The organism is Neolewinella persica DSM 23188 (assembly GCF_000373105.1).
GTDB lineage: Bacteria > Bacteroidota > Bacteroidia > Chitinophagales > Saprospiraceae > Neolewinella > Neolewinella persica.
Map to the genome: position 1 here is coordinate 28,339 of NZ_KB890417.1, position 57,671 is coordinate 86,009.

Genomic DNA, 57,671 nt, shown 5'->3' on the forward strand with positions numbered 1-57,671 from the left:
CTCGGAGTGCGCGAGAGGATGGGTAGGACAGCACCTTGGGGTGCGCTCGGGGACCTAGCACTTATCCCCGGGTTTGCCCGCTGCTTCGCAGCTTGCCACACCCGGGATTAAAGCGGTTTGATCCCTCCGGGATCACCCACTAAACGTTTGTATACGTTTATAAACGTAAGTATACGTATAAAAAACGACTCTTAGGAATAGCGGGTTGCTCTTTTGCCACTGGCGATACTGCCAGATGATGATCGTAAGAGATCGCAAAGTTCTTTCCTAATGAGTAGTACCTACATTCGTACCGTTTACCAGATAGTTTTTTCCACTAAGCATCGAGAGCCCGTTATGATCGGGGTCGGGCATCGAGAAAAACTCTTCAGTTACATGGGTGGCATCATAAAGAACCAACGCTGTATTATGTATCAGGGAGGAGGCGTGGAAGACCACCTTCACTTGATCATCGGTCTACATCCTTCTGTAGCGTTATCTTCCCTGGTTAAAGACCTCAAGCTGGCAAGTGCTCAATTCATTCGAAGTACTAAACTGTTTCCAGACTTTAAGCACTGGCAGGTAGGTTACGGTGCTTTCACCTACACGCCGGACGCCCTCCCTAACCTCATCCCCTACGTACAAAATCAGGTAAAGCACCATGACAAAGAAAAATCCGCCACTGAGCTCCGTCGTCTCCTCCAAGAAAACGGCATCGACTTCGATGAACGCTATTTCGAATAATCCCGATCCCGGAGGGATCAAATCGTTTTAACCCCGGATGGAGCCATCGACGTAGTCGTTGGCGGAATCCGGGGAGCGCGCTCCCCACCAGTAGCAACGAGCAGTATCCGGAAGACACAGACCACCCCAGTCACGAGTCCCCCCCCGAGGCATCCGCAGCCCACAGCGACGAGCGGTATCCGGAAGATACAGACCACCCCAGTCACGAGTCCCCCCCGAGGCATCCGCAGCCCACAGCAACGAGCAGTATCCGGAAGACACAGACCACCCCAGTCACAAGTCCTCCCCGAGGCATCCGCAGCCCACAGCGACGAATACTATCCGGGATGATGCAGCGAGGAGCAATATCCAGCGCGCCCTACATCAATCCACCCGAACTACCAACCCCTTCAAATACTCCCCCTCCTGGTGGTAAAGGTTCACTGGGTGATCCGCCCCCTGGCTGAGGTGGTGCAGTACGCGGCAATCACGGCCGGCTTCCAGGCCGGCAGCGACGATGGTATCGTAGAACAGCTGCCGTTCCACTACCCGGCTACAGCTGAAGGTAAAGAGGAGGCCACCGGGCTTAATGGCTTTCATCGCCCGGGCGTTGAGGCGCTTATAGGCCTGAACCGCCTTGTGCCGCTTATGCTTATTCTTGGCAAAGGCTGGCGGATCAACCACGATGATGTCGTACGGATCATCCGCAGAATGTTCTTTTAACCATTCCATGACATCGGCGGTGTGTGCCTCATGGCGGTCTTCGAAATCACCGTTACGGGCAACGTTGTCGTCGGTCAGTTCGATCGCGCTGCCGCTCAGGTCCACACTTTGCACCTGCGCGCCGTCGCCCAAAAGCGCATATACCGAAAAGCCACCCGTGTAGCAAAAAGTATTCAGTACCCGCTTGCCTTTAGCGTAGCTACCGAGCAACCAGCGGTTGTCACGCTGATCGAGGAAAAAGCCGGTTTTCTGCCCTCCTGCCACGTCTACCCGAAAGCGACGACCATTTTCCAGTACCACCACCTCAGTAACCTCATCACCGAGCAGTACGCCGTCTTCAGCCGGGTACCGATCTGGCAAAGTCTTCCCACTTTTATCGTAGATGGTCGACACGCCGTCCCCCAATAATTCCTTCAGCAGTCTAGCGATCAACTTCCGCTCGCGGAACATACCGATGCCGTGGCACTGGATCACTACCACACTTGCATACCGGTCCACGATCAGGCCGGGTAGCCCGTCCCCAGCCGCGTGAACAAGTCGGTAGGCATTCGTCAGCGGGTCGTCTACTAATCCGAGTTGTTTGCGCAAATCAAGCGCGGCACTCAATTTCGCTCGTAACAAATCTTCTATTGGCAATTGTTCCTCCCCGAAGTGTAGCAACCGCACGCGGATGCCACCAGACTGGTAATGGCCAAAACCCAATCGATCACCGTTAATGGCGTCCACCGCCACCAGGTCACCATCCTCGATGCCGTCTTCTTCAGACTTAATGGCACCGGAGAACACCCAGGGGTTACGGCGACGGATGGCACCGTCTTTTGCTTTGAGGAGGGTTAATTTTTTCATAGATCGCGAAGGTAGTAAAGGCGGAAGGGAGAAAGGGGAAAAGGGCCGAAGAAGTCCTTCCTGAATTACCTTTACCCTTGCTTCCTTGATTCCTTTCCCCTTTCCCCCTTTATTCTCTTATCCCTTTACCTCCCTCCTCCTTGAACTTCCTCATCATCGGCCAGGGCCTTGCCGGCACCCTAACGGGCTACCGCCTGGAACAGTCCGGCCATACCGTCCACTACGTCGACGCACCCAGACAAACCGCTTCCAGCGAAGTCGCTGCAGGCATCGTCAACCCCATTACCGGCCGTCGCTTCGTGAAGAGTTGGCGGATGGATGAGCTGTTGCCCGTTGCCAGATCGCTGTACCACGCACTGGAAGAAGAATTGGGGATAAAGCTCTGGTATGAGCAACCCCTCATCCGTAGCCTCCACCACCGGGGGGACCTCAACGACTGGCAGGCCCGCTCTGCCGACCCCGGCTACCCGGAATACATGGACGATGCTCCTGACGTAGGCCGCATCCCCGAACTGACGACATCGGTATTCGCCTACGCGGGCGTACGCCAGGCGGCACGGGTAGACGTGCCGGCACTTGTTAGCGCTTTCCGAAAAAAACTGGCGATGGAGGGGAGGTTTTTTGCTGAAGTGGTGGATTATGAGGAGATTATGGGGCTTTTGAAGGTGGCTGGGCGGACGCTCAAAGGTCCCTACGATCACCTCATTTTTTGTGAAGGCTGGCGGGCGCGCTTCAATCCCTGGTTCGGAGACCTGCCGCACGGCGGCAACAAAGGAGAGATACTAATCGTCAAAACGCAGGCCCCCATACTCGAACAAATGTTCAAGCACCGGGTATTCCTGGTCCCGCTGGCCGACGATACTTACTGGATTGGGGCGACCAGTGAAAACCAATTTACCGACGACTCCCCCACCCCGGCTAACCGAAACTTTCTGGCAGACCGCCTGGCGGAGGTGCTCACGGGTACACCCTACGAGATCGTCGGGCACCGAGCGGCCATCCGACCGACTGTCCGCGATCGGCGGATGTTCATCGGCACCCATCCGGACATCCCTCAACTCGCTATCCTGAACGGACTGGGAACTAAGGGTGCCTCACTGGCTCCGCTGGGCAGTCTTTGGCTGACGGAGCATTTGCTGGAGGGGAAGCCGATTCCGGAGGAGGTGGATATTCGGAGGTTTAACCGCTAAGGGCAAGTAATGGAAGGCGTGAATGGGAGAAGGTAAGAATGGGCTGCCGCTACTACTATTCGCGGCGGTGCACTTCGTGGATGCCTTCGGCGGTCACTTGCTCACCTTGAGGCTGGACGAAAGGCGTCTCGGCGGACAAGCGATTCCTTTTGCACACCTCAATTTAAAATTCTATTCATTGTAGACCGGATACTACGGGAAAGAGGCCGTAGCATTCTCTCATTCTCTCCTTTAAAACGGATAGCCAAACGCCACCACCAACCGAATATTATCCTGAGGCACATCACGGGCATTGGCAAAAGGCGGCACGAGTAAGGCTGCGTTTTCTGCATAAGGGGTTACCAAAGGTTTCGCCAAATCGATCCGCAGGACCAGGAACTGAAGGTCGAAGCGTACGCCTACCCCAGCGTCTACGGCAATATCACCGGAAAAAGCATCAGTTTTAAAGTCCGTTTCCAGTTCCTCCAGCTCGGTCTTGTACGTCCAAATATTCCCAAAGTCGGTGAAAGCCGCGAGCTCAATCAGCGGGTCAACGCGATAGCGTAACTCCACGCTGCCCTCTAACAGCAGGTTACCGTAACCACCAAAGGTCAACAGGTTATTGGCAAAGGGAACGGTACGGCCGGGGCCGACCTGGCGGGGCGCAAAGCCCCGCAAGCTGTTTGGCCCGCCGATGGAAAACAGGTCAAAGTATGGCACAATTGCCTTTTCACTGAATATTGGGAACGCAATTCCCCCATGAAATCGGGTAGCGATCTGCAGCTGCTTGCTCAGGGTCAGGTAGTACCTGGCATCCGTTTCCAGCAGCGGATAGAAACTCGTTTCCCGGTCCCGGAACTCGGACCCCGTCCCCACCGGAAAAACATTGTTCATATTCATGGACACGAACTGACGCAGAAAGAAAGAGTGTGTCGACAGTCCCTTCAACCGGGTATCAAGGTTATAGGTATAGTTGGGCGAAAAGACGAGCATTCGGTCGAAGCGGTTGGTTTGCGCGCCAGCGGCGCCCGGGGCCAGATTCACCTCCCGCGCCAGGTCCAACACTTGTTCGGTAGCAACAGAGGGGTTCTGTAACCGGATACTGAAAGGATTCAGGGAGTGGTTCTTCGTTACCCGACGGCGCCAGGTGTACCCGAATTGAAAACGTAACTGAGTGAGGCTAATCCTTTCCGTTGCGCTGGGATCTGCTTCAACCAGGTTCGCCAGCTCGGTCAGGTTGTTTTCGATAATTTCATTGTTGAACTGGATCAGGTTCATCTGCAGGTTCTCAATCTTACCTCCTATTTCTATTACTGTCCCGGAGGTAAAAACACGTGGAATGAGTTTCCTGCGGCTGGGCATCCAGAGTCGGGGTACCTGAAGCTGGGCGGTAAACCCGTACGTGCCGGCGCTGGGCACCCGTGCCGCCCCCTGATCTCCGAGGAATTGCGCTAAGCTGAATTCTCCTTCCAGGCGCAGCAATTCCGCACCACGTAATAGGTTCCGGTTCACGTAGGCGATCTTAGCACTCGGGCCAAAGTAATCGGCACTATTGTAAGAGATACCCAGTTCCCCTTCGAACCGGCGGCGGAGGCGCGGTTGCAAGTAGGCGTTGAGCACCAACAAACTGTCTGCACCCGGCACGGGGTCATAACTCATGGCAATGTACCGGAAGGTGTTGTAATCAGCCAGTCGCTGCAGGGTCTTTTTATGTTGCAACGGACTGTAAAGGTCTCCGGCACTCATGGCAAAGGCCTCATCCACAATTGAGGGGCGGAGAGGGCAGTCACGACAAATAACGTTGATGCCGTTGACCCGCGCAGTATCCAGTCTGCCATAATTACCCAAACTGTCCTCAGGTTCTGCATTGGAGTAGACGTTCACGTCTACTATGCGTTGCGGGTACAGATGGTTAAGGGGAACCCCTTCTTTTAGTTTAGCGAGTAAGTCCACCTGGTGATCCCCGGCAACCGTATCCGCCAGGAAGAAGAAGTCATCTCCTCTGGCATAATAATAACCAGCATTGCGTAAGGCTTCCTGCCAACGTTGGCGCTCTGCTTTGATCAGGTCCAGTTCGTACCGTTTTCCTGTCTTCAAAGCGGCGGTTTTCCGCATCGGGTTGATGATCCGGGCGATGGCACTGTCTCGCCAGTAATACCGTACCGAATCGATCAGGTAGGGACGGCCAACCTTGAGGTCAAAGTCGACGGAGATCGTACGGGCAGCAGCACTAGTATCCAGCTTCCAGGTAGCCCTGTTGTTGAAATACCCCTCGTTGCTTGCCCGGTTTTCAATCAGGCCATTGATCGTCTCCACCACCGTTTCATCGTAAAAGATCGGTTCTTCACCCCAGGGTGTTTTATCCTCGAATTTATCGGGCTTTTCGGCCAGCTTCTCCTGAAATTTATAGTACCGGTATATCGGGTAATACCCCAGTACCGGCACCTTCTTGTTCGTGTTATTATCCAGCACTGACTGAACTTCACCATTAAGTTCAGTAACATTTACCTGCGTTGGTGAGGTGATTTCAGCCGAGGAGCCATCGTAGAGGTACTTCCCATCGGGGAGGTATTTGGTGATGCTGCAGGAGGTAAGTAAAGGGAGCAGGAAAAAAAGAAGAAAGGGGGCGGGGCCGCAGGTGCGGAAAATGGTTTTGAAAAGCAGGGGCAGGCTGCGGGCCTCAAAGCGTCCCGCAAGGGACCCTTGAACGTCCATAGCCGGTCCTTGCCCCATTTCCATATTTTGAACACTATTACTCATTTTTTCTTTGGTTCTCCTTTAATAAGTCGTGTGAAGCATGTTGCTTACTCCTTTTCATCTTTCCCCCTAAACCACCGGATGCGGTCAAAGTCTTTCCCAAACGTCAGCCGGCCGCCAAAGCGAATTACATTACCCCCCACCAACGTATTCCGGTCTCGGTCGTTGAAGAATTTCAGCCGGAAAGATCCGTCTTCGTTGATCAGGTATTCAGCGGTGATGTTGTCCAGGTAGGTTTGCTGCGTCCCGGCCAGTTCGTCTTCGGCGGTGCCTGCTACGCCATCAATGCTGATCACGACCCGGTCGTCAAACAATGCTTTTCGCAGGCTGATGCGGAGGTTGGTCTGGGTTTTACCCCCTTCGTCCGCATAGCTGTCCAGACCAAAGTCAAGATCAACAAAGCCGACCAGTTGGTCCGCAAAGGTGTTGAGGTAATTACTCATCAGGTTGTTGAGGGTGGTAGACGCCAGGTTCGGCCCGCCGCCACCGGCATCCAGCAGTGGGATGTTGAAACTACCGAAGGCCAGCAGCTGGAACGCAGTGGTCGTCATCCGGCTCTGGTCCTGACGCAGGGTGGCCAGGGATTCCTCAACGCTGCTAAGGCCGAGGTTACCATAAGCATCTTCCGGATACACCACATTGGTGGTGATGTTACTGGCCTGCAGGTCACCCTTCAGCGTGATGTCGACATAAAAAGTTTGCTTCCGGCGCAGCCCGGACACGTCAACACCTTCTCCCTGAACTCCTTGTACCAGCGACAGCGGCGAGGTTTGTGCCAAGTGCCGGATGCGCAGATCCAGGCTGGGGTTCAGCAGGTCACCGTTGAAAGTTACGTTACTTCCGGCCAGTACCTCGAATTCTTTGTTGATGATGTTCTGGTAGATGAAATCGTACTTCCCGGTTACCAGCTCTACGCGGCCGGCCGCCTCCTGGCGGCCATCGGGGTAAATCCGCATCGTCAGGTCACCGTCGGCTTTGCCGGTGAAGGTTTGCCCCGTAACCGGATCTACGACTACGGTTACCTCCAGGTTAGGTTTTACCTCCAGGTCGAGGGTAAGGTCCATGCCAGCATTAAAGGTACCGGTGCCGGTATCCGCAGCCACCGTATCCCGGCGCAGCAGGTCGTTCCAGCGGTATTTTTCGGTAAAATCCATGATGCCTTCCGTTTCCACAAGCCCCTGCTGGAGGATCCGGTAGATATAGGTCACTTCTGATTCCCGACTGGTCGTTGCCGTCACGTCCACTATTGGCCGGATGGCGGTTCCGCTAATGTTGACATCGGCATCGACGTACATTTTTCCAAACCAGTCCTTATTGTCTTCGATGGTGGAGTTGATCGCCAGGAAGTCGTTGGCCCGCACCCGTAGGTCCAGAACGATGTCTTCCAAACTTTGCAGTTCAACTTTCCCCTGCACCCGCGCGCCGCCGCCCCGCGAATCATAAATGTTCCAATCGTTCCCGAAAGTAATCGTCGAATTATTGAATTTAATCGGCTGCTCGTCCAGGCGATATCGCTCCCCCAACAGACTGATGATGAGGCTGGCGTCATTGAATTTCAAGCTGCCATCCAGATCCGGCGCATCGATGGTTCCGCCAATATCGACCCGGCCGGTCACGTACCCCTCGCTCTTATTCAGGTAGCCCAGACTGAACGGCTCGGCGGCCGCCAGCTGCAATTTCGTAACGTCCAGCACCAGGTTCAGCGGACCGTCCAGCTCCACCGTGCCCTTCAATGTAGCGTTGTTCCCCGCTTCGTCAATACTGACGTCCACATTGTACGTCTGCTCGTTAGAACTTTTCACCTCCGCAACAACATCGCCTAGCAAGGTTCCGGCGTACTTCAACTGGTTGACCGATAGGTTGGATTGAATGCCCAGGTTCGTCAGCGCATTATCCAGCCCCACCGTTCCGTTCACGATACCCGCCGCCGTTTCCTCTTCGGAAAACAACAAACGGCTGGGCGTTCGTAAGTTGAAGTCTCCGAAGGTAATCACTACATCCCCCGGTTCCGTGGTGGTGGCCGAGAGGGACTGCCCATCATTGCGAAGCGCGAAATTTCGGATAATCAGCGACGGACCAGCAAGGGTAATCAGGTTATCCGAAGGCACCGTCCAGGTCTCAAAATTCAGGATCTGCTCCTCCTCCAACCGAATGGTAATCGTGTCAGATTCCGGATCGGTCACAAAGCCGAGGTAGTGCCGCAAGCTGTCTTCTTCGGTGTATAATTTGAGCTCCACCAGCATTTCGTCGTTCATGGTTTCACCGCTCAGGGACGTCCGGCCGAGTTCGACCTGGTCGCCATATTTGATATTGGCCCAGTCTGCTTCCCACACCAGGTCAACCGTATCACCAATGGCCCGGAAGGTAAGGTTACGCGCGTTGAGGCCGGCGTAGCTGATCTCCGGCAAATCCAGATTAACCAGTAAATCCGGGGTCCCGTCCCGGTATAAAAGAGAGGCGTTGAAGGGTGAGAGCTCCGTCAGGCCCGTGATCAACCCACCGGTCAGCGGCTGCGGCCGCTTGAGCTGCAGGGCAAAGTCCAGCATGTCCCCATTTTCGACCGGGTTGGGTTGCCGCAGGCTTTCGTCCCAGTAAGCCATAATGAATTGAATCATTTTCTCCGGCGTTTTCAGTGGGTCAAACACCCCCAAAAGCTCGGCATCAAGAACGTCAGATTTTACAAAAATTTCATTTTTCAGGTCATGAAGGCTAGCCGTTACTACGAAACTATCAACGTAACTTGATCCTTCATTGCCGCGTAATTTCACGGTGTCCAGCCGAACGTACCCTTCCATATTATAAGGATCGAGGCCAACCGACTTGGCGGTTAGCCGGCCTTCCAGTGTCAGCGGCACCTCGGTGATTTCCCACCGCTGCAGGTCAACCCGGTTTAGGTCGACTACGGCATTTATGGACGCTACGCTGTCGGGCCCGATGGTGTAGCGCCCTCTTCCTTTCGCCAAAAAGTCTGGATGCGTCAGGTTAAAATCCGCCTCGTAGTTCCCGTCTTGTACCAAGGCATTGAAGTCGGCCAGTTGCCCCCTTTTGTCTTCGCCAATGGTGGCATCGACAATGAGGTTCATGCTTGGCTCAAGCTGACCTTTCAATTTGGCCGTGATGTTGAGGGCGCCCAGTTCGAGCTTTGCCAGGCTGTCGCTCAACGAACCGGTAAACAAATCAGCCACCCGGACGTCCTGCACGGCAATACTCAGGTCGAGGTCTTCCGGGTTATAGCGGCCATCCAGCTGCCAGACCCCGTTGTCGGTTTCCAGCGGCACATCAAAGTTCAGGTTGGTTAAGGAGCCGGATATCCGAGCATTTCGAATGCGAAGGTCGGGCAGGTTCAGGTTTTCCGGCAACGTACTGTCGGGTAAAATCGACTTAATATCGGCGATGTTGACGGCCAGGTCGGAGATGGCCAGGTCCAGGTTCAGGTTGTCTGGCTCCAGGGCGTTTTTAATATTACCGTTGAGGCTGGCGAAGGTTCTTTCGCCGGGTAGGTTCAGCCGTAGATTGACGTCCAGGTCGTCCATCGGCCCGCTTACGGTTCCGCTGCCCCGGACGAAGTCCGGAATTTTATAGTCTTCCGGTAAGCTGCCCGGAGGTACGTAGGCAAGGATGGTAGCCCTGGTGGCCAGCAAAGTATCCAGCGCTACGTTCAGACTTGTTTGCGGAAAAGTTGTTACGCCGTTGATCACGCCACTAGTCTTGACCCGACTCATCAGGCCGTTGCCAAACTGGCGGTTTTCGATGGCGTAGAAATTCATTTCCAGGCGATCATTCCGGTAGTCGGCAGTGCCTTCGGCCACCACTTTCTTAGGCCAGTCGATATTGGGTGGTAGCATACCTTTGGGTACCAGCGGCAGTAAGGGGCCAGGCGTAATGCTGAACTCTGACAGATTAAGTCGGCCGGCAAGCCGTTCCGGATCAAGTGCATTTTCGACCCGGCCAGTGGCCCGCACCTTTATCCCGGGGCCGTTTAATTGTATCCGGCTAAGCTCCATTTCCGCCATGGTGCCGTTGGCCCGGACCGAAAATTTCAGCTGTTGCCCCAGGTTAGTCCCGATGACCGGTATGTCCGTCATATCGGGTGCTACCAGGGCGATGTCTTTGAGGCCCAGATAGCCGTCCAGCTGGAGGCGGGCAATCATATCGTTGAAGTCTCCGCCTGCGAATTCGTAATTAATGGCGGTATTATCGCTTTTCAACTCGGAATTTGAAGTGCGCAGCCAAAAGTTCTGAAGGCCTAGGAAACTGGGGTTGTAGACCACTGTCCCTTCGGTACGTTCCAGCGTCAGCCCACTCTTTTCTTTACCTGATAGTTGGCGCGCACGCAGGTGCAGAGAATCGACAATGTAGGCAATGTCCGTTAGCTCCGCCTCAACATTTGTTACGTCGAGATGTCCGTAGTCGATCCCCGGGCCCTGCAGGGGAGCTGTCGGCGTATCCATCCGAAAAGCAAGTTTACGGGTCTGAAACAGTTCTCCGGTAAAGGCCAGCGTATCTCCCAGCTTCAGGTCAGCACCTTCCAGATTAACGTAGGGCAAGCCGGTGGTGATGTCCAGCCCCTCCATTTTGAGGGCAAAATCAGTTTCTTTGATGGTAATACGGCCAGCCTTCAGTTGCATGGATGCCGCAGCGGTAGAGGTAGTGTCTATTGGTGTTTTACCAGCGCTTATTCCGATCAGGGCATCGGTACCATCCAGTTCCAGGTAGTTAATGTCGAAGATCTGCCGGTCAAGCTGGATACCGTTGATCTTTCCTGCCAGGCGCCGGCCTTCCACGTCGGCCAAAATTCCGGCGGGGTCATCCTGATAGTAAATGTTCAGGCGTTCCAGCAACAGTTCTGCGTCCGACGCATCGATCACCCATGGTGCAGCGGCGGAAGTAGTATCCGCAAGCACCAGCACGGAAGTAGTATCGGCTCCGGTGACCATATTACCGTCAACAGCGGTAGAATCCGTTGCGCCCATGTCCAGTAGGAACTGGATATTAGAAGTGGAATCCGTCGTGCGTATGTTGGCGAAAACATCTCGCAGGACCAGGTCGGTCACCTCTACCCGCGACTTTAGCAGCCCCCACATATTTATCCCTACTCCAAGGTGGCCGATGCGGGCAATGCTGTCTCCCGCAGGGTTATTTATGTAAAGATCTTCCAGTTCAATACGACTGGGAAAATCCAGGTCAAGCGTACCTATCCCCACATCCGTGCCCAGACTGGTTCGGGCAATTTTCTCCACTTCGCGCGCTACGCGCTGTTGCACGGCGGGGACTTGCAGGAGTACAAATACGGTGACCAGCAGAGCGATGACAATGCCAAAAAACCAAAGCACTGTTTTCAGCAATCGGCGAAGAAATATTTTCAAGGGGTTGTTTGGTTGATGTGGAGGTCTGCGGGTTTAACGCAATGAAGGAAGGCTGTGTTTGATTTGTTATCCTTACAATCATAAATCGGTCAATCTTTTCCTAAGACGTTCGGGGAAGGCAAAATCCTGCGCTCGTGGTTCTACCTTTGCCGCATGGACTTTATCCTCATTGCCAAAGCCCTCCACGTAGTCGGCTTCGTTTCCTGGTTTGCCGGCTTGTTTTATCTGGGTCGGGTACTCGTCAACCATGCCGATACGGAGAACATTGCTCCGCTGGCGGGGGATGATCCCGTTGCGGTTCGTAATCGATTTAAGCAAGACATCCTGCATGAGGAGTACAGTGCTACCGCAGCCCGGGTCTACAAAATAATCGTTAACCCGGCCATGATGATTACCTGGGTGGCCGGCCTGGTGATGATCGGCCTGAACCCGGGCTACCTCCAGTCGGGGACCGGCGGGTGGCTGCACGTGAAAATTCTGTTGGTCGTGCTGATGGTGGTCTACCAACTCTACACCAAACGCAAGATCATGCTACCGATGGCCGCCGGGCAGCGGCCCTGGACCGATTGGCAGCTCCGCCTCTGGAACGAGGTGCCTACCTTCTTCCTGGTGAGTGTCCCCTTCATTGCTGTATTTGGCAAAGTGGGGCAGCTTAATTACCTGTACCTGGCCATAGGCGTAGGAATCTTTTGCCTGCTGGTTTACCGGGGGGCGGTGGGGTATCGGAAAAGTCGTAGCAAAGAAATTCAATAGAAAATTTTCTATGTCGCAGGTGTAACACTCTCACGGACAGGAGCATACAGGGTAAACAAAACCCAATTCCTATGCCTGCTATTACTACAATAGTAACCGACTACAAAATCCGGGCACAAGCCAACGGTAGCATTTATTCCGTTATCGTAGACTGCTACCGCCACGGACAACAGGTTGGCTTCGTCTTTTTCGAACAAAACCGCACCGTTTCCGAGGCTTCCGTCACTGGAGGTACTCCCCGAATTGTCCTACGCTATCCAGTCGACCTGTTCGGCCCGATCGTAGATATGCTCCGCTACGAAAAGCCGATTATTATGAGCATTAATGGCAGCCACAACAGCGGATCCATCGGGACTCAGGGAGAACCCGTTGGAGATAATGAGCCAAGCTAGTTTTTCTCTCCCCGATGCAGGAGCAATGTGAAGCGCCGTTGTCCGATGGCTTTCTCATTGCTCCTCTTCCAGATAAACACCTACCTCAAACCACTACGACCGATTAAGCGCATACCAATCAATGTTCCGGGTCAGCCACATGATGGCACCCAAAATGAGCAGTAAGCCAAGGGAGCCGACAAGCAAGGCATAATCCTGTAGTTGCAGCAAGCTGTAGAAGAAGACATAAAGGATAAACAGGATCACCGCCACCATCAGGGTCAGTTTCAGGTTCCGGAGAATGAACCAACTGTACATCGTGATCAGACTGACGATGGCCACACAACTAATCCAGTACGCAGCATCGAAAAGCAGGTGTTCACTAATGGAAAGCAACAACACGTAGAACAAGATGATTGCCGCACCGATCAGTAGGTACTGGATCGGGTGCACCCGCCGCTTGTTCAGCACTTCAATGAAGAAGAAGGTCAGGAAGGTGATGAAGATAAAAAGGATGGCGAAGTTGGTGCTTCGGTAGGTCTTCTTGTATTCGTCGACCGGGAGGAGGAGGCGGAGACCGAACAGGTCGCCGCTTGTAATGTAACCATCAGACGGGTCGACGTAGTTATAGCTATTTATTAGCCCAAGTACCCCACTATTGCTGTACCCTGTGCTGGAACTGGGCACAAAACTCCCCGTCCCTTGCTGCGGATAATTACGGTTCAGTTGCAGTATTTCCCAGTTGGCGGTAAAGCCATTGGCGGTGATCTCCCTGCTTTGCGGTAAGAACCCGCCATCGAAACTTGGGTTCGCCCACCCCCCGGTCATAGTCACCGTAGTGCGTTTGCCAAACGGGCGAAAATAAAGAGCTGAGCTACCATTGAGATCCAGGGCAAAGCTGAAGTCAATTTCCTGTTCCTGGCCGGTAATCGCCACCGGGACACTGGCGCCACTTTGAAATATTTCGTTGGTGACCGTTCCCGGGCCAAGGCTGAGGGGGACATCCCCAAAACGGAGGTCAATCGCTGACTGAACACCGGTCATATCCGAGATTCCGATGGAAAACAACGCATTCTCCCATTGCAGGGAATTTTCCGGGAGGTTCAGCGCCGCCGCGTTGAAGCCATCGAAGTTCCCCCTGATCTGCAATTTGGTATTGTAGAGCACGACGACAAAAATGCCCCGATAACGTTCCTCGGGGTTAAGCTGACCTTGCACATCAATCACATTAGGCAGAAAGTGCGCGTAGCCGCTATTTGACGTACTGGTTTTACCATCGGCACTTAGCTTATCGTAGCTGTATGGCACAGAAATCACTGGCCCGCCAACCATTTGCTCCATCCCCCATTTCGAAGCGACCTCTTCTTGCGCAGCATCCCGTAATCGCTGCCGGTCAGAGATCAGCCCGTCCAGCATCAGTGCCGGAATCATGAGGAACAGGATCATCAATCCAATGATGATCAGTTTCAGGGTGATGGAACGACGGGCCCAGGAATTTAGGCGATCGAAGAAGGAAGGCGAAGTGGACATGGGCGCGCGGTTGAAAGTCCGTCTAAGGTAATACCTTAAGTACGAATAGGAAGTAGGGCGAGGCCGCAGGTGCAAGGAAAAGGCTCAAGGAGCAAGGTCCTGACTGACACTCAAAAACCTGGCGGACGCTCGAGAACCCGACGGACGCTCAAAGGTCCCTGCGGGACGCTTCGAGGTCCGCCGTCAACCCCACATTGCACCTGCGGCCGCGCCACAAAAAAGACATTATGTCATGCTATTTATTCGAAACATGACATTGTGTCGCTAAATATTTGAAGGTTTGCCCCTGGCCCGCCCTTTGCCTAAGTATCCACGTCTGGCAATAATGTCGACGCATCAACCTAACAAAACCGAATCACCATGAATCTCATCAATCACAACCGCCCACTTCCTGCCAACTTCTTCCGCTTTTTCGATGACCACGCGACTAAGGCTGCTGACAGCTACCGCCCCGCCGTCAACATCAGCGAAACGGACGACGCCTTCAACCTCGAACTACTGGCTCCCGGCCGGGCAAAGGAGAATTTCAACATCGCCTTTAACGAAGGCACGTTGGAAATTACTTACACTACGCCCACAGTAGCTGACAATGACGCAACACCCGTTGCGCCCACCTACCGTCGGCGCGAGTTCAAACTGGCCGATTTCACCCGTCGTTTCCAACTGGACGACAAGGTCATCGACACGGAAAGCATTGACGCGACCTACGTTGACGGGGTACTCCGCCTGGCACTGCCTAAGCGTGAAGAAGCCCTGCCTAAAGCTCCCCGCCAAATTGCGGTAGCCTAAGGCCGTAGCAATACGGATCGAAGCAGAAAGTTTTAGACTATTGATAGTTGCCGGTCCGGGGGGAGCCCCGGGCCGGTTTTTTAATTGGTAACAAACGCTTCCTGCAGCGCCTGCCCAATCGCCCTGCTTAAAGCGTCGCGGTTGGTCGCATCGTCATAGGCCTTCACCCAAACGTGCGCACCATCACTGGCCCGGATCACCTCCACCAGGAGTATCTCGGCCCCATCCCTTTCCAGGAATTTGCCGTTCACCAACCCGTCAATCCGGTACTGTTCGATCAGCTGCCGGAAGTTGCCGGAGATAAAATCTGTAGTGGTGGTAGGGCCGATCAATTCATACTGCGCGTCTACTGACTCGTTCAGGTATTCGAGCAGATCAAAGGCGATGCTGTTCCCTACGAAAGGGCTGGCAGCATCCTTTGGCAGGAATGGCATGATGGCGATTCTTGGTTTTGAGGTTATTACGGAGTCAGCCACAGGCCCCATGGCACTAAAATAGAGCAAGGCCAGGAGCACCGCGGTACCTGCTAGGGCCAAAAGTCTCCTACGATTGTTCCGAGTCCTGGGGCTGTCGGATGTTGCGTGGCGAAAGTCGGCAGTTTTTCCAGATGATGATGTTTTCTCAGCCGAGACATCACTTGCCGGTTCATCGTTTAATGGCGCCACCCAACGATACCCCCTTCTTGGGATGGTTTCCACGAAACAGGGGGCTGCGGCACTGTCTTGAAGGGCTGCACGGATTTGCCGGATGCAGAAATGAATACTTCCGTCATAATCGACGTGAACGTCGGGCCAAATAGCAGACCTGATCTGCTCATGGCTCACGATCTCCGGGTAATTATCAAGCAACAGCACCAGCAACTTCGTGGGTTGAGGCGCCAGCCTGCTGCGCCGTTCTTGCTCACTACCCCGGGCGTAGACCAATTCTCCAGCATCTTCGTCAAAGGTGAAACCTCCAAATTTTACCAGGTTATTCATTTGCTAAAGGTACCGGAGTCGGAGAAAAAAAGAACGGAAAACGGTTATAGCTGCTACAAGGCCTGCCACACCACCATTCAATACCCCTCCCTTTTATCCTTTGCGCCGACCGCTGCTTTAGCCCCCTTGCTGCGGAGGAAAGCCGCCACCTTTTCGTCCTTCGTATTTTGCAAGGGCGTCTGGCCCTGACTGGAGAACTTCCGGCCGACCCGGTTCACATCGGCACCATTTTCTACCAGCAATTCCGCCACTTCAAGTTGCCCTCGCATGCAAGCCCAGTGTAAAGCCGTCGTTCCTAAAAAATGTTGCGCTTCCACTTTTGCCCCACGCTCCAACAGCAGGTTCATCATGTCCGCTCCACATTTCCCGATAATTGGGTAAACAAGCAGTGGAAAATCATGGGCTCCACGTTCATGGACTCGGTTAGGGTCCTCGTCGAGCAGCCTTGTGACGGTCGTAACATCATTTTGCATTACGGCAGTTGGCAGGGAGTAGGCCGCCCCGTTTTCCAGCAAGAAACCCACGATTCCTTTATTCCCCATGTGTGCGCCGGCCTCTACTCCGGACTCACTTGTCAGCGTAACACTGTGCGCCAGCCGGGGATCAGCCTTTACCGTTTGCTGTACTGCCTCCAGGTTTCCATGGGACTTTCCCACCAGACTACCCAGCAAATGATACGGCAGGCTACCCAGGTCCGGAGCTAAATAGGGCTTGCCATCTTTATCAAAAGCCGTGCGGGAAGTTGTACAAATCCGGGCAATCTTTTGCTCGTTCCGCAACAGGTCCCAAACATCCTTTTTACCGAAATACTCGGCTACCTGGGCTGCTGTTTTTCCTTTTCGGTTCTTTCGGGTCACATCGGAACCCAACCGAACCAACATTTCCACCAATTCCCAACTCCCCCGTTCGGCGGCGATGTGTAAAGGGGATGCTTCGGCACTGGCGGAAAGATTCGGGTCGGCGTTATTTGACAGCATCGAAGCTGCCGTCAATTCTGCCACGGCCAGGTCCGGATAACGCAAGGCTTTTTCCAGTGGGGAGGAGGTGGCGTCGACAGGAATGGGGGCATTGGGGTCTCCGCCTTTGGCGTATACGCGCCAGATGTCGCTGCCTGCTCCGCCTGCGGCGGCGGCCCACATGGGTGTTCCTCCCATGGCGTGTCCATTGTTCATGCGCCGCTCCGTTGCGGCGGATGGCTCACCGAGCAGCGTCGTGTATTGCTCCCAGTCTCTGGCCAACAGGGCTTCATGCAGATCCGGCTCATATCCAGCTTCCCGTAAAAAAACACCCAAATCACTATGGCCGGCCAGTAAGGCCAGTGTAAATCCGGTTCTGCCCGTTTTATCCTTGGCAGTAAGTAGTCCGGCATCTGTGGCCAACAAATTCCGGACCTGCTCCAGGTTGCCTTGGTGGCAAGCCTTCAGGAACTGCTTAACGCCTGAACTAGTGTTTACGGCGAACGGATCTGCACCGATAAGGGTGGAAGAATAAGCCAATGCTGCACTTACAACAGCATATTTGATAAAATTTCGCCGGGTATCCCGGTTAAGTCTGTTGTCGTTTTTCATAGCCTCAAGATAAGGGGAGGCCTACCCAAACCCTGTGCTAAGCGGCCTGAGAAAAGGCTTAGAAAAGGCTTTGGTCCCTTGATAACCGGACAACTAGACAACCGGACAACCCGATAACTAGACACCCCACCTACATCCCCTCCACCACCAGCACCAGGGAATCGGGCTTAATAAGGATCTCCAGCATTTTCCGTATTTCCTCCCGTTCTTCACGCGTTTTTGTGGTTGTTAGCCGGGGTCCTTGCCGACTGCGCTGTACGGCGACCAGGGTGTACCCTCCCGTTGAGTCCGCCGCAGGCACATTGGCGAAGTAGACCTCTTCTATATCAGAAAATTGCTCAATCAAGGTCTGACGCGAAAGGTCGAATCTTACGGAATCACTGAATGATTCCACAATTTTGCGGTTGATTTGCTGCTGGCTAGATTCAATTTTAAGAAGCCTTGTTTCAAGCCTGTCAATATTATCCGTCAGTCCTCCCATTTTATCCAATCTCCCCTGAATACCTGCAAGGGTAGAGACGGTAATGCCGTCAGTGTTGGTACGAATGTCATAAATATTGAGCTTGAAGGAGTCCCGGAGGATGTTGGTGTAGTATTTGACGGTATCACGGTTCAAAAATATATTTTTTCCGGGATAAACCAGGATCAGACTATCCTTGTGTTCGTCGATGTAACTATAATCGAACTTACTTTCTTCGAAATATTTTTCTGTAAATGCTTTGGCCGCGTTCTTGTTCCTGACTTTGGAATAAACGTCCACGGTCACATAAATGCCGGGCAAAAGCATCAGGACACTTACCAGGCCGATGATAAGCTGGCTGCGCCGTTTCTCTTTGGCGTTGACGTAAGTCCGGTAAGGGAAACGCAATAATCGAATGATGATATAAGCCGTGATGGCAATGAAAAAAGAGTTGAGAAAAAAGAGGTAACCTGCCCGCCAAAAGATGGAGAGCCCTTTACCGGCATCCCCCGTGAAATACTCCACAATACCATAACCGGCAACGCAAAGTGGCGGCATCAGGGCGGTGGCAATGGCCACCCCCGGAATTGCGTTGGTCTTGTCTAAACGAGTAATGGAGATAATGCCCGCCAGGCCGCCAAAGACGGCCACCATTCCGTCCAGAATGGTAGGGGCAGTACGGGCCTGAATTTCGGGAGTGAATTCGCTGATGGGCGTAATCGCAAAATAAACTATACTTGTGATCAGTGCGATGACGATGGCGATACCAAAGTTCTTCAGGGCTTGCCACAGCATATCCCGGTCATTGGTCCCAATACCCAGCCCAACTCCAAGAATCGGGTTCATCAGCGGGGAGATCAACATGGCCCCGATGATGACGGCACCGGAGTTGAGGTTCAGCCCCAGACTGGCGATCATTATTGAGCAGACCAACATCCAGGCGTTGGACCCCCGCATTAATTTGCCGCTAACGATTGACTGGACCGCACCGGCCCGGTCACTCCCTTCCCGCAGGTCGAAAAAATCATTAAACCATTCGCGGATGGAATGGCCGGGGGTTGCTTCTCCGGAGATCGGTTTATTTGTTTCTTCTATACTCATTGTGGGCGTCACTCTGGGTTTGGGGAAAGATACGTAGCGAATGGGAGAAGAGAGGAAATGGGGGAAGGGAGGAAGGGGTGAATGGTAGAAGGAGCTGCCGCTGACACCATTCGCTGCGCTTCGCTTGCTCACCTTAGCGTGAGGGGATAATAAGCGTGTGCCAAAAAACCGCCTTCATACGAGCGATAGCGAGCAGATATGTGCGGCAGCTATTCTCTCATTCAATTATTCTCCCATTCGATTATTCCCTTGGGCGCGGCCGCAGGTACAAGGAAAGGTACTTGAGCAAGAGGCAACACCGTTGTAACCCACCATTAATGAAAAATGCCTTAGTCGATGTACATCAACTAAGGCAAAAGTGAGCCCGGCAGGTTTCGAACCTGCGACCGCCAGATTAGAAATCAGGTGCTCTATCCCCTGAGCTACGGGCCCTTAAGAACCGCGAAGGTAAGTCGCGGCGCGAAAGGTTGAGGCATGAGAACGCAAAATTGAGGTGGAAAAGTTTCGTACGGGGTTAGAGGCTAACGTAAACCACTAGTTTCCGGGGATTTAACGGCTAGTGCCAGGTACTGGTGCCATATTTTTGAACACCTCCAGTCGGTCCGTCCCTACCGCTTTTTTTTCGACCAGGGTTGCATCGGCGGGAAGGTGGGGGGCAATCACGCCGCTCCCAAAACGGGCTGTGCCCGTAAAAACACGGGCCTCGTCCCACAAGCCAGTGGTGATAAAGGCATTCAGTAGTGCCGCACCGCCTTCTACGGTAACTTCCCCTACACGTTGCGCCATCAACTTGCCCAGCACCTGCGTCAGCGCCTCCTGATTAAGGTCTTTATCCAAAACCACCACCTCCGCAGCCAACTCAGGTCGCGCGCGGGAAGTAAACACCAATGGTTGCTGACCCGAGCCAGCAAACAGCTTTTCTTTTCCCGTGCATCGGTTCCGCAAATCAACAATTACCGGCTGGGGGGTCGGGCCGGAAAACAGTCGGGTGTTTAGGGAAGGATTATCCTCCACCACCGTACGTCCGCCCACCAGAATGGCCGAAGTATTGGCCCGCCAACGATGGACCAATCGCCGGCTCAGCGGATGAGTGATCCAGTATGCCGCCTTGCGGTCAGCTGGACGAATGAACCCATCCGACGAGCTAGCGAACTTAAGCACAACGTAAGGTCGCTGCAACGTAACCAAAGTATGCCGATGCGCATTCGGAAGTTTCGTGTCTGCGAAATCCGGGTATTCACGCACCGTGATATCGGCTCGCTGCAGAATTCGAACGCTTTCGCCAGCGACCCCGGGAGTAGGGTCACGCTGCGCGAACACCACGGTTTTAATTCCTTCGCGGCGTATTTTATCCGTACACGCTCCGGATCGGCCGGTGATACAACATGGTTCCAGACTGATGTAGAGGGTACTTTCCGGAATCAACAGCCGATCCTCCGGTCGCACACTCGCCAGGCAATTTACTTCTGCATGCCCCTGGCCAGCAATCCGGTGATACCCCTCACCGATGATCCTGTCCTGATGTACCAATACCGATCCTACCCGGGGATTATCCCTTACGCGACCGTCACCCAGCATAGCCAGTTGAGCACAGCGCCTGAGGTATTTTATGTCCTTCTCCAAGTTCGCGGATTTAATAGTGGGTAGTAAAACAACGCAATTTCAACACGCAAAGGTTCATTGCCTGAACTCCTGACGACTATGGACTACCGACGATAAACTACTGACTAAACAACCCTCCCCCGGGTCATCTCACGTTTCCCGGGCGGACCAGGCAGGGCTTCGACCTTGAAGCCGGCATCCCGAAGATCCCGCTTGAACTGGCCTTTGGCGCAGTAAGTCACGAAAACGCCTCCGGGTTGGAGTGCTGCCAGGCAAATTCTCATGGCCTCCTGGGTCCAAAACTCGGGTTGGCTGCGGGGAGCAAAGGCGTCGTAGAAAATCACGTCAAAGGAATGTAAAGGATAAGGCCGGGGCATCACCTTCAGGAAATCCTGGCGAATTTTACGTAAAGAGAAATTTGAGGTTATCGCTACCGAAACCTCCCATTCTGCCGCATGAAGCTCCGTCAGCCAATCCAGGGGAACGCCCATTAGCTCAGGATAATTGATTCCGGCAATATCTTCTTCAGTGACGGGAAACAACTCGAAAGTGGTAAAATTGAACTGTACACCGGGCCAGTTTTCGGCCAGCTGGCGAACGGTAAGTGCGTTGAGACCAGTCCCAAAGCCCATTTCCAAAATCTCGATAACGGTCTGTCCGCTTTCCAGCAACGGCATCAGCCCGTGTTTAAGGAAAACGTGTCGGCTTTCCTGAATGGCCCCATGGGCACTGTGGTAATCCACCCCGAACTGTTGACTTAACAGGGTGTGGCTTCCATCGGCGGTAAGGGAGAGACGACTCATGGTTAGGAACTAGGGAGCTAGGAGCTAGAAACTAAGAGCCAGGAGCTAGTCTTGCTAGCTCCTGGCTCCTAGTTTCTATTCTAAGCTGGGTATAAATCTGCCACTCGAATTTTCAAATGGCTGGCATTATGGGTACACTTACCATCCTCGATCAACAGCGCCTGGGGTGATTGGTGCTGCACGTCAAATTCATCCGCGATGTAATTACTTACTTCACGATAGCGGATCAGGTCAAGGTAATAAGCTTCAACCTGGGTATCATCGAGGTCCCAACTCATTTCCAGCCGGCTTTTGGCCATCGAGCTGATAGAACAGCGGGTGCTGTGCTTAAGGATCAGACAAGGTACTACGCGACTGCGATCAATGATGACATCTATATCATTGATCGATTGAATTTCGTGCCACTTCATATTGCTAATTGTTATTTCGTTGCTTAAATGAGATTTATAGCAACTGAAACACAATCTTGCAGGAATTCGTTGAGTGAGAAATTAGTGGGACAACCTACTCCTCGATTACATGAGCTAAGTGTCGTCATAGCGATAGCGACAAAACCGATAAAGAGGCGAGAATTGGGGACAATACGTTTCATGGAATAATGTATAACTGGGATAATCTAAATCATATTCGGAACCCTTAACGGTTCCGCGTGTTAAGACGATGAACGTGCCAAAAGGTTATTCTGGTGTGTCTTAGCGCCAGTAGTTTCCTAAAGTGTCGGTCTTAGGTTACTTTTGCGGCCGCAAAGGTATAATACTCCCGGGCACTAAACGTGACCGGGAGCGGTTGAAAAAGAAAATAGTTTGTTATTGGGTGTCTTACTGCAGTGAGATCATTTTCTACAAATTTCACCTTCGTTCAATCCAACGCCTTCAGTTCCAGGGCGAGCAGTTTCGACACTGCGGCCCAACAATTTTAACAAGCGGTGGCTTAGGCCACCACAGCATATTTGAACCTTAAAAACAGTTTGCCCCGATGGCTAGAAAACTTGCCCTGCGCGACGCCTTACGCGAAGCGATGATCGAAGAAATGCGCCGAGACGAAGACGTCTTCCTGATGGGAGAAGAAGTAGCGCAATACAATGGTGCCTATAAGGTCAGTAAAGGAATGCTCGATGAATTCGGCCCTCGCCGGGTGATCGACACGCCAATTGCTGAGCTCGGTTTTGCCGGCATCGGGGTAGGAGCTGCGATGAACGGCCTGCGGCCGATCGTGGAATTCATGACCTGGAACTTTGCCATTCTGGCCTTCGACCAGATCGTAAATAACGCCGCCAAGACCCTCAGCCAGAGTGCGGGACAGTTCAACTGTCCGATCGTATTCCGGGGGCCTTCGGGCTCCGCCGGCCAGTTGGCACAGCAGCACAGCCAGATGTTTGAAAGCTGGATGGCGAATACGCCTGGCCTGAAGGTCATCTCCTGTATCCACCCTGCCGATGCGAAAGGACTGCTGAAAAGCGCCATCCGCGACAACGACCCCGTCTGTGTAATGGAGTCTGAGATGCTGTATGGCTACGAAGACGAAGTGCCAGAGGGTGAGTTCCTGGTACCGATTGGCAAAGCAGCCGTTCGCCGTGAAGGAACGGACGTTACCCTGATCTCTTACAACAAGATGATCCTGGTAGCGCTTGAAGCAGCTCAGGAACTGGAGAAGGAAGGCATCAGCGCCGAGGTCATTGACCTCCGTACGATTCGCCCGCTTGACCGCCAGACCATCATCGAGTCCGTAAAGAAGACTAACCGCGCCGTAGTGGTTGACGAAGCCTGGCCGTTTGCCGGCATCAGCTCGGAGATCACCTACGAAATTCAACGCTCTGCGTTCGATTGGCTCGACGCACCGGTCATCCGTGTCAACAGTGCCGACACCAACCTCGGGTACGCCCCTACCCTCGTGGAGGAGTACCTGCCTAACCCGGCGAAGGTGATTCGTGCAGTTAAGGAAGTGATGTACATCAAGAAATAGTCCTTTGGACCATTAATGCTTTGGTCCGTTGGATTAACGGGCCGTTAGTAGCCCGCTCTGGAACTTCGGTTTCGGGGCGGGCTGCTTTTTTTGGCGGGAACGCAGGTGCGAAATAAGGGACGAAAGATTAAAAGACCTAAAGACTAATCCCTACCTTCGTAAAGTGAAATTCGGAACTACTCCATTAGACTTTGTCATCATCGGCCGTTCGATTCTCTCCTCCATTGAGAATCCTACTGCGGAGCTGTATCGTGGACTGATCAACGAACTGGCCCAACGCGGACACCGAACCACCTTTCTGGAGCTGCACGAGCCCGGAAAGAAATATGTTCGTGACATGCTCAAGTCGCCCTACTGTGAAGTATGGACCTACTCCAACACCGATCAATTACTGGAAGAATACAGCTACGCCATCCAGAGTGCTGACGTCATCCTGATGGGCAGCATGGTGCAAGACACCAACCGGATCGCCGAGTGGATTGCCGAAGAAGCCCGCGGCATCACCGTTTACTACGACACGAACCTCAGCGCAACCATCGACCACCTGCAGTGTCGCCAAGACCATGCCGCCTTTTGCCTGTCGGCCGATAACCTGCGCCACTTCAATTTATTCCTTTCCACTACCGGAGGCCCTTTCCTCGAAAACCTCGCCACCACCTACGGCATTGATCAAGCCCGCCCGCTGTACGAAAGCGTAGACCCCTACAGTTTCTACCGCACTGATTCAGAAAAAAACTATGATCTCGGTTTTATCGGAAATTTTAAGCTGGACCGGCAAGAGCTCCTGAACAGTATGCTGCTCGGGCCCGCCCAGCGGACGCCCAACCGCAAATTTTCCCTGACCGGCAGCGGTTACCTCGAATCTGACTGGCCAAAGAACCTCACCTATCTGGAATACCTTCCGGAAACCAATCTGGTGGATTTTTATAACCGCCAACACTGTTCTCTGGTCTTAAGCCGGGCCGATCGTCGGCGAATGGGCTATACGCCAACTCGCCGCCTGCTGGCCGCAGCAGCCTGCGGCGTTCCTGTACTGACTGACCGATGGGACGGCATCGATGAATTCTTCGAACCCCACCGTGAAGTATTCTGCGTTAATGACGAGCAAGATGTACTGGCCGTCCTTTATGGTAAGGAAGAAGGTCACCGCCGCAAAATCGGCGGCGAAGCCCGGAAGCGGATATTGGAACAGCATACTACCAGTCACCGGGCAGAGCAGTTGCTTACTTATTTGGCTGAAATTACAGATTAGACAAAAACTCGCCTAGTTTTTTTCTCGGCAGACGCGCTTCGCGCTTGGTAGTGGGTAGTGCTACCGCGTGGGGATGCTCGCTGCGCTCGTGCGGGCTAAAGTCCCGTTAACGATGGTGCTGAACGAGCGGCAGCGAGCAGAGGGGGTGCGGAGCCTACAAGCGCAGCGTCGTCTACAGGGTCGCAAAGCGGCCGTCTACCGAGCGAGCGAGTTTCCGTCTACTCTTCCGCTGCCAGTACACCGTTAATACTGAGCCGGTTAGCCAGGTCCATTACCGCGACAACACCCTCGATCGGAGCCTTACGGTCAGGAGAGATGAACATAGAATAGCTGCCGCCGGCCTTCTCCGCCAGGGTTCTTTCCAGTGCTTCGACGGTGGTTCGTTTGCCGTTGAAATAGAAAAGGCCGTCGTTATCGATCCGTACGTCGTCCAGTTTCCGGTTGTTCGAAACCTCCGGGGAGTCCGAACGGCCAGGAAGCTTTAGGTTCAGGGCATTAGGAGACACAACGGTGGAGGTGAGCATGAAGAAAATGAGCAACAGAAAGATGATGTCCGTCAGGGAGGACATGTTGAATTCGGCGCTTACTTTACTTCTTTTCTTTAAACCCATTGTTGGACTATTGGTACTGTTGGTCTATTGGTTCGTTGGTCTATTGGTCTTTTCGTTTCTTGGTACTTCCCACATACGAGCGCAGCTAGCAAAGGCGTGTGGCAGCCTACCTTCTACCCTCTACAAGTGACAAAGCGACGTCTGTAGCGTGAGCGGAGCGAACGTCTAGCTACGTGGTTGGGTAGCGATGATGGCCCGGGCCCGTCTGCTGGCCGCCAGCTTCATAATGGGCTGGATGCGATCAAAGGGAACACCAGTTTCAGCCACAATCGTTACCGTAGCTTTATCCTGATCATCTACCTGCGCAAGCGCATCAGAAATGGCCTGGCTGATGGCGGCACCGGTCACGTCAATGTTGTTGACGGAAGTGGCACCATCCTTCTCCAGCTGAACGACGATGTTGGTCGGCGCTACGGTCTGACTATCGGATATCGGCAGTTGAAAAGGCTTGATCTGGACGATGTTCGACGTCAACATAAAGAAAATCAGCAACAGGAAGATGATGTCCGTCAGGGAGGACATATTAAATTCAGCGCTTACTTTACTTCTTTTCTTTAAACCCATGGTTGGAGTTATTGGACTATTGGTGCTGTTGCTCTATTGGTTTGTTGGTATTATTGGCCTTTTGGAGCAGCAGACTATCTGACTCCGTGCCTATCTGGCTCCCGGACTTTACCCCGGTTCCTGGAGCAGGTCCATGAACTCAGTAGTTGTACGTTCGATTTTGTAGACCACCCGGTCAACGGAGGCAACCAGCAGGTTATAGCCAACGAAGGCAAGGATACCGATGAAGAGGCCGGCGGCGGTGGTCAGCAGAGCGGAGTAGATACCGCCCGCAAGCACATCGGGGGTGATGTTCTCCGCCGTGGACATTTCGTAGAAAGCAGAAATCATACCCGTTACCGTACCGAAGAAGCCGATCATTGGCGCAGCACCGGAGATACTGGCCAGGGTGCTCAGCCCTTTTTCAAGGCGGAAGATCTCCAGATTACCAACGTTTTCAACGGCTGCGTCGATGTCCCTAAGGGGTCGACCAATGCGCTGCAAACCTTTATCCACCATTCGGGCAACGGGGCTATCGGTAGTGGCACAAAGTGCACGGGCGTTGGCCATGTTTCCGGAAGATATCTCCATCCGGATCCGATCCATAAAACCCTGGTCTTCACGTCCGGCAGCTTTGATGGTGGTGTAACGCTCTACGAAAATGTAGAGTCCGACAATAAAAAGAACCAGCAGAATACCAACGATGGCGATGGTCAGCATACCAGAATCGAGCAGAACACTCAATAAGTTATCACTTTCGACAACTGGTTCAGTTTGATCCATAGCGAGATCTGGCGTCTGGAAAAGAAAAAGGAAATTCATTAACATCTGGGCGTATTTAGCGAATGCAAAACGAAGCGGTTGCGCTTTTCGTATCTCGATTAGCGTAACGTTTAATTCTCATAGAGGGCTAAAGGTAGGATAATGGACTTAAATTCAGTAGAGAAGTAGGCTCCGTTGACCGTTATTTCAGCCCGTTTCCTAATTGGTCTGCCCCTAATCCGGCCACCTTACGGGTTTAGCACTACCATAGAAAGTATGTTTTCGTAAATTTGATTGGCCAATTCACGTTGCATCTGGCCTTGACATCGACTGATTTGGCGTCCTATTTCCTATTGAACAACACCATGCACCGATTTTCACTCCTATTCTTCCTACTGTTCTGCAGCCTCGCGGCCCCCGGCCAGTCGCGCTCAGCGGCAGGCGATGCCCGGGCAGCCATACAAAGGGCTGGAGCTGAATGGCGTGCAGACGGCAGCGATGGCTACCTTTCGGTCCAACTAACCAAACCAATTAGGTACGCAGCAGGCAACAGTGAGGCAACCGCCGAAGCCTTTATGCAGGAATTTGGTGCGGGGCTGGGCCTTGCCGTGGAGGATTCAATAAATACTTCTGTACTGGTCCACCAGCGCCGTGGTGTCAATGGTGGGCAATACCTTCGGTTCGCCCAACATCGTGAGGGTATTCCGGTGCTGGGCGGCAACTTTACCGTTGCCCTAGACCAGGAAGGCGACGTTACCGGGTTTAACGGCACCCTGCTTTCTCCAACTTCCTTTGCACCTGCGCCAGCGCCCCAAAGTGCTTCCGATCACCACCAACAAGCCAGGCAGGTCCTGCTCGACAAATATCCCCATGCCCTGCAATGGGACGTAACTCCGGGGCAACTTACCTGGACAAGTGCTAACCCCTGGCAACCTGGCCGGGACAATCCAGTTTTTTTGACCAGAGCCTACGAGGTTACCGAACCCGCTGGCTTCCGCGCAGAGCGTGTGTACCTCCGGGTAACCACTGGACAGCTGGTACTTCGCCATCAGTTACATTGTGACCTTGACCGCCGGCTGTACCACCGCAACACGGCCGGCTTCAACTCCGTCTGGCGCGAAGGTGACGCCTTCCCTGGTGACCTCGCGGCCGACGATCAGGAATTATTGGTTGCCACCGAAGAGTTCTATAACCTGTTCCACCGGACTTTCGGCCGTATCAGCTACGATGATAATAACGGGCAGATGCGTGGGGTCACCAACGCCTTCCTGAACAATTGCCCCAACGCCAATGCCGGCGGCAACGTAGTCCGCCACTGTACCGGCGTTGTCTCCGACGACATTGTCGGCCACGAGTGGACTCACAATTACATCCGCTCAATGAATGGCCTGATCTACGCCTTCGAAAGTGGCGCCATCAACGAAGGGTACGCAGATATTTTTGGCGAATGCCTCGACCTGCTCAATAACCGCGGTGACGATACCAACGACCAACTGCCCAGAACCGACTGTGACGATAATAATATGCGCTGGCTGCTCGCCGAAGATGCCACGGCTATAGACACTGCGCTGCGGGACCTTTGGAACCCTGAGTGCAAATTTGACGCATCCAGCCGGGACAGTCCGTATTTCGTTTGTTCAACTGAGCAAGACGATGCCGGCGGGGTACACACTAATTCCGGCCTGGTGAACAAGACATTTGCTTTACTGGCAGACGGCGGCACCGTTAACGGCGTCACCTTTCCCGGCATTGGGCTAACCAAGGCCATGCATATTTTCCACCACGCCAATAACAATTACATCACCCAGGTTACAGATTTCTTTGCCCTGGGGGACATGCTGGTCGTATCTGCCAATGACCTCCTTGGCGTAAACCTTCCAGCGCTTACCCTGCTCTCGCTGCCCGCCATGCTTTCGGACTCGATCATCCGGCCAGCAGACATCCAGCAACTGGAACTGGCCATTTCAGAAACGCAGCTACGGGGTGAAGGCCCGTGCCCGCCCAGCCCTACCCTGGCGCAGGGAGCCCCCGGGAACTGTGCTTCAGCCACGGTTAATGCCTTCGGCATAATCCTGACGCAGAACTGGGAGGACAGTTTACAGGATTGGTCCGTTGTGGAGTTGCCCGAGGTAGATTCCACTTGGGATGCCAAACCCTGGACCATTACTGAAAGCCTTCCCGACGGTCGCCCGGGGCTCGGGGTTTTCGCACCTAATCCACGGTCGGGAGACTGCCTTGATGACCTGGAAAACGGGCAGGTGCATCTTACCAGTCCGACCATATCGCTACCAGTTGAAGAAACGGAGTTCATCCTCTCTTTCGATCACTACTACGTCACTCAGAAGGGTTATGACGGAGGGGTACTTTACCTTTCCCGTAACAACGGTAATTTTGTTGTTGTCTCCATGAATGCCTTTCTGTTCAACGGTTACGATGATCGGTTAGAAGATGAGTTTGGTAACGACAATCCGCTTGCTGGCTTACGGGCTTTTCATGGAAGTGATCAGAACAGCACCTCCGGTACGTGGGGTACCAGCATTGTTGATCTGAACGAAGCGGGAGTCCAGCCCGGCGATGACATCCGCCTTCGTTGGGTAATGGGGCACGATGGTTGTGACGGCAGACTGGGGTGGTACCTGGATGACATCAAGATCGGATATTGCGGAACCTCAGCACTCCCCGTAACCTTTCTGAGTTTTAATGCAAGTGCGGCTAAAACCCACATTGCGTTAGCGTGGCAAACTGCCGACGAGGAACAAAATGATGGTTTCTACGTGGAGCGGCGCGAAGTAGACGCTGCTGCCTACCGGGAGCTCGGCTTCGTTTCGGCGGGAAGAAACCAGTACTCGTTCGATGACCATTTTGCACAGCCGGGCGTAAACTATTATTACCGCTTACGGCAGGTTGATTTTGATGGCTCAGAGCGGTACTCTGATCTGGTTAGTGCCAGGATTGCAATATCCGGCCTGCAAGTCTTCCCTAACCCCGTTTATGGACTTTTGAACGTACGCTCTGGCCATCAGGAAGGCAACGTAATTATTTACAACGCAGCGGGTAAAAAAGTGATGGAAGCAAAGCTAAACGAGGGCGCCGCCAGCTTAAGAACGGGAAGTCTTTCCGGAGGCATTTACTTGCTTCGGGTAGCGGACGCTGTCGTGCGGGTGGTGGTGCGATAATTCAGCAGGCCGGCAGGCTCAATTCTCAGACTGCCCTCCTCCACCATAAACTGTGGAGCGACGATACCATCATGTGGGCGCGCCGATAGTTATCGGGGCAGGTGCAAGCAAATGGACCAACAGGCGATGGATCGGGACGCTATAGTAGCAAGCAACCAATTGTAAGGGGTGTATCCGGCGATCAAATACGGCCGTAACAGGCTGATTCAGGGGGCCAAGGAAGATAATTGCTTGGGTAATTGCCCGTAAAAGCTGCTTATAAAAGTCCCCTGAACGCAAAAAAGCCGCTCCAGTTCACGCCATATACCACCATTTCCCCGATTTCCCCCCCCTTTCCCTAAACGCTTAGTGACTTTCACAATAAAACGCCTTTAAGTTTACTACATTCGTGTATTACTCTCTCTTATTTATTCGGGTTTTATCTGACACACATTTATAATGACGACCTCTCTCACCGGTGATGAGAAGGATGACCTTATTAGAAGTCTAACAAGACAACTGAAGGTCTCCCACGCCGAATCAAACCTACATTTAGCGGAAGTCCGCCGCTTCAACTTCATTGTTTCAGAAATCACTGAGGCCGCCGAGGGTGGCATCTTTGTCCGACAAAACGTCGGGGGTGATTACATGTACATCTCTGAACAGCTGGCCGAAATACTTGGCTATGGCGACGTGGGCATGCCACCTTCTTACCGACAATTCCTGGAGCAAATCCACCCGGAAGACCTCAACCGCGCGTTGGAGTTTGCAGCGATGCGCAAGCCGGTTAAAACTAATGCTGCCTCCCCTGCTTCGGCAACTTCATCAGCGCCTGCCCAGGCAACTATCGGGGCACCTGAAGGTGCTCCTGCTTACCAAAGCGTACTTTCTCTTCCGGACAAGAAACCGATTCCGCTCAATATTTTCACTACCGGTGCCGGTGCTCACCTTGAATTCAGGTACCTCAACCAGGCTGGCGAATACCGCTGGTTCCGGGCAAGTGCCAAACGCTATCAGCCAGACGCCGGACCGGAGCAAATTATCGGGCTGATCATTGACATCAACGACGTAAAATTATTGGAGGCGCAGCGACAGGCCGTCAACGAAGAACTGAAGGCCTTCATGTACAGTGTGGCACATGATCTGCGGGCTCCCGTACGTCACATCGCCAGCTTTGCCGAAGTGATTCGGGAAGAGCCAGACGCTCCGGCTGAGGAACGGGAGCTTTACCTTGGATACGTGGAGCAATCTGCCGACAAGCTGGGTAAAATGATCGATGGCCTGCTGATGCTTAGCCGCAACCAGCGGTATGTTCCGCAGATCGTCCCGGTCAACATCGAAAACTTATTGGAAGAACTGATTCGGAAAACCCGTCAGTCTGAAATGCAGGCACCGGAACTGATCATCGAGCAAGATGCCTTCCCCATTATTCATACGGATGCGGGTCAGATCGAGCAAGTGATTCAGAACCTGCTGTCTAACGCCATCAAGTACTCCAGCACGCAGGAGCGGGCGGTCGTCCGGATCAATTACTATTTGCAGGAATCGCAGCACATCATCAGCTTCTCCGACAACGGTATTGGCTTTGATCCCGCCTATGCGGACAAGCTGTTCAAACTGTTCAGCCGGCTTTACGTTGAGGACGACATTCCAGGAACGGGTGTAGGGCTGGCTTCCGTTCACCGGATCATGCGGAACTTAAATGGGGTCATTGAGGCCGATGGCAAACCAGGTGTTGGGGCAACATTCACCATCCGCTTGCCGGTTAAAGTTGGGGCAACTTCGGCATTTTAACCATTTCAGCTCGATTATAACTAACGTGCGTGTCTTCCTGAAACAGGAAGAAATAAGCCCCGTTATGCCTCCCATAAATCATGTTTCCAGGCCCAAACGGTTAAAAACGGCTTGATTTACCCCAAAATTGCTGATTTGTTTTTCTTGAAGTAGCAGTTTATTATCAATTTCCTTACCTTCCGCCTATTATCATCCCTTGAACTTGCGGCGAGAGGTGGGGAACCGTTTACGCAAGTATGTGTCGCGCTTCCCCCCATCTACCTACCGATTCACAGAAAGCTACAATGACACCTCATCGTGTATTACTAATCGAGGACGACCCTCTCGAGGCGGCGCTGGCGAAGCGAACCCTCCGACAGATCGATAAAACGATAGACGTTATCCGTCTCCGTGATGGAGCACACTTCCTTGAATTCTACAAAAAGAACCGTCCGGTAAAAGGTATCAGCCTGGCCATAATGGACCTGCATATGCCCCGTATTGACGGCTTCGGCGTTCTGAAGGTTCTTCAGGACAACAGTGAACGGACCCCATTCCCCATCATCATGTTTTCCTCCTCTGAAGACAAGGAAGAAATCGAAAATGCCTACACGATGGGGGCTGCTGCCTTCGTCAATAAGCCAGTAATGCCTAAGGCGTACCGGGCGGCATTGGAGCACATCGTTAATTTTTGGCTTACCACTAATAGGAGGTAGCGCCGCAGACGCTGCTTTATAGACAAAAATCGCTTCGCTCATCTTTGTCTAAAAGCACAGCGTCCGGTGATTGTCTGCCTGCTAAAACAGGCCTGTCCGGCTGATGTCCGGGTAAAAAAATAGGTAAGGGAGGGGTTCTCCCAGAGTTTTGTGATCAATCGAGGTTCCTACCGATCTGGCAAGGTCGGGCGAGCTGAATTATTCACTAAGAAACTCCTTGCCTTATGAAAAACGTATTTCCCCCACTACTGCTATTGGCCCTACTTCTTACCCTTGGTTGTGGTGACGATGACGGTGGTATCATAGATCCACCAATGGAAGAACCGGAACCCTCCTCTCTGGGTATTGGCGTTTTGTTCCACGTTCCGTTCTCCGGGAATGCTGACGACATCTCCTCCGTTGGTCTTGCCGGCACCGTAACGGGTGCCACCATCACGACCGACCGCCATGGCGTTGCCAACGAGGCCTATCGTTTCGACGGGGTCGACGACGTCATTAACTACGGCCCCGCTCCCGACCTGGCTTTTGGCGCCAGTACTACCTACACTATGGCTGCCTGGGTAAAACTCGAAGATCGGGGAGATGCCTCGAGGAATACGATCATCAGTAAATTTAATGGCGGTGTAGCTGCGGGTTGGTACCTCGCCGTTAATGCGGACGAAGAAATCCAGGCCTATCGCAACGTCGTCCCCTGGTCCGTATCAGGAACTGCCGCCGTTCCGTACAATGAGTATGTTCACGTAGCCGTAAGTTATGATGGTGCGAACCTTTCGGTATGGCTTAATGGAGAATTAGATGGCACCATCGCTTTTGGCGGACACCCTACCGATACAGCAACCGACGTCCTGATCGGTGGCGTATTTAGCCAGAACAACGTGGTTCCTTTGCTAAAGGGGGTAGTAGATGAAATAAGGATCTACAACCGGGTATTAACCGATACTGAACTTACCTGGCTGGCTACCCACTAGTGGTCTGACCAAGTCAGCTACCGGAGACTCAGGAATTACCTTGATTGACCCATGCCCTGCCCGTTCAGAAACCCAGAATGGGTTGGGGTGTGGGGTCTTTCGGGATACGCCCGAAGTAAACGGTGCTGCGCACTTTGGTAGAGGATAGGCTTAGGCTACCGCATGGGGATGCTCACTACGTTCGTTCGCAGTGAATTCCGCGTAACCAGCACTTCACCACGAGCGAAGCGAGCGGCCATTTGCGGTAGCCTACAAGACCATAAGACTACCAGACCACAAGACTACCAAGCCTGTCCGGTAGATGTCCGCCCCCATTTTTTGCACTTAAACGCCTGACAGCCCCACATTTACATCAATCAATCAAGGTTCATCCCTTAACCCGAAATGAAACAATTGCTATTTCTGCTGCTGGCCCTGTGCCTGGCGGCCAACCTCGGTGCTCAGCCAGAGCACGACACCTGGTTTTATGGATTCAAGGCTGGTGCTACGCGCCACCAGATCAACGACATCCAGACCACCATCATCCCCGATGTATTTCCGGAAGACACGTACCAGACCGAATCCCTCCCGCAAATCGGGTTCGCGGGCGGCTTGTCTTTTTATCACCGGTTTTATAAATCCAGGTTTGCGGTCCAGCCGGAGATTCTGTTCTCCAGCAGAGGAGGGAATTTTCATTACACCGACAACCGCGACCTGGATTATAACATCAAATTGAGCTACCAATACCTGAGTCTGGGGTCCCTCATAAAGGTTTATCCTGCCGGAGGCATCAACTTTGGCATGGGCGCCCAGGTAGCCTTTAACGTTGCGACCGACCAATTGACGTACACGTCTAATATGCCGGAACTCGGCCCGGACCTGCAAATTCAGCAGAGCCTGCGGGAAGTCCTGGTGGGCAGCAATGACATCCATTTGATCGGACAAATCGGTTACGATTTCATCTTCGGTTTACAGGTCGAAGCCCGGTACGTACTTGGCCTGAGTGATGTGCTGGAGACCCGCGCCAATGGTTTCAATTTTATCGAGAACGTCAACAGGGGTAGCGGCTTACAGGTGACCTTGGGTTGGTTAATTGAATTCCCATGATCATCATCAACTTCCAGAGACTCCAACTAATATGTACCGGAGAAGTGCCTAAATTAAAATGCGCAGCGTTTTCAAAAAGCCCCTCCGCCGTGGGACCGCCGCAGGCAGCCGCGCAGCGCACGGGTTGGGTAGGGAGTTTCCTGGTGCTATTCGCATTATTAACCGCTTCGATTCCAGCCCACACGCAACCCATTCCGCCAGTCCCTGAAACGACCCACGCAAACTATATTTTTGCGGTTTACACGCCTAAATCATTGGCGGAAGCAACGATCTGGGCAACTTCGGACGCGACGTTAACGACGCATCGGCTCATCAATAAGTCTGACTCGACGGAAGTCAGGCTCGCGCCAGTCAGGCATACCGCACTGCGTACTTATGTTGATTTAGGCGGGAACGCAGGTGCAATGGAAAGGCTGGAGGAGCAAGGCTCCCCTACCCTACATGAACTGCTGTGCTACGACCAACTACTCTCCCCCGCACAACGGCAACTTACCGAAAGCTACCTCGCCATCAGGCATGGCCTGACGCTTGATCAGCGTTTGCCAACCAACTACCTGGCGCAACGCTCCGATGGATCAACCTACCCCGTCTGGACCGCCACTGACGAGCCTGTTTTTCGGCACCGAATCATCGGTTTAGCCTACGACACCAGCGCTAACCTTTCCCGATTAACCGGCTCTTCCGTACTCGCGCCCGGTCTGCTCTCCCTGAGTTGGCAAGATGCCCCTGTCCAGACAGCCTACCTGCTGGTGGCTGACGATAATGCGCCCACCGCACACAGCTCAATGTCTGGCTCGCCGACGCTCCAACCACTCCAACGCCGCTGGCGCGTAGAGGCCAATGGGCAGGTACCGAAAACTAGTCTGAGCATCAATCCCCGGCAACTGTTTGACCGGATATTGCCCGGTGAAACGCTGGTACTACGGCAAACCAGTGGTACATCTATCATTGTCCCACCAAGTGAGGTTTCGGCCGACGAAATCACGTTTACCGGCCTGTCTTTCCCCGCCGACACCGTCAGCTACTTGCAATTGGCGCTAAGGTGTAATGCCCCTGATTTAGGCTGTTCGACGAACACGGAACTTCCCGACAACGACTTATTCAACTCAGTTCAACTCAGCCCCAACCCAGCTGCTGCCGGTACGCCGCTACAACTCCGTGTAGCGCTTTCAGAGGTCTCCGGCCTGGTTGCCACCGTTTATGATGCCCTGGGCCGGCAGGTTAGTAGCCAAGTGTTGCCCGCTACCACGCATCATATGGCGGAGATAACCTTAACTGCTTCCGGCACCTATTCCCTGCACCTGCGTTCGCGCCTGCTTAGTCGCTCCGCCCCCAGCCACACCTTGCAGGTCATCGCACACTAGCTCCTTTTGCCTCCGCCCGTTATTTCATCCCAAGAGAATCTTTTCCCGATGTCTATTATCAATCACCTGCGTGCCTTTCTCCGTATTTTTCTACGTGAAGCAACGATCATCACTCCCTTTCCTGCGAACCGTCCGACCGCCTATATTCCGGCTTCGCCTTCATTCCGATCGGCCCGACGGTCTCCGGAACGCGGCAGCCCAATCACCAATCGAATATCAACTATCGCCTATCGCATATCTGTAACAGCGGTAGCCAATCGCTTATCACTTATCCCTTATCCCTTATCGCTAATTCTTTGTCTGGCCACCGTTTCCCTATCCGCCCAAGCCCCGAACGCCCCCTCCCCAACCTACCTGACCGTCTCCCCCACCGCCCCTCCTCCAGCTGCAAACCCAGCCGACGGCATTGCCCTAATTGAACCTCCCACCGCCAACTCCTCTGGAAGCGCTGAACTCAACTTCCCCATCAAACTACCGCCCGCCCGTAAGGATCATTCGCCGGTGCTCGGCGTCAGCTACTCCAGCGACCACCTGCACGGCTGGCTGGGCCGGGGCTGGGACCTTAGTTTACCCACCATCGAAGTAGAGACGCGTTGGGGCGTTCCCCGCTTCAACGCGACCAATGAAACCGAAACCTACCTGTTCGAAGGGGCCATGCTTGCCCCGGTTGCCCACCGCGGAGAAACCCGACCCCGCGAAGCAGAAAAAACCTACCACCCCCGGGTAGAACGCGAATTTCAGCGCATCACCCGTCACGGAAACAACCCCAAAAATTACTGGTGGGAGGTTCGTTATCCCGACGGTAGTACCGAATATTACGGCGGATCACCAGAAGGGATTACGCCCGCTGCCCTGCTGACCGATCCTTCTGGCAACATCAGCAGCTGGGCTTTGGTCCGATCCACCGACGTTCACGAAAACCGGATAGATTACAGCTACGTGGTGCAGCAAGACAATGGTCACTCGGGTAGCACAGAGACGGGCAAAAACAGATACCCCACCCGCATCACCTACAACGGTAAGGGCACACAAACAGGCACTTTCTCCATCGATTTCATCCGGGACCGCGACCTCGGCGAAAGCCGCCGTCCGGATGTCCGCATTGATTATTCCTCCGGGTTAAAAATAGTGACGGCTGATTTACTTCGCCGCATCGAGATCCGCTACCGTGGCACCATGGTTCGTCATTACGATCTGAGCTATAAAACGGCGGCCTTCCACCAAACGGTACTCACCGGCATTACCGAGTTAGGCAGCGACGGAAGTGAGTTTTCGGGACACACCTTCGATTATCACGAGCTCCCTTCCGGCGATTTCTCCGCCTTCGGCCCGGTGGAAACCTGGAGCAGCGGCAACGACAATATAAAGGGAGATATACTCAATCCGATTCCTGGTTTCACCGGCGAGATATCCGCGTTAGGCGGAGCGAAATCAACGAGCCGGCAGATCGGGAGTGCGGTGACCGTTGGCCCAATTGGTTCTCCGGGCACCAAAGATTTTACCGTGGGTGGCACCTTCGGTTCCGGCTCCAGCGAAGGGAACGGGGTGCTTTCTTTTGTTGACATCAATGGGGACCTACTTCCAGACAAGTTATTCCGCCGTGGCAACGACCTGGTATGGCGTAAAAACCTATTTGGCCAAGGCTCCCCTGGTTTCGGGCCGGTCCGCCCCGTGAATGGTATCCGTGATTTCAGCGTCACGGCAACCACCGAAACCAACATTGGCTTTGAGGCCAACATCACCCCCTTTTTCGCGGGCTATGAAAACACGACATCCCGAACTTCGACGACTACCTACTTCAGCGATTTCAACGGTGATGACCTGATCGACATTCTGCATCGGGGCAAGGTATATTTCAACCACCTCGACGAAAACGGCAACCCAACCTTTACCCTGAACAGCGGCGACACCCCTAGCCCGATCATCGACGGTGCAGCGCCAGATGGTGACCTGGTCACCGTAGACCCGGATGAACAGCAGGAGCTGATCGACATGACACCGAAGCACGATGTGGTCCGCAGTTGGGAAGCGCCCTTTTCGGGTACCGTCCGGATCACCGGAGACATCTCGTTGATGGAGCAGCCCGGCATCGATGAATACAGCCGGGAAGACGGCGTGGTGGTAAGGATAGAACAAGGAGGAGGCTTCCTTCAGAATACGCCCTTGTACACCGAGGCTATTGGTGCGAACGATTATGTGGCGCGGACGCCCACCGGCGTCGGCAACATCACCGTTAGTGCCGGGCAACGACTTTACTTCCGGGTACAGTCCGTCTTTGATGGCGCTTTCGACCGGGTTTCCTGGGACCCCGTAATTACCTATGTAGGAGAGGATCCCATGGAAAAGGACGTTAATGGTCTCCATATTTATCGCTACCAGGCCAGCGAAGATTTCCTGTTGGCCAGTTGTCAGACGGTGTCTATGCCGCTCAACGGGCGGGTCGATCTGACGGGTATTTTCAGCAAACCCATACTTTCCGATACGCTGCACCTTGAATTGATCATAGACGGCCTGGCCATCCGATCGTGGCAGTTTGCTCCGGACAGCGTCGTAACCAACTTACCGATTGAGAACCTGAATTTCGCCATTGAGGAAGACCAGCAGGTTCAACTCCGGATGCGAACCAATGCATCGGTTGACTGGACAGCACCGAAGTGGACACCGTTGCTGACCTACATAAGCGCTGACGATGGCACGCCAGTCATCAGCCCCGAAGGTGAGCCGGCTTACCGGTACTGCCCGGCCATTGATTATACCATGAGAACCAAGCCTGTCCAATATCCACAGCCCTGGAGACCCGCAGCCGATACTTTTGACTACGCGTTCCAGCTGAACTACTTCGATTTCGGTTTTAACGGTCGGTTTGAAGGGCTGAGCCTATCTGTCCGTGGGCGGGACACCGTCTATATGCAACGTGACACTCAAGTGCTTTTGGGCGCGGTCGCAGGTGCCATAAATTGGACGGGGAAGCTGGTGGTAACACCGGGTGACGACGTTTGGGTAGAGGTGTTTGTCCCTGCCGACCTGAACAATGCCGTAGCAAACAGCACCTTCAGGCTGGAGCGTAATGGCCTCCAGGTTCCCGTCGTCATCGGCAAGCATCGCCGGCGGACGAATGACGAGCTGACCTTTGGGCCGCAATTCCGGGGTTGGGGGCAGTTTGTTTACCGGGGCGCTGGTGGCGCTGGAGACCTACCAATCCTTGAGTCTTTACTGGTGCTGCAGGATCCGGACGTAAGCGAAGAAGATATAGAGGACATCGATATTGATCCGGACGACCCGGACTTCAGTGATTTTGAAGACCTGACTGACGACCCCACCCAGGAACAATTCATCGTGATGGTAGCAGAACCTAAAGCTGGCAACTGGCGGGGTTACGACGACCTCACTCTGGTCGGGGCCAATTACATCAGTTCCTCCCGTTTAGGTGCAGACGACGTATTGCTAACGCCTGACCTGGGGACTGGAGCTTCGGCGCCTCCACTGACCAGTATTTCGAAGATGAATGCAGTAGCCGCTGGTGCAGGCTTCGGACCAGCCAGCCTGGCGGGCTCCGCCGCTTGGAACACCACCACCAATCTGATGGAAGTGATGGACCTGAACGGAGATCGGTATCCCGACCTCGTGACCCCAACCAGGGCGCAATACACCACGGTCTACGGTGGGCTGAGCAACCAGAGTGTAGTGCACGGCTTTGGTAACCACGTGGCTAAAAGCCACGCCATCGGCGGTACGGCTGGAGGGAAATTTGTCGATTCCAGCCCCACCAACAGCGGAGACACCAGTGGAAAAGGAAGCAGGAAGCGGCACCGCCGTTCTAAAACCACTACCAAAAATCAGGGAGCTAAATCTCAGTCCGCTAACGAATCCGCTGAAGCTGGCGGCTCCATCAGTGTTTCCTTTTCGGTAGACAACGACTACACGGTTCATAGTTGGCTCGACGTAAACGGTGATGGTTTAACGGATAAGGTTTGGGACAACGGTGATGTGGCCTTTAACCGGGGCTATAGCTTCGGCAGTCGGGAGAACTGGGGCTTTGCGGACATCCGGAAGGGCGTCAGTACGGACTACGGTGGCGGCGGTGGCGTCAACATCAGTAACAACTCCTTTGCTGCGGGTTTTGCCATCACCCGAACGGACAACTATTCTACCGCCGCTTTACAAGACGTAAACGGAGATGGATTGGCCGATGCCCTGAGTTACAACCCAGACAACCGAATGCTAAGGGTCGCACTCAACACCGGTTCCGGATTTGCCGGAGCCATCGACTGGGCGCGGCTCTCCGAGCCGCTGGACAAGGGGGACGCTACGGCGGAGAGTCTCAATTTCGCCTTTACCGTCTGTATCCCGATCTTCTTCATCCGAATCTGTGTTAACCCCAGTGGTTCTACCGGCCGGGGGGTCAGTCGGGTGCTAAGCCAGTTTAACGACATCGATGGCGACGGCTACCTGGATGAGCTGATGGCGACCAAAGACAACGAACTTAAGGTTCGTAGGTCCGCCATCGGAAAAGTGAATCTGCTGCGCAGCGTTGAACGCCCGCTCGGTGTTACCATCGAACTGGATTACGTGGCGGCCGCCAACGAAAATGGCATGCCCTTTCCTAAATGGCTGCTTACGGAAACCAGGCTTAATGACGGCGTTGACGGAGATGGGCCAAGTTGGCGAAAGACACAGATCCGCTACGAAGTACCGGTCCACGATCGCCATGAACGAGAGTTTTATGGCTTTGCAAAAACCGTCGAAACAGAACTGGATACGGAAAACGGGGATGTTCCTTACCGGAGTTTCGTAGTGGAATACCACAACGACAATTTCTATAACCGAAGCCTCCCGAAAAAGCAATACACGGAAGACGCTGCTGGCAACCGGTACCGCGAAACAGCGTACACCTATGTAGTAACTAACCCCAGGACACAGACGGAACTTCCGCCGAACCTACTTGCCAGCGACCAGGGGCGGGCGTTTCCGCTGCTGCGGCAGCGGCAGGAGAATTTCTACGAAGGCGAAGTCAGTCCACAGGTGTCGCAGCGAGTGGCCTTCCAGTACGACAGCATCGGCCAGGTATTGGTCAAGACAGATTTTGGCGATGGCACCCCGGTGGATGAACTACGGACAGAGTACGACTACCATCCTTACGGGGAGGAATACCTGACGGGGCAGCTGAAAAGCCTGAAGGTTTATGGCGGTGGACAATTACTGCGCCACAGTGAAATGGACATCGACGAGCGAGGCAACGTGACCCAGCTGCGTCAGTATTTAGAGGAGAACGTTTTCGCCGTCCAGGATTTCACCTATGACGAATGGTCCAACGTAACCTCTGCCAGCCGCCCGCCAAACGCCAAAGGGGAACGGATGACTTACACCTACGTCATTGATACCGTAGAGCATCTTTTTCCTGTCCGGATTGAGGACAGCTATGGGTATGTTTCCACGTCAGAATATGAATTCAGGTACGGCCAGCAGTTGCAGGAGACCGACGTCAACGGGCATACGACCGAGTACGCTATTGATGAACACGGCCGGGTGGCTGCCATTAAATTACCAAAGGACTCAACGTACAGCTTCCGGTACAACTATGCACCGGGTGCGGCCGTACCCTACGCGACAACCGAACGGTATGACCCGGAAACGGAAGCAGACATCCTGAGCCATACTTTCCTTGACGGGCTGGGACGAGTGATCCAGCAGCAGCATTTATCCGTCATCGACGGAGACCAGAAAATGGTGGCCAGTGGCAGGGTAACTTATGATGCCTTTGACCGCCCCAAAACGGAAGGTTACCCTGCCGTTGCGCCCCTTGCTCCTTTGTCTCTTTACCAGGCACCTGCGTCCGCGCCCAAAGCCAGAACCACTTATGACATCCTGGACCGCCCGGAATCGTTGACCATGCCCGATAATTCTGTAAGCACGATGGCCTACGGTTTTGCCACCGCCCCTGCAGGACAAACCTTGTTCCAGGAACAAATGACGGACGCGCTGGGCTTCCGCGAGACTACCCTGACGGACGAACGTGGTCAGCGAGAAATGTTTCTGCGAGAAGCAGATACGACCACCATTTCCACCACCTTCAGCTATAACGTATTAGGTGAGCTGGAAGCCGTTACGGACAATGGCGGCTTCGTTACTACTTACGAGTACGACCGCCTGGGCCGAAAAATCGCCACTTCCCCCGCCGATGCCGGCAGAACGAAAATGGTCTTTGACCTGGCCGACAACATGATCCGGAAGCACACGCCCAACCTGCGAGAGATATTTGGGGAAGATGGTGCCATCAATTACCGATATGACCACGAGCGGCTTACGGGCATCATCTACCCGATTAACTTTCAGAATAAAGTGGATATCAGCTACGGGGGGCCTGAAGCCCGGTTCAACCGCGTCGGTCGCATTGTACTGCGCCAGGACGCCAGCGGAGGGGAAGAGTATTTCTATGACGAACACGGCCAACTACGCAAGACGATCAGGACATTGTTGATCAACGAATCCACCGTCCGAACTTTCGTTAGTGAGATTAATTACGACAGCTGGGGGCGGGAACAAATGATGGGCTACCCTGACGGGGAGATCCTTGAATACGGTTACAATACTGCCGGGCGGCTGGTGTCTTTGGCGGGCGAAAAAGACGGTAATCATTACGATTATCTAAAGGACGTTCGCTACGATGAATTTGGCCGAATGATCGGCAAAACCCTAGGTAACGACAGCCGGGAGATGATGAGCTTTGATCCGCTGACCCAACGTCCGGGCACCATCAAGGTAATGGCCAACGGCGGTACGTTGCAGGACCTTCGTCTGGCGTATGACGTAGTTGGCAACCTGGAAAGCAGTCAACAAACTACCGGTGTGCAAACCGACGACCTGGGTGGCAGCCATCTACTGCAGTTCGCCTACGATCCGCTGCATCGGCTGACGGAGGCCACTGGCGAATACCAGTTGGCAACAGGAACCGAAAGCTTTGCCTATTTCAGCGATCATGATGATCTGTATAACCAAACCCGGCGAGAACTTCAGCGAATGAATGACGGTACGATGGACCCGCTGAACAGTTTCGATCAGGCTACGACGACCGATGCGACCTTTCCCCACAGAATCGACGAGTTAGGCGGCAGGAAGTACAATTATGATTCGGACGGAAACTTACTCGGTTACCAGGGAGAAGCAGGCAGCTACCGGTACCAGCAAGCACGTTGGGACGAAGAGGACCGCATGATGGAGTTCAGCGATAACGGCACCATCAGCCGGTACACTTACGCGGCCGACGGGGAAAGAGTAATTCAGAGTGAAGGGAACATGAAAGGGGTCTTTACTGACGGAGCGCCAGCCGGGTTCATCAGTCACACCGGCAATTACGTGGCCTACGTCTCCCCGTTTTTCACCTTTACCGAAAGCACCTTCACTAAGCATTACTTCCTGGGGGACCAGCGGATCATGACCAAGGAAGGCACTGGAGAATTCAACAATACCTACTGGTTCGCGGGCGGGCTGACGGCAGGCGACCTAAACTACACCGCCCGAATGAATGACCTGACGCGGACGGTATGGGATTACTACGTTGGGCTGGGGCTTCCGCCCGGACCGCCCACGCTGCCAGGCTATTACGGTCAGCCGGGGGTAACGGGCGATCCGTTGCCGACCAGCGAGGGTGGAGACTTCAGTTCCGTGCCTGGGCCGGGCGCCCCCGGGCCGATTGGCAGGCCTGACCCGACTGGACCTCCGGGACCGCCGACCTGGTACGTTAGTCCGCCAGAACGTGACAGTATTGGCGCGGGTTTTGGTTACGAAGGCTACGGTGTTTTCCCAGAAGTGGTGGCCTCCTATTACCACGGCGATCAACTTGGAAACGTGAATTGGATTACGGATGCAAGGGGGGAAGCGGTGGCTTTCCGGGCGTATTTGCCTACTGGCAAAGTGCTGGTTCGGCAGACCCGTAAAGCGCCGCCGTTGGACTACAATTTCAACGGTAAAGAGGAAGACCAGGCTTCGGGCCTCAACTACTTTGGCGCTCGCTATCTGGAGGCGGAATCAGGGCTTTGGCTCAGTCCGGACCCGTTGGCAGATGCTTTTCCCGGGCATAACCCGTATGCTTTCGCTTTACATAATCCGTTACGGTTTACGGACCCCGACGGCCGGGAGGCTTTTGACATGTTTTCCAGTCCGCTGGCGGCGGCCATTGACTTTGCCCGGATTTACAATGAGCGGTCCATTTTCCACAACTACGAGTTCGGCACCAATATTTACCGGCAGACCTTAAACGGAAAATCCGTTTACTACTACGACCAGCCGGTAACTGACCTGGATGATAGTGGGGTGAGCCTGCCACCCGTTTTACCCTTTGGTGAAGTGGTGGCCGACGTCCATACCCACAGCCGGATGGAACACAATGCCGATGGCTATCTGGAGCATTCTGATACCGACCTGGATGGTAACGACCATGACAAGCGCCCGGGGTATGTGGCTAATCCGAAAGGGGAGTTGAAACTTTACCGCCCCAAAAAGGGTCGCATCGAAACGGTGGCCACCGGGCTACCTTACGATGAGCTTTTCTATGGTCCTCAGGACCCTAATCGCAATAACCTTCGCAAGCACTGGGCGAGGATCAATTACGCGCAGGTATCGGGGCAAACGAGCACTTCACACACCCGGCGGCAGTCGCGCCGGAACGGTGTTCGGTATTCCGGTCCGCCGCTCAGTGGTACGCAAGCTGGGGCTAACACGCCCAAAAGGCATGGGTGGCATGCGGCGCTTAAGCGGAAGGCGGTTCGGGGGAGGCAGAATTTGTAGGTATCAGGTATCAGGTATCAGGTATCAGGTATCAGGTATCAGGTATCAGGTATCAGGTATCAGGTATCAGGTAAGAAAATTGCCGCAGGCAATTCGGCCAAATTTTCCTTGCTTTTTTTAAAAAAATCTCCCCATCGCGAACGGAGTGAGCTGCCTTGTGCGGTAGCCTACCTACTACCCACTATCAAGGGCGAAGCCGGTCTACCGAGCGAAGCGAGCGCGCCCAAAAAACCAAGCAGATTAACACTAAATACCTCCTACGGCCTATCTTCACCCACTGAGAGTATTTATCTACCAAACACAAATCCCATGAATTTTCGTTTTTTCCTCTGCCTATTGATGGCAGTGGCCTTCTCTGCGTGTAAGCCAGACCCTAAGGGTTCTGTGCAAACTCAGGAGGATGACACCAGTAGCATAGTTTTTAAGCATACAGACAACACACTGCGCATTGCCGCCCGTGTTGAACCTGCCGGGCTAAACCCAGTGCTGACCACCCAGGCTTCGGCACGGCACGTGCGTGAACTCATCTTCCAGACGCTGAACAGCATTGATCCGGAAACTTTCGAGCAAATTCCGTTGCTGGCCAGTGTGCCCGACATTCGGAAAGAACCCGGCGGCGGCGTATCCTACTCCTACCTCATAGATGAGCGGGCGACCTGGCCAAATGGTCTTCCGGTGACTGCTGCTGATGTAGTCTTCAGCCTTAAAGCTGTGATGAATCCACTAGTGGAGGCCGGCCCGTACCGAACGTACCTGTATAACATCTCCAACATAGTAACCAGCCCGAACAACGAACGTCGTTTCCGGGTGGTCATGGACAAGCCCTACATTCTGGCCCAGCAATCCATCGGTAGTACCGCCGTTTATCCCGAGTATGCTTATGATCCGGACCGTCTGCTCCGTAACGTTAGCCTAAGCGACCTGACCAACCAGAAGAAAGCGGAACAGATGGCTGAAACTAACGAGAACCTGAAGAATTTCGCGACGGCTTTCAATGATGTAGCACTGGCCACTGAACCCGACAAGATCATCGGAAGTGGCCCATATCAACTGGAAGAGTGGAACGCCGGGCAACGATTGACCCTTAAACTCCGGGAGAATTACTGGGCAACCAATGATCGTTCCACTATGCTGATGGCTAAGCCGGAAAAAATTGTTTTCGACTTTATAGCCGATGGAAATACGATGACAAATGCCCTTCGAGACGAATTAGTAGACGTGGCCATGGACCTTGGTGTGGATCAATTCAAGGAGGTCCGCGACGACGAGTACCTCAACCAACGATTTGATTTTGCCACGGTTAACAGTATCAATTTCTTTGGGATCCTGTTCAACCAACAAAATCCATTGCTGCGCGACGCTAAAACCCGTCGGGCGTTGGCACATCTCGTCGACGTAGATGTACTCATTGAGCAGCTCCTCCCCGGCTTAGCCACCAGGGTAAATGGTCCGGTGCTTTCCGGGAAAAGTTACTACGCTGACCTTCCCGCTATCGAGTATGACCCGGCAAAGGCAGAAACGCTGCTGAAGGAAGCTGGATGGGCCGATACCAACGGAGACGGTACCATCGATAAAGAAATAGACGGTAGCCGCCAGGAGATGAGCATGCAGTTTCTGGTATTCCCGTCTCCCACCAGTGCTTCCGTAGGTGCTTTGGTAGCTGAATGGGCCAAGGAAGTGGGGATTGATATTGAGGTCGTTCAACAGGCTCCGGCTACGCTCTATGGTGAGTTAGACAAAGGCAACTTCGCCATGTCCCTGCTGGGCATGGGAATGGACCCCAACCCGGACGAATTCACCCAGGTTTGGGCTTCCACCTCAGTACCACCCAACGGTAGCAACCGTAGCGGATTTGCCAATAAGGAAGCTGACCAACTCATCAAACAGATCGCTGGGACGATGAATGCCAGTGATCGTGATCCGTTGTACCGGCGCTTCCAGGAGATCATTTACGAAAACCAACCAATGGTCTTTCTTTTTAGTCCCGCTACTAGATTAGTGGTGTCTAAGCGGCTCAAGTACAGTACTACTTCTCTGGCACCGGGGCTGGACTTTAACGCCATTGAAGCGAAGAATAGTAAGTAGACGACCTGCGGTCTTTCAATAGCCGAAAGTCGCTTCGCTTCTTTTCTTGGCAGACAGCCTACGGCCTTAGTAGGGGGTAGGGCTACCGCATTTAGTGGCTCGCTGGCGCTCGTGCGTTGAGCCTTTAGTTGAAAAAGCCAATTCGCCAAGGCTTAAAGCGGGTCCGGATTAAGCTGATATGGACCTTATTGACTCCGGGTTTAAAGAAGAGTAAACCGAAGTGGTAAACGTCGACCGAGGCGGTGACTTCAGGCAGCTGCTTCAAGGCTTCCCAGGCGCGTTCCATTCCTGGAGACCAGTGGATGTCTGCGATTACGAAAACGGAGTTTTCGGTGGTCCGGGGTAAGAGTTGGTTGACGTAGTCCAGGGTGGGTTGTTCGCGGTGGTCTCCGTCCAGGAAGAAGAGGTCGAGAGGCACCAATGATTCTCGATTAGTGATTGGCTGCCGCGAGGACATCCTCGCTCCGCTTGCGCGTCTTTGCTTACTGCGTTCGTTCGCCTCTTCCCCCCTCCCCCGGAGGGGGGAGACGGCCTTGCTCGCTGCGCTTGTTTGGCGTTGACGGTCAAGCCAGTCCTGGAAAAGGCTGACGTGAGCCTGGAGACCTGGACCAGAACCGGCTTTGGTAAAGGTTTCCTGTGCCAGGGCGGCGACGTCGGGGTTCCCTTCAACGGTATCCAGGCGGGCACGTGTATCGGCAGCGTGGAGGTAGAGTGTGGAGATGCCGGCGTTGGTGCCGAACTCCAGAATATTTTGGGCTTCGAGCCAGATGGCAAGCCGGAAGAGGAACCTGCCGCATTGGTCATCGATGGCGTTGGTGGCAACGAGGGAGCTGACGGTACGTTCGTTTTTTCGGGTGGTTTTGCTGGGTGCGCCGAGGGCGCGCAATTTTACGGTGCCAGACTTGCGGCGCCAGTAGGCGCGCACAGAATTGATGAGGTCGAAGGCGTGGTAGTGTCGGTCATCATTATAAACCTCCCGCAAGAATTCGACAAGGTGGGGGCTGTGCACATCATAGCGTGTTCCGGCACCTGCGTACCAGCGAAGGGCAGAGGTAATGCGGAATAGCCAGTAAGAGAAGGTGCTTTGCATGGGAAGCGCAAAAGTAATCTGGTAGTTTCGAAGTCTGGTAGTGCTTTCGGTTCTTTCTCAGGGAAGTAGGCGGGGGCGCAGGGTACAGGGGTAGGTTGATGAAGGCAGACCAACCTAGCCAGCCCTTAATCCCTTGCTCCTTTATTCCTTATTTTGCACCAGCGGCCCCGCCCTGAAGTTCCTCCTCGGCAATATCCGTTTGAGTTTTCATTCTAAACCACTACCTTTCGCCTCCCCCCTTATCTGGCAGCCAACGGCCAGACTAACGAATTAACCACTAGCCCATGTCCCTGCTGGACGCCCCCTACCGTTTTTCCAAACTTCAGAAAACACTGCTGGCCATTGCCGGTCTGGTGTTGTTCCTGCTCCTTTGGTGGCTGCTCGCTGAGCAGCTTTCCGTGCAGGCACCGGTTGGCTACCAAAACTCCCGGATGCCGTCCAGCCTAAGTACGGACCCCGACTCCATCGCGCTGCGCAAAACACTGATAGCCAAAGACTCCATTGCTTTTGCCACCGCGGAAAACTTTAATAAGGTATATCCGCTATTGCCTCCTCCGCAAAAGGTACTCGGTGCTATTCCAGCCCTGATCAGTCCGTCGGAAGCCTCCATCAATAAAAGCTTGCTACATCACACCAGGGTATCCGTCTGGCGTAACCTCCAGGGATACTTCTGGGCGGTCTTCCTAGCGCTTCTGATTGGAATTCCCATTGCCATTAGCCCCATTGCTAAAGCGATGTTCAGCCGACAGATAGACACCCTGCGTTACGTGCCGTTAACGGCGCTGACCCCTATTTTCCTGATCATTTTCCGCCCGGAAGCGTCGGAGGCCATGAAAGTCAGTTTCCTGGCCTTCGGTATTCTCGTTTACCTCCTGCCAGTGGTAATGCAACGCCTTTGGGAAACCGAGGACGTTTACCTGAAAACGGCTTACACCCTTGGTGCCAGTGACTGGCAACTGGTGAAATCTGTTTACGTACCAGCGGTGCTGAGCAAGCTGATTGACGATATCCGGGTCCTCACGGCCATTAGCTGGACCTACATCATCATCGCCGAAGTATATTATCGTGACGACGGACTTGGATCCCTCAGCTATATACTGGGTCGTCAGGGAAACGTAGCTGGCGTATTCGCCGTCCTCATTACCATCGTCATCATCGGTTATCTTCAGGATCAACTCTTTGCCTACATGAACCGCCGGTTGTTCCCTTATCGCGACGTTAAGGCCGTGTCTCCGGGCTTGCGGGAAACCCGTACGGGCTTCCTGATCATCCTAGGGGTGGTGATGGTACTCTTGCTGATCCAGGCCTTTACCGGCGTCATTCCGATTCTTGGCTTCATTGTCGGAATTATCGTGGCGGCGGCAATTGTGCTGATCATTTTTGGAGAGTTTAAGTTGCGGAGTGCGGGTGCGGCGGCCAGTTAAGGGCCTTGTACCGCTGATTAACCATAGGTGCCAATCGCTTTAGTTGACCGTTTAACGATTGACGGAGAAAGGGCCTCAAATGTTTACCCGCTCGGCGGACGAGCCAGGGCTAGCGCCCGCCTCGGCCGACGAGCTAAGAATAATAAAATGCCAAATTTTACCGACACCCACCAGGAAAACATCATTGAGCTCCGCGGCATCCGGCAGTCTTACGACGGCGGTAAAAACTTCATCATCGACGGGTTGGACCTGCTCGTGGAAGACAAACCTGCTCAGGGACAGTTCGTCGTTATCCTCGGCGCCTCCGGCGCCGGCAAAAGCACCGTTCTCCGCTACATCGCCGGTCTGCAACGCCCCACTGAGGGTACTATCCTGGTAAAGGGCAAACCCATTGAGGAGGCGCCCCGCGTCGGCATGGTGTTCCAGCAATATTCCAGCCTTCCCTGGCGGACCGTGCTTGAAAACGTAGCCCTTCCCCTCGAATACCAGGGCGTTGACGCCAAAGAGCGCGAAACCCGGGCCCGGGAGATGATCGAACTCGTCGGCCTGGCTGGCCACGAAGAGAAATTTGCGCAGTACCCTACCCTCTCCGGCGGACAGCTACAGCGCGTCGCCATTGCCCGGTCCCTCATCGCTAATCCGGACATCCTGCTGATGGATGAACCCTTCGGTGCCCTCGACATCAACACCCGGCTGCAAATGCAGGACCTGCTGATGGAAATCTGGCACAGCATTCATCCCACCATCGTTTTTGTGACCCACGACATCCCGGAGGCGGTCTACCTGGCCGACGATATCTACATGATGAAGCCAGCACCCAGCCGGTTTACTGAGCACGTTCACGTCGACCTCCCTTTAGACAGGAACCGGGAAACCAAGCGTACCCAACGTTATATTGACCTGGTAAGATTGGTGGAGGATAAGATGATTCAGATTACCAGCGAGCAGTAAAATCGAGTTGTCGGGTGTAGTACCCTGATTTCAGGGAGGGGTAATGCCCAGCCTTCATTAAGGAATCGACCGAACCGAAACTGGCGAGGGTTTCCAGACCGAAGTAGCGGTAGCCACGGTCGTAGAGGCCCTGTAGCATTTGCCGGGTGAACACCCGGTGGCGGGGTTCGTGGTGGGCTTCGTTGATGATAACGATTTCGTGCTTTTCGGCATCTTGCAGTAATGTTGCGATGGCAGAGACGGGGCTGAAGTTGTCCCGCAAGTTTTCGAAACGGGCGGTGTCCATCCCCATCTCCCGGGCGTACGCGTCCATTACCTGATTCGCTTCAGCAGCGTTCCCCGAAAAGGACAGCCAGTTGCCGGTCATACTGAAGTTCTAGTTTTCCCGGGTGGTGTCTTTGGCGGCGGCCGTATGCAGGTAAGGCTGCTCCCATAGGTCGAAGGTGACGGTGATGGTATCGAACTTTGGAGATACAGTTTGCTGGGCGTGGAGGTAACTCCCCACGAGTAAAAGCGTAAGTAACAGGTTTCTCATAGGGGTAGAGATGAGTTTTCGGGATGGTTTGGCGGGCGGGGGCGCAGGTGCAGGGAAAGGATATCAATTAGCGCATGTCTCGTAGCGACTACACATTAAGTTGCCTGGGACAAGGAGGCACGACGCAGTCCCAGGTAACGAGATAGCACCATGAATTTGCGACGCTGCGCGTCGAATATAGTAGGCTCCCTGTCCGTTACCCTGAACTTCGTCCAGGGTAACTAATGTATAGTCGCTACGCGAAATCATGGCAGCGTTAAAAACGCTCCCGCTATCGAACAATCACCAACCTCCCCGTCCAATTCACCCGCTCATTACGCAGGTTTACCAGATACAGCCCTTCCGGCAAATCAATGGTTTGTAGCGGCTGAACAGCCTCGCCAGAAGTAAGCTTTTGCCATATGGTCCGGCCGTTCTGATCGAGTAGGCTAACGTGAATATCGCCTTGCTGCAGGTCTTCCGGCAATTCAAGGTTCACCATTTCTCCGGCCTTAGCCAGAGTGGGATACAGCCGAATTTCCGGGTAAGCCCGTCGGCTGTTCACCACCGGAGAAAAGCTGAACTGACCGTCGAAATCCGTCTGCCGTACCCGGTAGAAGGAATTACCGGCCAGCGGGTCACGGTCGGTGAACGAGTAGGACGTTGCTTCGGTGGCCGCTGCGCGGCCCAGCTCCTCAAAAGCCCTTCCATCGGCACTACGCTCAACGGTGAAGTAGTCATTGTCTTCCTGACCCGAGACGGACCAGGAGAGCAGGGTCGTCTTGGACCTTAGTTCTAATTGTATCCCTTGCCAACTTACGGGGAGGGCACTACAAGCCGGAGAAAGCACGGTCCCACTCGGAACAACGTCGCTAAGTACCATCCCCGCGCCTCCGGCTGCAGATCCAGTGCTGCCAGTACAACCGGCAGCCGTGGTATTCAGGCTTTCTCCGGCCACACCTCCGGCCACCACTAAACTTGCGCCGGGTAAAGTCAGGTTCGTACGGATAAGACCTCCGCCACCACCGCCACCCGGGCCGAAGCAACGGTTTAAATTTCCATTATTGACATCACCGCCTTTTCCACCAACGGCGGACAGTACGGGCGTTCCGGATACAGAAGAAGCCTCCAGATAGATGCTTCCCCCGGCACCACCGCCCCCGGCACCGTCTCCGGCAGTCGTGTTTGCTGCAGCGATACCGTTGGCCGAAATCGAAGCCGACGTACCAACCGTGAGGGTACTGGTGAAGATCAAAATAATGCCACCACCGTTACCTCCGCTGGTACCAACATTGTTATTACCGTCTCCGGCACCACCGCCGCTGCCCGGGAAGATCCGGTTGCTGTTTAGGGCCGGTAGTTTTCCTCCTTGTCCCGGAAATTCCCCATCACAATTAAATGCTCCGGTGCTGATGTCTTCTCCTCCAACGCCCCCTGCACCTGCGTTCGCGCCACCTCCGCCACCGCTGTTATGGTCATTGCCGCCGCCTCCACCAGCTGCTTGTGCGCCCCTTCCGTACTCTTTTGCACTGATGTATGAGGCAATACTTTCGCCTTTTTTACCTCCACCGTCATTTTGGGTGTCATAGAAATAGTTATTCACCCCCAGAAACCAGACACAATTCGAAACAGCATTTTCAAAAGCTCCGCCTCTAAAGCCCTTACCGTCCATATTGATCGGCGCATTAAGGGTTAGGTCATTAGTGACCGATAGTACCACTACCCCACCAGTCGTACCATCCCAGGCCTGGCCCGTAAGCTCAGCATCAACTGTGGCATCTGCATAGACCGGAACCGTGATTAGTTGTACCTGCCCCGCCGGATCATAATCCGAATGCACCAGGTCATTTTCCAGAATAACCACGCTTCCGGTGACGTCACAAACGGTCGCCAGTTCATAATTACCGGCACCACCATAGGAGGAAATGTCTCCGAAACTGCTCGAATTCGTCTCATTGATGGTCGCGCCCTGCATCTGGATCAATAATACCTGGTCCCCAACGGCAAAAAAGCCCGGGTCGGAAACAGTTACGCTGTTGCCCGGGTAATCAATTGAGTTTACGGAACTGTATTGGTTAATGGTTCCTGAAATATTGGTCTGGGCCATCAGGCCGAAACAACAAAAAAGAAACACGGCGAATACGCCGGACATCCGGCAGCAGTAAGTAATCATTTGTTCAGATTTAGGGATTTAGAACTTGTTGGACGTACCAATGGCATTAATCGGGGGATCAAGCTCCCCGACCATACTAAATATAAGGAAAAATCCGAAAATCATTGATCGGGAGGCTGTACGTCGCAGGGTAATCGCCAGGTTACTAACGAAGACAAGGCCATGAACGACCTTGCTACAAAAGAGGACCTCCGGCCCTGAACAGGTAGGGCCGGAGGTCCGTCTCTTGTAGCGTGTGGGTTCACCCCCACGTTTTAGTTGTTCAAATCAAGCGATTGGTAAACCTTACAATTACCCTGTTACGCGTCGAGCGTAACAAAGAAATGAGAATACCTTCACCAGTAAAATGAAAGGCCGGCAATTAGTACACCCGACGCACAGCGTCCCGATCAACAGGCCTACTCCATACCGGACCGACTAACGGTATCTCCAAAAATAATTGCATTCATGAACAGTCGGTTCGTACCGTACCAAAAGGCGCGGAAGTTCATATTATCGGCAAAGTTAATGGATCGGCCGCCGCCGGCGCCACTGACAATGATCGCGGCAGAATTTCCCAATTGCTTTTCAAAACCACGTGGAGAATAGCCACTCATCAACGAATTATCACCATACATCAATGGAGAGGCGTAGGGGTTCTTTGTTGGTTCAAATATCAGGGTGCTACGCTTAAACACTGGAATATCAGCCCGCCTGAGGCCAAACATCAGCGGGTGCGTCAGGTCACCCTTTGCCTCGAAAATGGCACCACCCAGCACCCGGCCGCCGCCATCACGTGAGGCGCGGGAATAGGGCCGCCGCGATTTATCATCCGCATCCGGGTTTTTATTTGCCCGGGTCGTGATCCTGGCCAGGTTATTGGCTGCCGCCCAGGTGGCTGCACGTTTCTGGGTGATCAAGACATTGCCTGAACCCATCCAGTCTTTTATTGCCTCAGTGCCGCTGGCACCCAAATCGCCGTAGCTGCCATCGACCATGATGATGGTATTATAACGGCTAAGGTCAGCACGACCAACCCGATCCAACGGAAGCTTGGTGACCGGGATACCGAAGCGCTGGTCCAGCAAATGCCAGGTATCCGCGACCTCCAGACTGCTCGTGCCTCCTTCTACCAACAGGGCAATCTCAGGCTTCCGCAACGTTTGGTAAGCGGAGCGGGAGCCCATCATCAGGCCCTGTTCCGGGCTGCCGGTATCAACGCCGGTAAATTTCAGGCCGGTTGCGTCAGATACATCGTCGAGCAGGCGGTGCAGATCGAGCGGGGTCATCGTCTGGTTATTCTCTACTGGAATCATCACCGTACCGGGAGCAAATGTCTTCCCGTTGATGGTGAAGCTTTTGTCACTGACTTTCACGTTTACGCCTGCATCCAGCAGCTGGTAAATGGCCTTTGGCGAGTAATAGTCATCCGGGCCCAAGAGGTAAGCGTAGGTGGCTACCTGCGTCCCTGGGTTGTACTCCATGCCGGTACCGCCGTAAGGCATCCAGTCGCCACCAGCGGGCATTTTGGTAGCGTACTTAGCCGGCAGGTTAAAGGCGTAAGGAATCACGAAAGTGGACACATCGTAAAAGAGGCTGTCCTCAAATTTCAGGATGGGTTCAAAAACCGCCTTAGTGAAGGGGGTTTCCCGAACGAAGTAGCGCGAGGGTTGTCCGTCTCCGTCCTGTTTCACGTTCACGTCATGGCGGCGCATCAACTCCATCATTTCCCGGGCGCGGCCCGGGTCGCCGTCTACGTCGACGACGTAGCCGGCGTCGCTGACGCCATTATGATTGAACTCCCGCTGGTAATTCAGCAGTTCATCGCGCAGATCAGCAAAAGCCGCATGCGTACTCAGGGCCGTCGCAACCTGATTACGCACCGTAAACGCAAAGCTCAGCAGTCCGTTCTCCGTCTCCTGCAGATGACCGCGCGAGCTGGCCTGCTCGAAGAGGATACCGACGCAGCCGTTGATGTCGGGGTAGGTCGAACCCTTTCCGTAGTAAAAATCATCGTAGCCTTCACCAGAGTAGTAAAGTGAGCCGATCGCATCCAGTGCTTTGGCATGGTACTTTCCGATCTTGGCCGTCAGGTCCTGGTTTATCTGTGGCGTCATCGGGTGGATCCGCGTCGGCTCACCGGGCATGAAAAAGAAGGTGGCGTCTTTACCCATTTCGTGGTGGTCGGTCAGGACGTTCGGCTGCCATTCGTGGAACTGCTTGATACGGGCCCGGCTTTCGGGGTGCTGCACGGGTAACCAGTCGCGGTTAAGGTCAAACCAGTAGTGATTTGTCCGGCCGCGCGGGTAGGCTTCGTTGTACTCCCGATCGTTACCATCGGCGGTCATCACCTTGTTCTTGTGGCTGTTGGCCCAGCTGGCGAAGCGGTTGAAGCCGTCGGGGTTGTAGCAAGGATCAAAAAGGATGATGTTCTTATCCAGTAGTTTACTCAGGGTTGCGTCCGGAGCAGCAGCGAGGTAATAGGCGACCATCAGAGCGGCATTACCACCACTTGGTTCGTTACCGTGGATGCTGAAGCCCTGATAGAGTACAGCCGGAACATCTTTCAGGTCACTGGCCTTAACGTTACTGCCGCGTTCATTCCAGAACTCGTGCATCACCCGCAGGTCTTCCAATTTGGCGTGGTTGGCGGGGGTGGTTACGATCAGGTTCAGCAGCGGGCGGTCTTCGTAGGTCCGGCCGATTTCCTCCAGCACCATACGATCACTTTGGCTGGCCAGCAGGCGCATGTAGGCTTGCTGCAAGTCGTGGCTGACGTGCCAATCGCCAACTTGCCAGCCCAGGAATTCTTTGGGCGTGGTGATGTCCGGGTTATAATCCAGGTCGGGCAGGTAATAAGTTAGTGGCCGATCTTCTTCACTGTTGCTGGTTTGGGCGCGGACGCTGGTGCAAAGGGAGATTAGCAGAAGCAAGGGGAGGAAAAACTTAGTCATTTGGAGGGTGTGTGGTTAGAACTCTTGAAGCTTGTTAGCGCTGTCAAATTAGAAAAAAGTTTTGATGTGGGCTTGCTGGTGGATCGTTTCTGAAGTTTCGTGGTCTGGGTTGCACGATTATATCCCGAACCGTCATTAAATAATCGTGACACAGTCGCTCAACCCAATATGATTATCTGAAGTAAAATATAGATTGGCCTACTGCTTTCAATCCACCAATTCCAGCACCACCAAATACCCACAATGATCCGAGGCTACGGCATCGCAGATGGGATAATTTTGCAGGACCCGCCAGCGATGATGGGGATAAAACAGGACGTAGTCAATCTTCTTTACCGGTGCATCCGATGGATAGGTATTGGCAGCATGCTGCTGCAGGACCGAGGCTGGAGTCGGACGGGGAATACCGAAGCCGTAACCTTCCCGGTAAGAAGCCTCCCACATCGACTCAAAAATGTTGATGGTTTTACTGCCGGGAACATCGTTCAGGTCACCAGCCAGGATCATCGGATGCTTACCGCCGGAAAAAATGCTGTTGATGGCCGTAGCCTGGGCCACCCGGTCGGTATCGTCGCTGACGTGGTCCAGGTGAGTGCCGATGAAGACGACGGTGTCTCCCGAGGCAGTTTCCGTCATCACCTCCAGCGCCGCCCTGGGCTCGTTCTCCGGAGAGTGCGGCAGGGCATGGTTCTTACTACTCAACAGGGTGAACCCGGATAATACGCCCTCCCCGTACTCCCCACCATCGTACTTCATGGCCCGGCCAAACAGCGATTGCAGCTTAGCCCGCCAGCCGAGTTCCGTAGCAAGATCATAACCTTTTGCCCGCCTGGTTTTGAAATCTACCTCCTGTAATGCTACGAAGTCCGGCCGTGCTTCTATGATGACTTTAGCGATAGCGTCGAGGTCAAAATCGCCATTCGTAGTGGCACCGTGGAGGATGTTCAGCGTTAGCACCCGGATAACCTTGTTACTATCAACTTCGGCTTGGGAGTAGCCAGTCCCACAAGTAAAGAAGAAGGAAGTGAGCAGAAGGTATTTAAGCATGCAAATAGTTTGTTGGAGAAACGTTGAGGTTGCGTAGACGTGGTTTACCGGTGAGTTATCAAATGAACAGCTGACCTAATTGATTGAAAAAGAAATAGATCGTCCCTGAAGCTTAAGTCGTCGGCCGACCACCAAAGGTAGACGCAAAGCCCTACCCCTGTCGCTCCTTCCATCGCGCAAGAATATCTCCTTCCCTGGCCAACAGCCCGTCTTCCTTCCCTTCATATTCCTGACGTCGCTCCTCCGTAAGCGCATCGGAGTACCACCAGTCATGGGTATCCTTTATGCTGGTGGCCAGGCTACGGCAGGTAAGGCCAGTAGCCAGTGCTTTCTTGTTACTGACCAGAGAGGAACCGTAATTCTTACCGATCGGCGGAACCCAGGGCACGAGGTAAGGAACCTTCTCCGCCAAGAGGAAATCGTAGTCGTCGACTTGAACGAGTGTCGACTCGACGTCGAAAACCTCAATCGCTTTCCGGCCAAATTCAGCATTCGTTGCGGCATCCACCGGGCCCACGGCATTAAAGGTACCGGTCGTTTTATCTTCTGCTAACCGGATTATCCATTCGGCCACATCCCGAACGTCGATGTACTGCACGGGGTCCTCTGCTTTTCCTGGCAACATGATTTCGCCCCCTTTGGCTAACCGAATGGGCCAGTAGATGAAGCGGTCAGTTAAATCCGCAGGCCCAATCATGTAGGTTGGTCGGACAATGATCGTCCGGTCTTCGCCAAAGGCTTTTTTTGCCGCGTTTTCCGAGTTGGTTTTCATCACCCCGTACCAGTACTCAATTTTCTCGTCTTCGTCTTCAATGCCTTCCGGTTCCACCGTCAGGGTTTCAGTTGTTTCAACGATATCATCTCCCAGATAGGGATAGTACACACCGGTGGAAGAAGTATAAAGGTACAGGCCGACCTTGTCTTTAAGCAATTCGGCGGTTCTGGTGGTCCAATCCACATT

The 57,671-nt window shown here is 53.8% G+C and carries 37 protein-coding genes and 1 tRNA gene (1 of these 38 running past the window's edge); 17 read left to right on the forward strand and 21 right to left on the reverse strand.

Features of this window, described 5'->3' with window-relative positions; genetic code table 11:
• The first annotated feature begins 270 nt into the window (after positions 1-270).
• Positions 271-723 carry a transposase gene (locus tag B036_RS0104415; protein WP_020567479.1) on the forward strand — a complete coding sequence of 151 codons (453 nt, stop codon included), beginning with the start codon at positions 271-273 and terminating at the stop codon, positions 721-723.
• Between the two features lie 363 nt (positions 724-1,086).
• Here B036_RS0104415 and B036_RS0104420 read toward each other — a convergent pair whose 3' ends face one another.
• The gene (locus tag B036_RS0104420) at positions 1,087-2,271 is read right to left on the reverse strand and encodes a class I SAM-dependent rRNA methyltransferase (protein ID WP_020567480.1); all 1,185 of its coding nucleotides are present in this window, start codon (positions 2,269-2,271) and stop codon (positions 1,087-1,089) included.
• Between the two features lie 140 nt (positions 2,272-2,411).
• Here B036_RS0104420 and B036_RS0104425 point away from each other — a divergent pair, with 140 nt between their 5' ends.
• On the forward strand, positions 2,412-3,461 hold the full coding sequence (locus tag B036_RS0104425) for an NAD(P)/FAD-dependent oxidoreductase (RefSeq protein ID WP_020567481.1): 1,050 nt from the start codon (positions 2,412-2,414) through the stop codon (positions 3,459-3,461).
• A gap of 231 nt (positions 3,462-3,692) precedes the next feature.
• On the opposite strand, the gene B036_RS0104435 is transcribed toward B036_RS0104425, so the two are convergent.
• Positions 3,693-6,200 (reverse strand): BamA/TamA family outer membrane protein, encoded by a 2,508-nt coding sequence (locus B036_RS0104435; protein ID WP_020567483.1) that lies wholly within the window; start codon positions 6,198-6,200, stop codon positions 3,693-3,695.
• A gap of 44 nt (positions 6,201-6,244) precedes the next feature.
• Positions 6,245-11,563 (reverse strand): translocation/assembly module TamB domain-containing protein, encoded by a 5,319-nt coding sequence (locus B036_RS0104440; protein ID WP_157472035.1) that lies wholly within the window; start codon positions 11,561-11,563, stop codon positions 6,245-6,247.
• 153 nt (positions 11,564-11,716) lie between these two features.
• Between B036_RS0104440 and B036_RS0104445 the strand changes: the two genes are divergently transcribed.
• On the forward strand, positions 11,717-12,316 hold the full coding sequence (locus tag B036_RS0104445; RefSeq protein ID WP_020567485.1) for a CopD family protein: 600 nt from the start codon (positions 11,717-11,719) through the stop codon (positions 12,314-12,316).
• 71 nt (positions 12,317-12,387) lie between these two features.
• Positions 12,388-12,708, forward strand: coding sequence for a hypothetical protein (locus tag B036_RS0104450; protein WP_020567486.1), 321 nt, complete (start codon positions 12,388-12,390; stop codon positions 12,706-12,708).
• Positions 12,709-12,801: 93 nt separating this feature from the next.
• Here B036_RS0104450 and creD read toward each other — a convergent pair whose 3' ends face one another.
• The gene (creD, locus tag B036_RS0104455; protein WP_020567487.1) at positions 12,802-14,217 is read right to left on the reverse strand and encodes a cell envelope integrity protein CreD; all 1,416 of its coding nucleotides are present in this window, start codon (positions 14,215-14,217) and stop codon (positions 12,802-12,804) included.
• A 360-nt stretch (positions 14,218-14,577) separates the two neighbouring features.
• Between creD and B036_RS0104460 the strand changes: the two genes are divergently transcribed.
• A complete protein-coding gene (locus B036_RS0104460; RefSeq protein ID WP_020567488.1) occupies positions 14,578-15,006 on the forward strand; it encodes an Hsp20/alpha crystallin family protein in 429 nt (142 codons plus the stop codon).
• 80 nt (positions 15,007-15,086) lie between these two features.
• Here the strand turns inward: B036_RS0104460 and B036_RS0104465 are convergent, their stop codons facing one another.
• From B036_RS0104465 to ytxJ, 7 genes are all read right to left on the reverse strand, one after another.
• Positions 15,087-15,983: a winged helix-turn-helix domain-containing protein gene (locus B036_RS0104465; protein ID WP_020567489.1), complete on the reverse strand. Its 897-nt coding sequence runs from the start codon at positions 15,981-15,983 to the stop codon at positions 15,087-15,089.
• A 77-nt stretch (positions 15,984-16,060) separates the two neighbouring features.
• Positions 16,061-17,551, reverse strand: coding sequence for an ankyrin repeat domain-containing protein (locus tag B036_RS0104470; RefSeq protein ID WP_020567490.1), 1,491 nt, complete (start codon positions 17,549-17,551; stop codon positions 16,061-16,063).
• A 130-nt stretch (positions 17,552-17,681) separates the two neighbouring features.
• Positions 17,682-19,112 (reverse strand): DUF389 domain-containing protein, encoded by a 1,431-nt coding sequence (locus B036_RS28055; RefSeq protein WP_020567491.1) that lies wholly within the window; start codon positions 19,110-19,112, stop codon positions 17,682-17,684.
• A 359-nt stretch (positions 19,113-19,471) separates the two neighbouring features.
• A tRNA-Arg gene (locus B036_RS0104480) sits at positions 19,472-19,544 on the reverse strand.
• Between the two features lie 117 nt (positions 19,545-19,661).
• Positions 19,662-20,735: a bifunctional diaminohydroxyphosphoribosylaminopyrimidine deaminase/5-amino-6-(5-phosphoribosylamino)uracil reductase RibD gene (gene ribD / locus B036_RS0104485; protein WP_020567492.1), complete on the reverse strand. Its 1,074-nt coding sequence runs from the start codon at positions 20,733-20,735 to the stop codon at positions 19,662-19,664.
• A 104-nt stretch (positions 20,736-20,839) separates the two neighbouring features.
• On the reverse strand, positions 20,840-21,517 hold the full coding sequence (gene mnmD / locus B036_RS0104490) for a tRNA (5-methylaminomethyl-2-thiouridine)(34)-methyltransferase MnmD (protein WP_020567493.1): 678 nt from the start codon (positions 21,515-21,517) through the stop codon (positions 20,840-20,842).
• A gap of 80 nt (positions 21,518-21,597) precedes the next feature.
• The gene (ytxJ, locus tag B036_RS0104495) at positions 21,598-21,927 is read right to left on the reverse strand and encodes a bacillithiol system redox-active protein YtxJ (protein WP_020567494.1); all 330 of its coding nucleotides are present in this window, start codon (positions 21,925-21,927) and stop codon (positions 21,598-21,600) included.
• Positions 21,928-22,492: 565 nt separating this feature from the next.
• Here ytxJ and B036_RS0104500 point away from each other — a divergent pair.
• Together B036_RS0104500 and B036_RS0104505 are read left to right on the forward strand one after the other, a co-directional pair.
• Positions 22,493-23,479, forward strand: a complete 987-nt coding sequence (locus B036_RS0104500; protein WP_020567495.1) for a pyruvate dehydrogenase complex E1 component subunit beta — start codon at positions 22,493-22,495, stop codon at positions 23,477-23,479.
• A 163-nt stretch (positions 23,480-23,642) separates the two neighbouring features.
• A complete protein-coding gene (locus tag B036_RS0104505) occupies positions 23,643-24,731 on the forward strand; it encodes a CgeB family protein (RefSeq protein WP_020567496.1) in 1,089 nt (362 codons plus the stop codon).
• 218 nt (positions 24,732-24,949) lie between these two features.
• Here the strand turns inward: B036_RS0104505 and B036_RS0104510 are convergent, their stop codons facing one another.
• The 3 genes from B036_RS0104510 to B036_RS0104520 all read right to left on the reverse strand — a co-directional run bounded on the left by B036_RS0104510 (position 24,950) and on the right by B036_RS0104520 (position 26,707).
• Complete coding sequence (locus tag B036_RS0104510) at positions 24,950-25,342, reverse strand: ExbD/TolR family protein (RefSeq protein ID WP_020567497.1); 393 nt, start codon at positions 25,340-25,342, stop codon at positions 24,950-24,952.
• A 165-nt stretch (positions 25,343-25,507) separates the two neighbouring features.
• On the reverse strand, positions 25,508-25,906 hold the full coding sequence (locus B036_RS0104515) for an ExbD/TolR family protein (protein WP_020567498.1): 399 nt from the start codon (positions 25,904-25,906) through the stop codon (positions 25,508-25,510).
• A gap of 108 nt (positions 25,907-26,014) precedes the next feature.
• A complete protein-coding gene (locus tag B036_RS0104520; protein WP_020567499.1) occupies positions 26,015-26,707 on the reverse strand; it encodes a MotA/TolQ/ExbB proton channel family protein in 693 nt (230 codons plus the stop codon).
• Between the two features lie 305 nt (positions 26,708-27,012).
• Between B036_RS0104520 and B036_RS0104525 the strand changes: the two genes are divergently transcribed.
• The 8 genes from B036_RS0104525 to B036_RS0104560 all read left to right on the forward strand — a co-directional run bounded on the left by B036_RS0104525 (position 27,013) and on the right by B036_RS0104560 (position 46,578).
• The gene (locus tag B036_RS0104525) at positions 27,013-29,823 is read left to right on the forward strand and encodes a M4 family metallopeptidase (protein ID WP_020567500.1); all 2,811 of its coding nucleotides are present in this window, start codon (positions 27,013-27,015) and stop codon (positions 29,821-29,823) included.
• 438 nt (positions 29,824-30,261) lie between these two features.
• Positions 30,262-31,596 carry a PAS domain-containing sensor histidine kinase gene (locus tag B036_RS31640; protein ID WP_020567501.1) on the forward strand — a complete coding sequence of 445 codons (1,335 nt, stop codon included), beginning with the start codon at positions 30,262-30,264 and terminating at the stop codon, positions 31,594-31,596.
• Between the two features lie 284 nt (positions 31,597-31,880).
• Positions 31,881-32,291 (forward strand): response regulator, encoded by a 411-nt coding sequence (locus B036_RS0104535; RefSeq protein ID WP_020567502.1) that lies wholly within the window; start codon positions 31,881-31,883, stop codon positions 32,289-32,291.
• A gap of 224 nt (positions 32,292-32,515) precedes the next feature.
• The gene (locus B036_RS0104540) at positions 32,516-33,259 is read left to right on the forward strand and encodes a LamG domain-containing protein (protein ID WP_020567503.1); all 744 of its coding nucleotides are present in this window, start codon (positions 32,516-32,518) and stop codon (positions 33,257-33,259) included.
• A 384-nt stretch (positions 33,260-33,643) separates the two neighbouring features.
• The gene (locus B036_RS0104545) at positions 33,644-34,345 is read left to right on the forward strand and encodes a porin family protein (RefSeq protein ID WP_020567504.1); all 702 of its coding nucleotides are present in this window, start codon (positions 33,644-33,646) and stop codon (positions 34,343-34,345) included.
• Positions 34,342-35,709 (forward strand): hypothetical protein, encoded by a 1,368-nt coding sequence (locus tag B036_RS0104550; RefSeq protein WP_020567505.1) that lies wholly within the window; start codon positions 34,342-34,344, stop codon positions 35,707-35,709. The genes B036_RS0104545 and B036_RS0104550 overlap by 4 nt, the downstream gene beginning before the upstream one ends.
• Positions 35,710-35,757: 48 nt before the next feature.
• Positions 35,758-44,493, forward strand: coding sequence for a SpvB/TcaC N-terminal domain-containing protein (locus tag B036_RS0104555; RefSeq protein WP_020567506.1), 8,736 nt, complete (start codon positions 35,758-35,760; stop codon positions 44,491-44,493).
• A gap of 309 nt (positions 44,494-44,802) precedes the next feature.
• On the forward strand, positions 44,803-46,578 hold the full coding sequence (locus B036_RS0104560) for an ABC transporter substrate-binding protein (RefSeq protein WP_020567507.1): 1,776 nt from the start codon (positions 44,803-44,805) through the stop codon (positions 46,576-46,578).
• Positions 46,579-46,702: 124 nt separating this feature from the next.
• On the opposite strand, the gene B036_RS0104565 is transcribed toward B036_RS0104560, so the two are convergent.
• Positions 46,703-47,668 carry an O-methyltransferase gene (locus B036_RS0104565; RefSeq protein ID WP_020567508.1) on the reverse strand — a complete coding sequence of 322 codons (966 nt, stop codon included), beginning with the start codon at positions 47,666-47,668 and terminating at the stop codon, positions 46,703-46,705.
• A 284-nt stretch (positions 47,669-47,952) separates the two neighbouring features.
• Here B036_RS0104565 and B036_RS0104570 point away from each other — a divergent pair, with 284 nt between their 5' ends.
• Entirely contained in the window at positions 47,953-49,092 is a 1,140-nt protein-coding gene (locus B036_RS0104570) for an ABC transporter permease (protein WP_020567509.1), read from the forward strand.
• A gap of 147 nt (positions 49,093-49,239) precedes the next feature.
• Positions 49,240-50,043, forward strand: a complete 804-nt coding sequence (locus B036_RS0104575; RefSeq protein WP_020567510.1) for an ABC transporter ATP-binding protein — start codon at positions 49,240-49,242, stop codon at positions 50,041-50,043.
• Here B036_RS0104575 and B036_RS0104580 read toward each other — a convergent pair.
• The 6 genes from B036_RS0104580 to B036_RS28070 all read right to left on the reverse strand — a co-directional run.
• Positions 50,027-50,410 (reverse strand): hypothetical protein, encoded by a 384-nt coding sequence (locus B036_RS0104580; RefSeq protein WP_020567511.1) that lies wholly within the window; start codon positions 50,408-50,410, stop codon positions 50,027-50,029. The genes B036_RS0104575 and B036_RS0104580 overlap by 17 nt on opposite strands.
• A gap of 9 nt (positions 50,411-50,419) precedes the next feature.
• A complete protein-coding gene (locus tag B036_RS33410) occupies positions 50,420-50,578 on the reverse strand; it encodes a hypothetical protein (RefSeq protein WP_020567512.1) in 159 nt (52 codons plus the stop codon).
• Between the two features lie 271 nt (positions 50,579-50,849).
• Positions 50,850-52,730 (reverse strand): T9SS type A sorting domain-containing protein, encoded by a 1,881-nt coding sequence (locus B036_RS31645; RefSeq protein WP_026231690.1) that lies wholly within the window; start codon positions 52,728-52,730, stop codon positions 50,850-50,852.
• 398 nt (positions 52,731-53,128) lie between these two features.
• Positions 53,129-55,663 carry a M14 family zinc carboxypeptidase gene (locus tag B036_RS0104595; protein ID WP_020567514.1) on the reverse strand — a complete coding sequence of 845 codons (2,535 nt, stop codon included), beginning with the start codon at positions 55,661-55,663 and terminating at the stop codon, positions 53,129-53,131.
• Positions 55,664-55,870: 207 nt separating this feature from the next.
• Complete coding sequence (locus B036_RS0104600; protein ID WP_020567515.1) at positions 55,871-56,710, reverse strand: endonuclease/exonuclease/phosphatase family protein; 840 nt, start codon at positions 56,708-56,710, stop codon at positions 55,871-55,873.
• Positions 56,711-56,861: 151 nt separating this feature from the next.
• Positions 56,862-57,671: the 3' portion of an NAD-dependent epimerase/dehydratase family protein gene (locus tag B036_RS28070; protein ID WP_020567516.1), read on the reverse strand. It continues 378 nt past the right edge of the window; the window shows 810 of its 1,188 coding nt (coding positions 379-1,188); the start codon falls outside the window, past its right edge; its stop codon occupies positions 56,862-56,864.

Bases quoted from the DNA above. Each gene is read 5' to 3' on its own strand.
- B036_RS0104415 (WP_020567479.1), top strand. From the start codon at position 271: ATGAGTAGTACCTACATTCGTACCGTTTACCAGATAGTTTTTTCCACT.
- B036_RS0104420 (WP_020567480.1), bottom strand. From the start codon at position 2,271: ATGAAAAAATTAACCCTCCTCAAAGCAAAAGACGGTGCCATCCGTCGC.
- B036_RS0104435 (WP_020567483.1), bottom strand. From the start codon at position 6,200: ATGAGTAATAGTGTTCAAAATATGGAAATGGGGCAAGGACCGGCTATG.
- B036_RS0104445 (WP_020567485.1), top strand. From the start codon at position 11,717: ATGGACTTTATCCTCATTGCCAAAGCCCTCCACGTAGTCGGCTTCGTT.
- B036_RS0104450 (WP_020567486.1), top strand. From the start codon at position 12,388: ATGCCTGCTATTACTACAATAGTAACCGACTACAAAATCCGGGCACAA.
- creD (WP_020567487.1), bottom strand. From the start codon at position 14,217: ATGTCCACTTCGCCTTCCTTCTTCGATCGCCTAAATTCCTGGGCCCGT.
- B036_RS0104460 (WP_020567488.1), top strand. From the start codon at position 14,578: ATGAATCTCATCAATCACAACCGCCCACTTCCTGCCAACTTCTTCCGC.
- B036_RS0104465 (WP_020567489.1), bottom strand. From the start codon at position 15,983: ATGAATAACCTGGTAAAATTTGGAGGTTTCACCTTTGACGAAGATGCT.
- B036_RS0104470 (WP_020567490.1), bottom strand. From the start codon at position 17,551: ATGAAAAACGACAACAGACTTAACCGGGATACCCGGCGAAATTTTATC.
- B036_RS28055 (WP_020567491.1), bottom strand. From the start codon at position 19,112: ATGAGTATAGAAGAAACAAATAAACCGATCTCCGGAGAAGCAACCCCC.
- mnmD (WP_020567493.1), bottom strand. From the start codon at position 21,517: ATGAGTCGTCTCTCCCTTACCGCCGATGGAAGCCACACCCTGTTAAGT.
- ytxJ (WP_020567494.1), bottom strand. From the start codon at position 21,927: ATGAAGTGGCACGAAATTCAATCGATCAATGATATAGATGTCATCATT.
- B036_RS0104500 (WP_020567495.1), top strand. From the start codon at position 22,493: ATGGCTAGAAAACTTGCCCTGCGCGACGCCTTACGCGAAGCGATGATC.
- B036_RS0104510 (WP_020567497.1), bottom strand. From the start codon at position 25,342: ATGGGTTTAAAGAAAAGAAGTAAAGTAAGCGCCGAATTCAACATGTCC.
- B036_RS0104515 (WP_020567498.1), bottom strand. From the start codon at position 25,906: ATGGGTTTAAAGAAAAGAAGTAAAGTAAGCGCTGAATTTAATATGTCC.
- B036_RS0104520 (WP_020567499.1), bottom strand. From the start codon at position 26,707: ATGAATTTCCTTTTTCTTTTCCAGACGCCAGATCTCGCTATGGATCAA.
- B036_RS0104525 (WP_020567500.1), top strand. From the start codon at position 27,013: ATGCACCGATTTTCACTCCTATTCTTCCTACTGTTCTGCAGCCTCGCG.
- B036_RS31640 (WP_020567501.1), top strand. From the start codon at position 30,262: ATGACGACCTCTCTCACCGGTGATGAGAAGGATGACCTTATTAGAAGT.
- B036_RS0104535 (WP_020567502.1), top strand. From the start codon at position 31,881: ATGACACCTCATCGTGTATTACTAATCGAGGACGACCCTCTCGAGGCG.
- B036_RS0104540 (WP_020567503.1), top strand. From the start codon at position 32,516: ATGAAAAACGTATTTCCCCCACTACTGCTATTGGCCCTACTTCTTACC.
- B036_RS0104545 (WP_020567504.1), top strand. From the start codon at position 33,644: ATGAAACAATTGCTATTTCTGCTGCTGGCCCTGTGCCTGGCGGCCAAC.
- B036_RS0104550 (WP_020567505.1), top strand. From the start codon at position 34,342: ATGATCATCATCAACTTCCAGAGACTCCAACTAATATGTACCGGAGAA.
- B036_RS0104555 (WP_020567506.1), top strand. From the start codon at position 35,758: ATGTCTATTATCAATCACCTGCGTGCCTTTCTCCGTATTTTTCTACGT.
- B036_RS0104560 (WP_020567507.1), top strand. From the start codon at position 44,803: ATGAATTTTCGTTTTTTCCTCTGCCTATTGATGGCAGTGGCCTTCTCT.
- B036_RS0104565 (WP_020567508.1), bottom strand. From the start codon at position 47,668: ATGCAAAGCACCTTCTCTTACTGGCTATTCCGCATTACCTCTGCCCTT.
- B036_RS0104570 (WP_020567509.1), top strand. From the start codon at position 47,953: ATGTCCCTGCTGGACGCCCCCTACCGTTTTTCCAAACTTCAGAAAACA.
- B036_RS0104575 (WP_020567510.1), top strand. From the start codon at position 49,240: ATGCCAAATTTTACCGACACCCACCAGGAAAACATCATTGAGCTCCGC.
- B036_RS0104580 (WP_020567511.1), bottom strand. From the start codon at position 50,410: ATGACCGGCAACTGGCTGTCCTTTTCGGGGAACGCTGCTGAAGCGAAT.
- B036_RS33410 (WP_020567512.1), bottom strand. From the start codon at position 50,578: ATGAGAAACCTGTTACTTACGCTTTTACTCGTGGGGAGTTACCTCCAC.
- B036_RS31645 (WP_026231690.1), bottom strand. From the start codon at position 52,730: ATGATTACTTACTGCTGCCGGATGTCCGGCGTATTCGCCGTGTTTCTT.
- B036_RS0104595 (WP_020567514.1), bottom strand. From the start codon at position 55,663: ATGACTAAGTTTTTCCTCCCCTTGCTTCTGCTAATCTCCCTTTGCACC.
- B036_RS0104600 (WP_020567515.1), bottom strand. From the start codon at position 56,710: ATGCTTAAATACCTTCTGCTCACTTCCTTCTTCTTTACTTGTGGGACT.